At 68.8% G+C, this 56,581-nt stretch carries 52 protein-coding genes and 1 pseudogene (1 of these 53 cut by a window edge); 31 read left to right on the top strand and 22 right to left on the bottom strand.

The window, feature by feature from the left end; all coding sequences use genetic code 11:
* Together G6035_RS06590 and G6035_RS06585 are read right to left on the bottom strand one after the other, a co-directional pair.
* Positions 1-761 carry the 5' portion of a branched-chain amino acid ABC transporter permease gene (locus G6035_RS06590; protein WP_176616283.1) on the bottom strand. It extends 133 nt beyond the left edge of the window, so the window shows 761 of its 894 coding nt (coding positions 1-761); its start codon is at positions 759-761; its stop codon lies beyond the left edge, outside the window.
* 93 nt (positions 762-854) lie between these two features.
* The gene (locus G6035_RS06585; RefSeq protein ID WP_176616282.1) at positions 855-2,021 is read right to left on the bottom strand and encodes a branched-chain amino acid ABC transporter substrate-binding protein; all 1,167 of its coding nucleotides are present in this window, start codon (positions 2,019-2,021) and stop codon (positions 855-857) included.
* A 448-nt stretch (positions 2,022-2,469) separates the two neighbouring features.
* Between G6035_RS06585 and G6035_RS06580 the strand changes: the two genes are divergently transcribed.
* On the top strand, positions 2,470-3,474 hold the full coding sequence (locus tag G6035_RS06580) for an NADPH:quinone reductase (protein ID WP_218063010.1): 1,005 nt from the start codon (positions 2,470-2,472) through the stop codon (positions 3,472-3,474).
* An 85-nt stretch (positions 3,475-3,559) separates the two neighbouring features.
* Here the strand turns inward: G6035_RS06580 and G6035_RS06575 are convergent, their stop codons facing one another.
* Complete coding sequence (locus G6035_RS06575) at positions 3,560-4,336, bottom strand: LysR family transcriptional regulator substrate-binding protein (RefSeq protein WP_371130888.1); 777 nt, start codon at positions 4,334-4,336, stop codon at positions 3,560-3,562.
* A gap of 115 nt (positions 4,337-4,451) precedes the next feature.
* Between G6035_RS06575 and G6035_RS06570 the strand changes: the two genes are divergently transcribed.
* Positions 4,452-4,814, top strand: coding sequence for a DUF5997 family protein (locus G6035_RS06570; RefSeq protein ID WP_176616332.1), 363 nt, complete (start codon positions 4,452-4,454; stop codon positions 4,812-4,814).
* Between the two features lie 89 nt (positions 4,815-4,903).
* Here the strand turns inward: G6035_RS06570 and G6035_RS06565 are convergent, their stop codons facing one another.
* Together G6035_RS06565 and G6035_RS06560 are read right to left on the bottom strand one after the other, a co-directional pair.
* On the bottom strand, positions 4,904-6,460 hold the full coding sequence (locus G6035_RS06565) for an APC family permease (protein ID WP_176616281.1): 1,557 nt from the start codon (positions 6,458-6,460) through the stop codon (positions 4,904-4,906).
* Positions 6,461-6,570: 110 nt separating this feature from the next.
* Positions 6,571-7,947, bottom strand: coding sequence for an NAD(P)/FAD-dependent oxidoreductase (locus tag G6035_RS06560; RefSeq protein WP_176616280.1), 1,377 nt, complete (start codon positions 7,945-7,947; stop codon positions 6,571-6,573).
* Between the two features lie 152 nt (positions 7,948-8,099).
* Between G6035_RS06560 and G6035_RS06555 the strand changes: the two genes are divergently transcribed.
* The 4 genes from G6035_RS06555 (at position 8,100) to G6035_RS06540 (ending at position 12,459) form a co-directional block, all read left to right on the top strand.
* Positions 8,100-8,810, top strand: coding sequence for a TetR/AcrR family transcriptional regulator (locus G6035_RS06555; RefSeq protein ID WP_371130887.1), 711 nt, complete (start codon positions 8,100-8,102; stop codon positions 8,808-8,810).
* A 124-nt stretch (positions 8,811-8,934) separates the two neighbouring features.
* Positions 8,935-9,345 carry a DoxX family membrane protein gene (locus G6035_RS06550; protein WP_176616278.1) on the top strand — a complete coding sequence of 137 codons (411 nt, stop codon included), beginning with the start codon at positions 8,935-8,937 and terminating at the stop codon, positions 9,343-9,345.
* Positions 9,346-9,444: 99 nt separating this feature from the next.
* Positions 9,445-10,830, top strand: a complete 1,386-nt coding sequence (locus tag G6035_RS06545; protein WP_176616277.1) for an FAD-binding oxidoreductase — start codon at positions 9,445-9,447, stop codon at positions 10,828-10,830.
* A gap of 135 nt (positions 10,831-10,965) precedes the next feature.
* Positions 10,966-12,459 (top strand): stealth conserved region 3 domain-containing protein, encoded by a 1,494-nt coding sequence (locus G6035_RS06540; protein WP_256127798.1) that lies wholly within the window; start codon positions 10,966-10,968, stop codon positions 12,457-12,459.
* Positions 12,460-12,619: 160 nt separating this feature from the next.
* Here the strand turns inward: G6035_RS06540 and fdhA are convergent, their stop codons facing one another.
* The 5 genes from fdhA to G6035_RS06515 all read right to left on the bottom strand — a co-directional run bounded on the left by fdhA (position 12,620) and on the right by G6035_RS06515 (position 17,610).
* A complete protein-coding gene (gene fdhA, locus G6035_RS06535; protein ID WP_176616275.1) occupies positions 12,620-13,834 on the bottom strand; it encodes a formaldehyde dehydrogenase, glutathione-independent in 1,215 nt (404 codons plus the stop codon).
* 217 nt (positions 13,835-14,051) lie between these two features.
* Positions 14,052-14,561, bottom strand: coding sequence for a DinB family protein (locus G6035_RS06530; protein ID WP_176616274.1), 510 nt, complete (start codon positions 14,559-14,561; stop codon positions 14,052-14,054).
* A 72-nt stretch (positions 14,562-14,633) separates the two neighbouring features.
* A complete protein-coding gene (locus tag G6035_RS06525) occupies positions 14,634-15,281 on the bottom strand; it encodes a lactate utilization protein C (RefSeq protein ID WP_176616273.1) in 648 nt (215 codons plus the stop codon).
* The gene (locus tag G6035_RS06520; protein ID WP_176616272.1) at positions 15,278-16,816 is read right to left on the bottom strand and encodes a LutB/LldF family L-lactate oxidation iron-sulfur protein; all 1,539 of its coding nucleotides are present in this window, start codon (positions 16,814-16,816) and stop codon (positions 15,278-15,280) included. The genes G6035_RS06525 and G6035_RS06520 overlap by 4 nt, the downstream gene beginning before the upstream one ends.
* A complete protein-coding gene (locus G6035_RS06515) occupies positions 16,813-17,610 on the bottom strand; it encodes a (Fe-S)-binding protein (protein WP_176616271.1) in 798 nt (265 codons plus the stop codon). The genes G6035_RS06520 and G6035_RS06515 overlap by 4 nt, the downstream gene beginning before the upstream one ends.
* A gap of 195 nt (positions 17,611-17,805) precedes the next feature.
* Between G6035_RS06515 and G6035_RS06510 the strand changes: the two genes are divergently transcribed.
* Both G6035_RS06510 and G6035_RS06505 read left to right on the top strand, forming a co-directional pair.
* A complete protein-coding gene (locus tag G6035_RS06510; RefSeq protein WP_176616270.1) occupies positions 17,806-19,536 on the top strand; it encodes an L-lactate permease in 1,731 nt (576 codons plus the stop codon).
* Positions 19,537-19,573: 37 nt separating this feature from the next.
* On the top strand, positions 19,574-20,338 hold the full coding sequence (locus G6035_RS06505; protein WP_176616269.1) for a FadR/GntR family transcriptional regulator: 765 nt from the start codon (positions 19,574-19,576) through the stop codon (positions 20,336-20,338).
* On the opposite strand, the gene G6035_RS06500 is transcribed toward G6035_RS06505, so the two are convergent.
* Positions 20,310-20,765 carry an Lrp/AsnC family transcriptional regulator gene (locus tag G6035_RS06500; protein ID WP_256882164.1) on the bottom strand — a complete coding sequence of 152 codons (456 nt, stop codon included), beginning with the start codon at positions 20,763-20,765 and terminating at the stop codon, positions 20,310-20,312. The genes G6035_RS06505 and G6035_RS06500 overlap by 29 nt on opposite strands.
* Before the next feature lie 114 nt (positions 20,766-20,879).
* Here G6035_RS06500 and G6035_RS06495 point away from each other — a divergent pair, with 114 nt between their 5' ends.
* Positions 20,880-21,596, top strand: coding sequence for a LysE family translocator (locus G6035_RS06495; RefSeq protein WP_176616268.1), 717 nt, complete (start codon positions 20,880-20,882; stop codon positions 21,594-21,596).
* Between the two features lie 14 nt (positions 21,597-21,610).
* Here the strand turns inward: G6035_RS06495 and G6035_RS06490 are convergent, their stop codons facing one another.
* Positions 21,611-22,621 (bottom strand): adenosine deaminase, encoded by a 1,011-nt coding sequence (locus G6035_RS06490; RefSeq protein WP_176616267.1) that lies wholly within the window; start codon positions 22,619-22,621, stop codon positions 21,611-21,613.
* 10 nt (positions 22,622-22,631) lie between these two features.
* Positions 22,632-23,744, bottom strand: coding sequence for a type I restriction enzyme HsdR N-terminal domain-containing protein (locus G6035_RS20545; RefSeq protein ID WP_176616266.1), 1,113 nt, complete (start codon positions 23,742-23,744; stop codon positions 22,632-22,634).
* Between the two features lie 301 nt (positions 23,745-24,045).
* On the opposite strand from G6035_RS20545, the gene G6035_RS06480 reads away from it, so the two are divergent.
* From G6035_RS06480 to G6035_RS06430, 12 genes are all read left to right on the top strand, one after another.
* Complete coding sequence (locus G6035_RS06480; RefSeq protein ID WP_218063013.1) at positions 24,046-25,158, top strand: DUF475 domain-containing protein; 1,113 nt, start codon at positions 24,046-24,048, stop codon at positions 25,156-25,158.
* 15 nt (positions 25,159-25,173) lie between these two features.
* Positions 25,174-25,764 carry a TerD family protein gene (locus G6035_RS06475; RefSeq protein ID WP_176616264.1) on the top strand — a complete coding sequence of 197 codons (591 nt, stop codon included), beginning with the start codon at positions 25,174-25,176 and terminating at the stop codon, positions 25,762-25,764.
* A 29-nt stretch (positions 25,765-25,793) separates the two neighbouring features.
* Positions 25,794-26,375, top strand: a complete 582-nt coding sequence (locus G6035_RS06470) for a TerD family protein (protein ID WP_176616263.1) — start codon at positions 25,794-25,796, stop codon at positions 26,373-26,375.
* Between the two features lie 132 nt (positions 26,376-26,507).
* Positions 26,508-27,089, top strand: a complete 582-nt coding sequence (locus tag G6035_RS06465) for a TerD family protein (protein ID WP_176616262.1) — start codon at positions 26,508-26,510, stop codon at positions 27,087-27,089.
* A 43-nt stretch (positions 27,090-27,132) separates the two neighbouring features.
* A complete protein-coding gene (locus G6035_RS06460) occupies positions 27,133-28,326 on the top strand; it encodes a toxic anion resistance protein (RefSeq protein ID WP_176616261.1) in 1,194 nt (397 codons plus the stop codon).
* Between the two features lie 79 nt (positions 28,327-28,405).
* The gene (locus G6035_RS06455; RefSeq protein ID WP_176616260.1) at positions 28,406-28,993 is read left to right on the top strand and encodes a hypothetical protein; all 588 of its coding nucleotides are present in this window, start codon (positions 28,406-28,408) and stop codon (positions 28,991-28,993) included.
* A complete protein-coding gene (locus G6035_RS06450; RefSeq protein ID WP_176616259.1) occupies positions 28,981-29,532 on the top strand; it encodes a TerD family protein in 552 nt (183 codons plus the stop codon). Before G6035_RS06455 ends, G6035_RS06450 begins: the two co-directional genes overlap by 13 nt.
* Before the next feature lie 3 nt (positions 29,533-29,535).
* Entirely contained in the window at positions 29,536-30,297 is a 762-nt protein-coding gene (locus tag G6035_RS06445) for a hypothetical protein (protein ID WP_176616258.1), read from the top strand.
* Positions 30,298-30,335: 38 nt separating this feature from the next.
* Positions 30,336-31,526, top strand: coding sequence for an HpcH/HpaI aldolase/citrate lyase family protein (locus tag G6035_RS06440; protein WP_176616257.1), 1,191 nt, complete (start codon positions 30,336-30,338; stop codon positions 31,524-31,526).
* Positions 31,523-33,013 carry a phosphoribosyltransferase domain-containing protein gene (locus G6035_RS19740; protein ID WP_218063008.1) on the top strand — a complete coding sequence of 497 codons (1,491 nt, stop codon included), beginning with the start codon at positions 31,523-31,525 and terminating at the stop codon, positions 33,011-33,013. Before G6035_RS06440 ends, G6035_RS19740 begins: the two co-directional genes overlap by 4 nt.
* On the top strand, positions 33,010-34,179 hold the full coding sequence (locus tag G6035_RS19735) for a cysteine protease StiP family protein (protein ID WP_218063007.1): 1,170 nt from the start codon (positions 33,010-33,012) through the stop codon (positions 34,177-34,179). Before G6035_RS19740 ends, G6035_RS19735 begins: the two co-directional genes overlap by 4 nt.
* Complete coding sequence (locus G6035_RS06430; RefSeq protein ID WP_176616256.1) at positions 34,172-35,023, top strand: HAD family hydrolase; 852 nt, start codon at positions 34,172-34,174, stop codon at positions 35,021-35,023. Before G6035_RS19735 ends, G6035_RS06430 begins: the two co-directional genes overlap by 8 nt.
* A gap of 11 nt (positions 35,024-35,034) precedes the next feature.
* On the opposite strand, the gene G6035_RS20000 is transcribed toward G6035_RS06430, so the two are convergent.
* Complete coding sequence (locus G6035_RS20000) at positions 35,035-35,229, bottom strand: hypothetical protein (protein ID WP_176616239.1); 195 nt, start codon at positions 35,227-35,229, stop codon at positions 35,035-35,037.
* 10 nt (positions 35,230-35,239) lie between these two features.
* Between G6035_RS20000 and G6035_RS06420 the strand changes: the two genes are divergently transcribed.
* Positions 35,240-36,307 (top strand): DUF1524 domain-containing protein, encoded by a 1,068-nt coding sequence (locus tag G6035_RS06420; protein WP_371130883.1) that lies wholly within the window; start codon positions 35,240-35,242, stop codon positions 36,305-36,307.
* 63 nt (positions 36,308-36,370) lie between these two features.
* Positions 36,371-36,778 (top strand): hypothetical protein, encoded by a 408-nt coding sequence (locus G6035_RS06415; RefSeq protein WP_176616255.1) that lies wholly within the window; start codon positions 36,371-36,373, stop codon positions 36,776-36,778.
* Between the two features lie 23 nt (positions 36,779-36,801).
* Here G6035_RS06415 and G6035_RS06410 read toward each other — a convergent pair whose 3' ends face one another.
* Positions 36,802-37,422, bottom strand: a complete 621-nt coding sequence (locus G6035_RS06410; protein ID WP_176616254.1) for a LysE/ArgO family amino acid transporter — start codon at positions 37,420-37,422, stop codon at positions 36,802-36,804.
* Positions 37,423-37,491: 69 nt separating this feature from the next.
* Between G6035_RS06410 and G6035_RS06405 the strand changes: the two genes are divergently transcribed.
* Positions 37,492-38,379, top strand: a complete 888-nt coding sequence (locus G6035_RS06405; RefSeq protein ID WP_218063004.1) for a LysR family transcriptional regulator ArgP — start codon at positions 37,492-37,494, stop codon at positions 38,377-38,379.
* Here the strand turns inward: G6035_RS06405 and G6035_RS06400 are convergent.
* Genes G6035_RS06400 through G6035_RS06380 form a run of 5 tightly spaced genes read right to left on the bottom strand, consistent with a single transcriptional unit; the run spans position 38,376 to position 42,552 of the window.
* Positions 38,376-39,158: a carbohydrate ABC transporter permease gene (locus G6035_RS06400; protein WP_176616253.1), complete on the bottom strand. Its 783-nt coding sequence runs from the start codon at positions 39,156-39,158 to the stop codon at positions 38,376-38,378. The two genes, G6035_RS06405 and G6035_RS06400, sit on opposite strands and share 4 nt — an antisense overlap.
* Positions 39,158-40,144 carry a carbohydrate ABC transporter permease gene (locus tag G6035_RS06395; RefSeq protein ID WP_176616252.1) on the bottom strand — a complete coding sequence of 329 codons (987 nt, stop codon included), beginning with the start codon at positions 40,142-40,144 and terminating at the stop codon, positions 39,158-39,160. Before G6035_RS06395 ends, G6035_RS06400 begins: the two co-directional genes overlap by 1 nt.
* A complete protein-coding gene (locus tag G6035_RS06390) occupies positions 40,134-40,409 on the bottom strand; it encodes a hypothetical protein (protein ID WP_176616251.1) in 276 nt (91 codons plus the stop codon). The genes G6035_RS06395 and G6035_RS06390 overlap by 11 nt, the downstream gene beginning before the upstream one ends.
* On the bottom strand, positions 40,379-41,503 hold the full coding sequence (locus G6035_RS06385) for an ABC transporter substrate-binding protein (RefSeq protein ID WP_256127794.1): 1,125 nt from the start codon (positions 41,501-41,503) through the stop codon (positions 40,379-40,381). Before G6035_RS06385 ends, G6035_RS06390 begins: the two co-directional genes overlap by 31 nt.
* Before the next feature lie 26 nt (positions 41,504-41,529).
* Positions 41,530-42,552 (bottom strand): alcohol dehydrogenase catalytic domain-containing protein, encoded by a 1,023-nt coding sequence (locus tag G6035_RS06380; protein ID WP_176616249.1) that lies wholly within the window; start codon positions 42,550-42,552, stop codon positions 41,530-41,532.
* 77 nt (positions 42,553-42,629) lie between these two features.
* Between G6035_RS06380 and G6035_RS06375 the strand changes: the two genes are divergently transcribed.
* Both G6035_RS06375 and G6035_RS06370 read left to right on the top strand, forming a co-directional pair.
* The gene (locus G6035_RS06375) at positions 42,630-43,379 is read left to right on the top strand and encodes a FadR/GntR family transcriptional regulator (protein WP_176616248.1); all 750 of its coding nucleotides are present in this window, start codon (positions 42,630-42,632) and stop codon (positions 43,377-43,379) included.
* Between the two features lie 27 nt (positions 43,380-43,406).
* A complete protein-coding gene (locus G6035_RS06370) occupies positions 43,407-44,699 on the top strand; it encodes an MFS transporter (protein WP_176616247.1) in 1,293 nt (430 codons plus the stop codon).
* A gap of 72 nt (positions 44,700-44,771) precedes the next feature.
* Here G6035_RS06370 and G6035_RS06365 read toward each other — a convergent pair whose 3' ends face one another.
* Entirely contained in the window at positions 44,772-46,259 is a 1,488-nt protein-coding gene (locus tag G6035_RS06365) for a TIGR01777 family oxidoreductase (protein WP_176616246.1), read from the bottom strand.
* 40 nt (positions 46,260-46,299) lie between these two features.
* A complete protein-coding gene (locus tag G6035_RS06360) occupies positions 46,300-46,596 on the bottom strand; it encodes an acylphosphatase (protein ID WP_176616245.1) in 297 nt (98 codons plus the stop codon).
* A 131-nt stretch (positions 46,597-46,727) separates the two neighbouring features.
* Here G6035_RS06360 and G6035_RS06355 point away from each other — a divergent pair, with 131 nt between their 5' ends.
* The 5 genes and pseudogenes from G6035_RS06355 to G6035_RS06335 all read left to right on the top strand — a co-directional run.
* Positions 46,728-50,360, top strand: a complete 3,633-nt coding sequence (locus tag G6035_RS06355; RefSeq protein WP_176616244.1) for a TM0106 family RecB-like putative nuclease — start codon at positions 46,728-46,730, stop codon at positions 50,358-50,360.
* 83 nt (positions 50,361-50,443) lie between these two features.
* Positions 50,444-51,901: a DUF3375 domain-containing protein gene (locus tag G6035_RS06350; RefSeq protein WP_176616243.1), complete on the top strand. Its 1,458-nt coding sequence runs from the start codon at positions 50,444-50,446 to the stop codon at positions 51,899-51,901.
* Entirely contained in the window at positions 51,898-52,617 is a 720-nt protein-coding gene (locus G6035_RS06345) for a DUF4194 domain-containing protein (protein WP_176616242.1), read from the top strand. Before G6035_RS06350 ends, G6035_RS06345 begins: the two co-directional genes overlap by 4 nt.
* Positions 52,614-55,916, top strand: coding sequence for an ATP-binding protein (locus G6035_RS06340; protein WP_176616241.1), 3,303 nt, complete (start codon positions 52,614-52,616; stop codon positions 55,914-55,916). The genes G6035_RS06345 and G6035_RS06340 overlap by 4 nt, the downstream gene beginning before the upstream one ends.
* Before the next feature lie 242 nt (positions 55,917-56,158).
* Positions 56,159-56,581: pseudogene (locus tag G6035_RS06335) on the top strand (NADP-dependent malic enzyme); the annotation flags it as partial.

Below are 56,581 nucleotides of genomic sequence, written 5' to 3'. Positions count from 1 at the left end.
CCCAGCAGCAGGCCGCCGAGCATGGCACCCTTGATGTTGCCGATGCCGCCGATGACGGCCGCGGTGAACGCCTTCAGGCCGATGATGAAGCCCATGAGGAAGTCGATCTTGCCGTAGTAGGCCCCGGCCATGACGCCCGCCGCGCCGGCGAGCGCGGAGCCGATGAAGAACGTCCAGGTGATGACCTTGTTGACGTTGATGCCCATGAGCAGCGAGCCCTTGGTGTCCAGGGCGATGGCGCGCATGGCACGGCCCATCGAGGTGCGCTGGATGTAGGAGTTCAGCCCCACCATCAGCAGCACGGCAATGACCATGAGCACGATCTGCGGGACGGAGATGCGGGCGCCGAGCACGGTGAAGCTGTCCCCCTCCAGCCGAACCGGGAAAACCTTGGGGTTGGGGCCGGCCACGGCGCTGACGCCGTATTCCAGGGTGAATGACGCGCCGACGGCGGTGATCAGCACGGCGAGCCGGGGCGAGTTCCGCAGCGGCCGGTACGCCAGGTATTCAATGCCGACGCCGATCCCGCCGGTCACGAGCATGCACAGCAGCAGCACGATCAGCAGTGCCGTGATGGACATGGACGCCGGGATCACCCCGACGGAGCTCAGCATGGCGAAGCCGACAAACGCGCCGAGCATGTAGATGTCGCCGTGGGCGAAGTTCAGGAGCTTGATGATGCCGTAGACCATGGAATAGCCCAGGGCAATGAGTGCGTAAAAGGAACCGACGAAGAGGCCGTTCCAGATGAGTTGGGTCATGCGTGACCTGCCTAAAGCCGTGCAAGCGGTGTTCGGGACGGGAGGTGCCAGGCAGGCGGGCCCGGGAGGCCGCGCCCGCCTGCCTGGCCTGGGCTAGCTCAGGGCATCCTTGAGGACAAACTTCCCGCCCTGGATGACCAGGATCTGGAAGCCGCCGCTGCTCAGCGTGTGCTCCGGGGTGAACTTCAGCGGGCCGGAGAAGATCTTGAAGCCGTTGATGGCCTCCAGCGACTTGTTGACCGCTGCGCCGTCGGTCCCCTTGGCCTGGGTGATGGCCTCGGCCGCCACGCGCACGGCGTCGTAGGACTGGGTGGAGTAGGGGCCCGGGGCCGTGCCGAACTTCTTCGTGTAGTCGGAGATCCAGGTCTCGGCGCCCTTGATGGTGTCGGGGGTCTGGGTCATCGTGGCGAACACTCCCTCGGCATTGGCCGCGCCGGCAATCTTCACCAGGGACGGGTCAACGCTGCCGTCCGCCACCATGATCTTGCCCTTGTAGCCGGCGGACTTGAGCTGGTTGATGATCAGCCCGCCTTCCTGGTAGTAGCCGGTCCAGTAGAGCATGTCCGGGTTGGCGCCCATGATGTCATGCACGGCCGAGGAGTAGTCGCTTTCGCCGGCCGTCACGGACGTGGCCAGGGCCACCTTCACGGTGCCGTCCGCCTGCAGGTCCTTCTTGGTCTCGGTGGCAATGTCCTTGGAGTAGCTGGTGTTGTCGTCCATCAGGGCAACGCTCTTCACGCCGTCCTTGGCCATGAACTTGACGGCAGCGGCTGCCTGTTGCGTGCCGGTGCCGTTGATCATGAACACATTGGGCAGTTTCTGGTTGACCAGGTCCTGGGAGTTGGCGGCCGGGATGATCATGGGGATGTTGGCCTTGGCAAAGATCGGCAGCGTGGGCAAGGTGGCGCCGGAGCAGTAGCCGCCCACGGAGACCACGGCCCCGTTGGACACTGCCTTGTTGGCCGCGGCGGCCGCCTGGGTGGGATCGCAGGCGCCGTCTTCCAGGTCAAGGGACAGCTGGCGTCCCAGCACACCTCCCTTGGCGTTGATCTCATCGACCGCCATCTGCATGCCGTTCTTCATGTACACGCCCGTGGGTGCGCTGGAACCGGACATCGGAATGACGGCGGCCAGCTTGATCGGGCCTGAATCGGCCGATTTGCCGCCCCCGCCGCTGAGAATTCCGCTGCATCCGCTGGTGGCCAGCATGGCCACGGCCACGGCCCCGACGGCAACTGCCCTGGGAAGTCGAAGTTTCATTGCCTGCATCTCCTTTGACGTGACAACATGCCGAATACGGGCCAGCTGTGCGCACGCCGGCTTCGGGAATTGTTAGCTGAATCACACTGCACAAGTGAGTAAAATATGACATGCTACGGCCCGCGTGTCAACGGTTTTAATGCCCGCCCGGACAATCGAGACACGAGCGAGACATTCCCTCCTGCGCCGCGCTGCATGCGGCCCTGCCGGCGCGCCGGAACCGGGCATGGGTAGTTCTCCCCATCGACGCCGCCGCACGGGCCGGGTAGCTTTATCGAGGGCCGCCGAGGACGGGGATCCTCCGGACGGAACGGCCCCAGCAGGAACAAAGAGCCACCACTTCCGCGCATCAACCGCGGACTTGGATGAAAGGCCCGGCGCACACCCCCCCGCGCCGGGTCGGTCCTGTTTTAAGGCTAAAAAAAATTTGGGGCATAAAATGCCGTCCATGGCCCAAGACATGATGGACGCGGCGTATTTCCGGCACACCGGCGGCAGCGACGTGATTGAATTTGGCCCGCTGCCTGTGCCGCAGCTGCCGGACCATGCCGTGCTGGTCCGCGTGGCGGCCACCGCCGTGAACCACGTGGACACCTTTGTGCGCAGCGGCGGCTACGCCACCGCACTGTCCTTTCCGCAGGCGATCGGGCGCGACGCCACCGGCACCGTGGAGCGCGTGGGCGCCGCGGTTGATGCCCCCTTCCGGCCCGGAGACCCGGTGTGGTCCAACTCGCTGGGATTCGGCGGCAGGAGCGGCGCCGGTGCGGCGTTCACAGTGGTGCCCGCGGACCGGCTGTACCCGCTTCCGGCCGGCGTGGATCCGGTGGAGGCGGCAGCCGTCCTGCATGCCGGGGCCACGGCCTGGCTGGCGCTGCACCGCCACGCCGGCGTGCAGCCGGGCGATACGGTGTTTGTGGGAGGCGGCACCGGGCAGGTGGGATCGGCCCTGGTGGTCCAGGCCGTCCGTGCCGGGGCCCGCGTCATCACCTCCTCAAGCGCGGACGACGCCGGCCACTGCCGCAGCCTGGGCGCCACGGCCACGCTGGACTACCGTTCCCCCGCACTCATGGACGAACTGGCGGCGGCGGCCCGTTCAGTGTCCGGCGGCCGTGGCCTGGATGTCCACATTGAAACGTCGGGCCGGCACCAGCTGGAGGCCGCTGTGGAGATGCTGGCGCTGCGCGGGCGGATCATTGCCTTGTCCGGCATGGCCGCCACCAACGCGCTGCCGCTGGGCAGGCTCTACACGCGCGACGGCAGCGTCCACGGATTTGCCATCAGCAACGCCACCGTCGGGGAACTCGCCGACGCTGCCCGCGCCGTCAACGAACTGCTGGCCGACGGCAGCCTGCGTGCCCGCCACATCACCCGGCTGCCCCTGAGCGGCGCCGCCGGCGCCCACGCTGCCATGGAAGCCGGCACGGCCCGCGGGAAACTGGTGCTCATTCCCTGAGGCAGGGGATCCCGAAATGGACTGTTGGGCCCGACAGGCCCGGACCACCGGTCCATCCTCCCCAACCGCCGGCGGCCGGCTGCAGCTAGCGCCGGCCGCGCTTTTGGGCCCGGGCCTTGCCGCCGGGCCGGCCGCCCCCGCGAAGGTTGGGACGGCCACCCTTGCCCTCACCCTTGCCCTCGCCCTTGCCGGCGCCGCCCTTGCCGCCGGCTGCCTTGGCGCCCTTCTTGGGCGCGGCGTCCTGCCTGGCCTGCACGGACGGCTGGCGTGAACTGTTGGCGCTGCGGCCGCGCACCACGCCGATGAATTCCTCGATGACGGCGTCAAAGCCGTCCGCCAGCGGCACATCGGAATGCAGCCAGGCCAGGCCGATCCCCGATTCCGGCACGCCCGTCACCACCCGGGCCCGCAGCGCCGTCCGGTTGAAGTGGCGGGCCACGGACATTGGCAGGATCAGGATGCCCAGGCCCGACTCGACGAGGTCCAGGGCGTCCTCGACGGAGGCCATGGGCGGCAGGGGCTTGCGGGTTCCGGCCCGGATTTCGCTGGAGATCCCGCGCCAGGCCGGGAAATCGTCGGGGTCGGCCAGCAGGTATTCGTCAGCCAGTTCCGCGACGTCGATTTCCTCAAACGCCGCGATCGGGTGGTCCTTGGGCGCCACCACCACGGACAGCTCCGTATAGAGCGGTATGACGTTCAGCCCGGCCTTGTCCACCGGCAGGCGCACAAACGCCATGTCCGCGGTGCCGGCCCGGACGGCGTCGAGCTGGCCGGATTCGGGCACCGGCCGGGACACCAACGCCACGTCCGGCATGCGTTCGTTCCAGCGGTGGATCCACTTTCCGGGAGTCACGCCAGGCACAAAGGTCACTGTAAGTTCACGGGGTTCCGGCACCTGTTCACCCTAACCCACTGCGGTGCCGGGCGGCGGCGGCCGGTACCCTTGATCCATGACCATTGAACCGTCGCCCCAGGCCATGAAGTCCGCCACCGCGGCCAGGAAGCTGGGCATCCACCTGCCTGCCGCACCTGCGGAATTCCAAGAGAACGCAATCAGCCGGGAGGAATTCAAGGTTTTGCAGGAGAATCCGCCGGCGTGGCTGGTGGAACTGCGCCGCAGCGGCCCGCACCCGCGCCAGGTGGTGGCCCAGAAGCTGAACATCTCCATTGGCGGCCTGAACCGCTCCGACATCACCGAGCCGCTGACGACGGCGGAAATCACCGCCCTGCTGAAGGCTCCCCCCGCCTGGCTGGTGGAGGAACGCGCCGTGTTCGCCAAGGCCCGGGCCGAGGCCAAGCTGGCCAAGGAACGCGAGGCGGCCCGCCGCCCGAAGAGCTGAGCCCGGACAACCGGCGGCGTGCCAAAGCGACCGGGGCGTGTGAAATTTCACCCGCCCCGGATAGCATGGCACGCCGCCGGCGTTTAAGGTCAGGGGTTGTAGACCTTGCTGCTGCGGCTGAGCACCCGGCCCTTGAAGAACTCCGGGTGCCGCCGGTACATGAAGAACATCAGCACCGCCCCCAGCGCGATCACGCCGCAGCCGAGGATGAACACCAGGCCCAGCCCGCCAATGTTGGAGCCGGAACCGTAGGACGGGTCCATGGAGTCGTAGGCGGTCTTGACGAACATGACCAACAGGATCACCCCGCCCACCAGCGGCGCCAGGAACTTGCACAGGAAGTTCCGCACCCCGCGGATGGCTTCGGCGCGGAAGTACCACACGCAGGCCAGGGCCGTGATGCCGTAGTAGAAGCAGATCATCATGCCCAGTGCGGTGATGGTGTCCCAAAGCGCGTTCTCGGAGAGCGTACGGGTGACGACATAGAATCCCGCAGCGGCAATGGCCGCCGCAACCGTGGCATAGCCGGGAGACTTGTGCGTGGGGCTGATCCGGCCAAAACCCTTCGGCAGGGCACGGTAGTGGCCCATGGCCAACAGTGTCCTGGCCGGGGAAACAAACGTGGACTGCAGCGACGCCGCTGACGAGCTGAGGATCGCCAGGGACATCAGGATGGCAAACGGACCCATGACCGGGCCGGCCAGCACGGCAAAGATGCTGCCTTGGTTGGCCGGGTTGCCGGCGCCCAGTCCAGTTGTTCCAATGCCGGCGAAGGACAGCGTGGCGAGCGAGACCACCATGTAGATCAGCACGATGACCACGACCGTGACCGTGGCCGCCCGGCCCGGGGTCTTTTCCGGGTTCCTCGTCTCCTCGTTCATGGTCAGCGTGACATCCCAGCCCCAGAAAATGAAGATGGACAGCGAGACCCCTGCCGCGAATGCGGAGAAGGAACCCACGGCGAAGGGGTTGAACCAGTCGGCCGAGATCTCCGTCGCGTCGAAGGCCGTTCCGTTGGCCACGTGTGCAAAGGCCGCAACGGCAAACCAGCCCAGCACCAGGAGCTGGAAGGCCACCAGGATGTACTGGAAGGCCTTGGTGGTTTCCATGCCGCGGTAGGAAATCCAACATGCCCCGGCAATGAATACCAGCGTGGTGGCGATGTTCAGCGGCAGCACGCGGGTCAGCTCCGCCAAGGATGGGTTGGCGAAGATCTGTGCGAGCATCAGGTAGAAAAAGTCCACCGCCACCGCCGCCAGATTGGACAGGACGATGATCGTGGCCGCGATCAGGCCCCACCCGCCCATCCAGCCCAGCCACGGACCAAAAGCCCGTGTGGCCCATGTGAAGGAGGTGCCGGCGTCGGGCATGGCATTGTTCAGCTCGCGGTAGCCAAGCGCCACCAGCAGCATCGGGATGAAGCCGACCAGGAATATCGCCGGCAGGTGGACGCCGACCTCTGACACCGTGGGGCCCAGGGCGGCCGTGAGCGTGTAGGCCGGGGCAATGCAGGAAATGCCGATCACGACGGCACCGATCAGGCCCACCGAGCCGGCCTTCAGGCCCTTTTCACTCAGGCCCTTTTCACTCAGGCCCAATTCGCCCGGGCCGCCGGCAGGCTTCGTAACAGCGTCTTGGGTGGTCATGATGCCATCCCCCCGCCGCGGGTGCAGGCAATTACGTAATGCATAAGGTCCTCCTGGACGTCATTGTCACTGGACATTCAACTGTTGTCGGGGGCCGGTCGAAGGGCCGGTTATGCCAGTTCGTCGACCAGCTTCTTGGCCGTGAACCGGCCCATGCGGACGGCACCATCCACATGCTGGTAGCCCTCGGCCGCCAGGTCGGAGCAGGACCAGTGGATGGGGCCCACCGGCGTCAGCTGGTCCGGGCCGTAGCGGTGGAGGCCACCAAGGTCGTAGCTGGCAGCGTAGGCGCCGCGGGTCCATTCCTCGGTGCCCCAGTCGGACTCGTAGTACACCACGGGCTCGGCGCCGGCGTCTCCGAGGAACTCGGCCAGCGCTGCCGTGACTTCCTTCCGTCGTTGTTCTGGCGGGAGGGTGAACGCGTAGTCGGCTTTTTCGTCGGAGATGAACCCCACGAGGGTGCCGCGTGCATCGCCATGGTTGGTGTTGTCGTACACCTCCTGGACCAGTGAGGAAGCGCTGAAACCGGTGCCGGAGAGCCCATCCTCGCGCCAGAAGGGGGTCTCATAGACGGCATGGACCTTGATGACGAAACCCAGGGACTGGTGCTGGTGCATCTGGTGCTGGCGGCGCGGCAGCGGCGGCTCGAACGAGACGCGGCTGTACAGGTTCGGCGGGACGGCCATGACCACGCGCCGGGCGGTGACGGTGGCGTTGTCGCTGACCACGGTGGCGAGGTATCCGCCGTCGGCCTCCTCCCAGCGGACGCTGCGCACCGGGGAATTGAGGATGACGTCGCCACCCAGCTTCGCGGCGATGGCCTGGGAAACGCCCTGCATGCCGCCCACCACGCGTTTGTCAAGGATGAAGTTGTCGTCCACCAGGTTCGTGAAGGATCCTGCCGAGGCGGCCATGAACACGGCCTGCAGGGCCGAGAACGCATGGGCGGGCTTGGTGAGCATGCCGCCGGCGATGAACAGGCCGATGTTGTTGCAGGCCTCCTCGTCGCCTGACTGGGTGCGCAGCCAGTGGTGGAAGGAGATGGTGTCCAGCTCGCGGGCCTGGGGGTGGTCCCACGGCGCGGCCGGGTCCATGGCGGCGGCGAGCGCGTCCAGGGTGTCGATGAGCGTGGTCATCTCCGCCTCGGTTCCCGCCGCGACCGGGAACATCCCGCCGGTGTAGCGGGTGCGCGTGCCGTCCGGGGCTATGTAGACGCTGTCGCCGTCGCGGTAGCGGGAGTAGGTGTCCAGGCCCAGTTCTTCAAGGAGCCCGATGAGCGCCGTCTGGTCCGGGGAAACCCACTGGCCGCCAATTTCCAGCCAGGCGCCGTCGATGGTGTTCGACCACGTGCGTCCCCCCACGCGGTCCCGCGCCTCGAGGACGGCCACTGTCAGGCCGGCCTTTTTCAGCTCATGGGCCGCTGTCAGGCCGGACGGGCCCGCTCCAATGATGGCAACGTCCCGATCAATGATGTTTGTTGTGGCCATGTTTCCCTCTCCCGTGAGCCGCGGCTACCCGCGTCACTAAATGAATGACGTTCATTTCCATTAGACTGTAACCGACGTCACCCGGCAAGGTAAAGGGGTGGCCGGGAAATGTTTGCGCCAACCGGTGCATGGGCATCGAGGGGGAGCGTGTTGTGACGGACAGTGCATTGGCAGGCCGCGGGCCGGCGGGGACGGGTGCCGGTGCCAAGCCGGCACGCCGCAGGGCAGGGCGCCCACCGCACGCGCTCCTGGGCCAGGGGCAAATCACCCGGGCGGCGCTGAAGCTGGTGGCCCGCGACGGTTACAAGGCCCTCACCATGGCAGGACTGGCCAGGGCGCTGAACGTGGCGCCGTCGGCCCTGTACAACCATGTTGCCTCCAAGCAGGATGTGTTGCTGCTGGTTGAAGATGCCCTCATGGGCCGCGTGGACGTGTCTGCCTTTGCCGGGCGGCCCTGGGGCGAGGCCGTCAGGCTCTGGGCCCACTCGTACCGGCAGGTCTTTTCAGCGCACCTTCCCCTTATCCCCGTCATTGCGCTGCTGCCCGTGACCAATGCGCCGCAGACCATCAGGATGTACGAGGCCGTGACGGAGGGATTCCTGCGGGCCGGCTGGCCGCCGGAAGGGATTGTCAACGCGATTGTGGCGCTTGAATCCTTCATCTTCGGCTCCGCCTACGACGCCAACGCACCCGCGGACATTTTTGCCACCGGCGAACTGGCCGACCGCGCGCCCCGCTTCAGCGACGCCGTCGCCCGCCGCCGGAATCCGGAAGGGCTCAACGACGCCGACGCCGCCTTCGCGCTGGGCCTGGACGCCCTTGTGGCCGGGCTGGCGGCGTGCCAAAGCGACCGGGGCGTGTGAAATTTCACCCGCCCCGGACAGCTTGGCACGCCGCCGGCGTCCCGGGGCCGCGACTAGCCAGGCCGGGCCCAAATCCCTAGGCTGAACTTGCACGCCTTACCGGCACGACCACAGGGAGAACACCATGGGTTTCAGCATCAGCAACGCCGCACTCCGCCTGGTGTCGGGCGCGTTCATCCTCAATTCCGGCCTGGGCAAGCTCAGCCTCTCGCCCGAGCACGCCGCCGGGCTGCAGGCCTCCGCCGCCCGCGTGATCCCGCAGGCGGCCACCCTGGAACCTGAACAGTTTGGCCGCTACCTGAGCTTCGCGGAGATCGGCATCGGCACCACGCTCCTGCTGCCGTTCGTCCCCTCCCGCCTGGCCGGCCTGGTGCTGGCCGCCTTCTCCACCGGCCTTTTCGCCAATTACCTCAAGTCTCCCGGCTTGACCGAGGCCGACGGCATCCGCCCCACGCCCGCGGGCGTCGCACTGTCCAAGGACATCTGGCTGGTGGGGATTGCGACGGCGTTGGTCTTCCACCGCCGCCGGCGCTAAAACGCGCACTGGCCACCCCGGCGGTTCAATGCCATCCTTGGCATAGGCCGCCCAGGGTCTCATCCAATGCGTCGCGCGGCCGCGTCTTGGAGGAGAGCCATGGAACCACGTGAAAAACCGTCGGGCCGCACCGCCACGTTTGACGCGCTGCGCCGCACCGTGGACGGCGCCCTGTTCGAGCCGGGCGAACCCGGCTACGGCGAACTCGCCACCCCGTGGAACCTTGCCGTGCAGACCAGCCCGGCCGCGGTCCTGGAAGCCGCCACCCCCGCCGATGTGGTCCGGGCAGTCCGCTTCGCCGCCGCCAACGGGCTCCCGGTTGCGGTCCAGGCCACCGGCCACGGCATCGCCAGCGACCTCGACGGCGCCCTGCTCATCCACACCCGCCGGCTGGACGGGTGCACCGTCAGCGCGGAGGGCTGGGCCCGCACCGGGGCCGGCGTCACCTGGAAAACCGTTCTCGCGGCCTGCGCGGAGCACGGCCTCGCCGGGCTGTGCGGCTCGGCGCCCGGCGTCAGCGTGGCCGGGTACACCAGTGGCGGGGGGATCGGCCCCATGGCACGGACGTTCGGCGCCGCCTCCGACCGGGTGCGCGCGTTCGACGTCGTCACCGGCGACGGCCGCCTGCGCCAAGTCACCGCGGAAACCGAGCCGGACCTTTTCTGGGGCCTGCGCGGCGGAAAATCCTCCCTGGGCATCATCACCGCCACCGAATTCGATCTCCTGCCCCTGCCCGTCATATACGCCGGCGCACTGTTCTTCGGCGCGGAATCGGTCGCTGCGGCAACGCTCGCCTGGTCGGACTGGTGCCCCACCCTGCCACCCGGGGCCACCACGTCCCTTGCGCTCATGCAGCTGCCGCCCATGCCAGGGGTCCCCGAGGTGCTGGCCGGCAAGTTCACCGCGGCGGTCCGCTATGTTTACGTCGGCAACCCGGACGACGGCGCCCGCTGGCTTGCGCCGATGCGCGCGGTGGGCGCGCCCCTCATCGATGCGGTGCGGGCAATGCCCTATTCCATGATCGGGCTGGTGCACTCGGACCCCGAGGACGCGCTGCCCGCGACCGAGGCGTCCTGCCTGTTGGCGGACTTTTCACCGGCGGCCGCCCAAACCCTGCTGGAGGCGGTGGGCCCGGGCACCAACTCCCCGCAGCTGCTCGTGGAAATCCGGCAGTTTGGCGGGGCCCTGTCCGAGGAGCCCCAGATCGCCAGTGCCCTGTGCCACCGGGGCGCCGCCTTTGGCCTGTACAGCGTGGGCGTCGCAGCCCCGCCGGAGCTGCCGGCCATCGCGGGCCACGCAGCGGGCATGAACGCCTCGATGGGCCGGTGGCACTTCGGGGCCAGCCTGCCGAACTTTTCGGCCTCAGGCGGTACGGCGGGGTTTGCCGACAGCTACACGCCCGAGGTGTTCGAACGGCTGACCCGGCTCCCCCGCCACTACGACCCCGATGCCCTGTTCCGGCTGGGCCAGGTGCCAGCGCGGTAAACTCGCACCAGGTACGCCCGGCGCCTCCGCCGGCACCATTGTCCCCAGGAGCGCCCGCTGTCCACGCCATCCACCCCGCCCCACGGGCCCGCACAACGTCCGGGCGGCGGCCGGCCCACGCCGGCCGCCGCCCGCCTGCTGGCCCGGGGCGGGGTGGTGGTCCACAAGGGACGGCTGGCGCTGCCCAACACGACCCTGACTCAGGAACAGGCCACGGTGGCGGACCTGCTGGCCGTCCGCGCCGCCCTGGACACCCACGGAATCCCCTACCTGCTGGTCCGGGGGAACGGGCAGGTTCCGGTGCTCGCCGTCGACAACGCCTTCCGCGGGGCCCTGCAGGACGCCCTGGTCCGGCACTTCGCCGATGAGCCGTTTTATGCGCGCAGCAAGGGCACGGTGAAATCTACCCTCCTGGTGGCGGATGGCGAGCTTTACGGCGACGGCAGGGCCCGGATCCTGCGCCTGTTCCGGCCGCGGCTGGAACCCGCGGGCGGGCTGTATTTCGGTGCGTCCGCCGGCGTCCAGCTGGAGCTGTGGACGTTCGGAAAGGGACAACTCAAGCTCCCCCGGGAGAACTCCCTGACCCGGCGGGTGGTCCGGACCGGGGACGTCCGGCGGGGCACGGTGGAGCTCCACGGCAAGTCCTGGCCCACCATCGAGGACATGTTTGCCAGCCACGCCTTTGACGTGCCCTTCCCGGTGGACATGGTCTTCAGCTGGGTGGACGGCAGCTCGGCGGAATATCAGTCGGCGCGGCGCGCGCAGGAGGCCGGTGCCGTGCTGGGTGAGGGCGACGCCCACGAAGCACGCTTCCGGCACGTCGACGAACTCAAATATGCGCTGCGCTCCATATACATGTTTGCGCCCTGGATCCGCACCATCCACATTGCCACGGACTCCCCCGCCCCTGCCTGGCTGGCCAGCCACCACCCCAGGGTCCGGCTGGTGCCCAGTGCCGAGCACTTTGCGGACCCGTCGGTGCTGCCCACCCACAATTCCATGGCCGTGGAATCCCAGCTGCACAACATCAAGGGACTTTCCGAATACTTCCTATATTCCAATGACGACATGTTTTTTGGCCGCCCCGTGGGCCCGGAGATGTTCTTCACCCCGGGCGGCATCACCCGGTTCATGCTCTCCCCGAACAGGATCGGGCTGGGCGGGAGCAGCGTTGAACGCAGCGGCTTTGAGAATTCCGCCAGGGTCAACAGGAAACTGCTGCGGGAGCGGTTTGGCCGGGTGGCCACGCGGCACCTGGAACATTCGGCGGCCCCGTTCCGCAAGTCGGTGATGGCGGAACTGGAGGCTGCCTTCCCCGAGGAATTTTCAGCCACGGCCGCCAGCCGCTTCCGCGCGGCGGGGAACGTTTCGGTGACCAATTCGCTGTACCACTACTACGCCCTGCTGACCGGCCGGGCCGTCATGCACGCCGATGGCAAAGGCAAGTACGTCGACACCACCACCCGCAAGGGCCTGGATTCCCTGGACCGGATCCTGGCGAAGCGCAACGCGGACTTCCTGTGCCTGAACGACGGCAGTTTTCCCGAGGTGGGCGAGGCAGAACGCCGGGCACGGCTCACCGACTTCCTGGAAAGGTATTTCCCGCTCAAGGCCCCTTGGGAAAGGTAGCCGCGCCTGCCTTCGAGGATGGCCACCGAGGAACAGTGGAGGGCCCGCAGTGGCCCCTGCGGGCACCGCTGGCCGGAAACTGACAGGCCCGGCTTCCGGTGGCCGGGACCGTCCACCGGAAGCCGGGCCCTGAGACCCTTGCCAGTTTTTCCAATGGCCCCTAGTTCAGGTAGCCGTTCGGGTTGAGGACGTACTTCGTGGCGGCGCCGGCGTCGAACTCGGCGTAGCCGCGCGGTGCGTCGGCCAGCGGGATGGCCTTGGCGTTGACGTTCTTGGCAATGTGCACCTTGTCATGCAGGATCGCCATCATCAGCCCGTGGTTGTACTTCATGACCGGGCACTGGCCCGTGGTGAACGCCAGCGACTTTGCCCAGCCGGTTCCCAGGCTCAGGGACAACGAGCCCTTCTTGGCGGCCTCGTCGATGCCTCCCGGGTCGCCCGTGACGTACAGTCCCGGGATGCCCAGGGACCCGCCGGCGGCGGTGATGTCCATGAGGTCGTTCAGCACCGTGGCGGGCGCCTCGTGCTTGGCGTCCGAACCGTGCCCCTTGGCCTCGAAGCCGACGGCGTCCACGGCGCAGTCCACCTCGGGCACGCCCAGGATCTGCTCGATCTGCTCCCCGGGCCCGCCCTTGCTCAGGTCGACCGTCTCGCAGCCGAAGGAGCGCGCCTGGGCTAGGCGGCCCTCGTTCATGTCACCGACGATCACGACGGCGGCACCGAGCAGGTGCGCGGACGTCGCCGCGGCGAGGCCCACGGGCCCGGCACCGGCAACGTACACCGTGGAGCCGACGCCGACGCCGGCCGTGAACGCGCCGTGGTAGCCGGTGGGGAAGATGTCCGAGAGCATGGTCAGGTCCATGATCTTCTCCAGCGCCGCATCCCGGTCCGGGAACTTCAGCAGGTTCCAGTCCGCGTACGGCACCAGGACGTATTCGGCCTGGCCGCCCACCCAGCCGCCCATGTCCACGTAGCCGTACGCGCTCCCGGGCCGGTCCGGGTTGACGTTGAGGCAGATGCCGGTCTTGCGCTCCTTGCAGTTGCGGCAGCGTCCGCAGGAGATGTTGAACGGCACCGAACAGATGTCGCCCACCTTGATGAATTCGACGTCGGGCCCCACCTCGACCACTTCGCCGGTGATTTCGTGGCCCAGGACCAGGTCGGTCGGGGCGGTGGTGCGGCCGCGGACCATGTGCTGGTCGGAGCCGCAGATGTTGGTGGCAACGGTCTTGAGGATCACGCCGTGGGGCACCTTGCGCCCCACGTTCGCCGGGTTCACGCCCGGCCCGTCCTTCAGTTCAAACGTGGGGTAGTCGATGTCAATGACTTCGACCTTCCCCGGTCCCTTGTAGGCAACGGCCTTGTTTCCTGACATGGATTGCTTCCTTCCTCGCACTTCGGGGAGCCGAGTGTGACAGCCCGATACAACAAGAACGCCCCGGCGCGCGCCACATCGATCCGTGGCAGCTTCGTCACCGATCTCGGGGTGCGCGAATTTCACTGGAAATTCCGGGGTTAAGGACAGCCTAGCCCGGCGGGAAGGAATATGTAAGGGGCAGTCCGGCCGCTTTCCGGAGGCGGGGCGGGGGCGCTTAAAGCACCGGCGGCAGGCCCTTCACATAGGCCGCCTGGCCGCCGTGCTGGACGCAGTCGTCCACGATGCTGATGAGGCGCACGCCGAGCGTGACGGCGGGATTCCAGCGCTTGTCCACCACCCGGTCGAGGTCGGCGTCGGAGAGTCCGCGGACGTAGTCCAGGCTCTGCGCCAGGACGGCCTGGTGGTATTCGCGCAGCAGGTCCGTGGATTCCACCCGCACCTTGTCCACCTGCGCCGCGGAGTGGCCGTAGCCGGTGTCCTTGGGATCCAGCGCGAAGCCAAAGCGCGCCGCGTATCCCCCGGACTGCCAGACGGAGGCGATGCCGGCAACGTCGGCGATTTGTTCGTCCTGGCCGCGGGAGAGGTGCCACACCAGCCAGGCGACGGAGTTGCCCGCGCCGCCGGGGCGCCAGTTGATCCGGGCAAGGTCCATCCCGTCCAGGACGCCGCCCACAATGTCGCCGATCCGGCCAAACGCATCCACCAACAAGTCAGTTGTCTTCATGGCTGCCATGCTTGCACCGCACGCCGGGCCTGTCGAGGGGCCCGGCCGGCGCCGGCAAGCCCGGGCGGCGGGCTACGTCAGGATGAGCACGTCCAGGGTCCGGGGCCCGTGCACCCCTTCCACACGTTCAAGCTCGATGTCGCTCGTGGCGCTGGGCCCGCTGATCCAGGTCTGCGGCGCCGTGGCCTCCAGGCGGGCCATGGCCTCCGGAAGCACCTCCACGATGTCGGCGGCCCGGAGCACGCACACGTGCCGGTCCGGGACCAGGGAGATGATCCGGCGGCCCTGCGAGGGGCCGCCGTCCAGCATGATGGTCCCCGTCTCGGAGACGGCCACGGCGGCGCCGGTGACCACGGCGTCGACGGCGTCCAGCGCGGCCACCGTCAGGGGCCGCTCCGGCGAGTCGACCGCCACGGCCAAGGTCCCGGCGTCGCCCGTCCCGGTCCGGGGCAGTGCGGAAAGCAGCTGCGGGTCCAGCCCGTGCGGCACCACGATCGAGGCGCACCCGGCCAGGAGTTCGGCCAGCCTGGCCGGCGCCCCCGCGGCGGGGACCACAAATACGTTGGCCTTGTAGTCCTCCAGCCGGTCCACGAGCTGCCCGAGCCGCTGTTCGGCCGTCTTGTCCGTCTCCCGGCGGTAGTTGCGCGGGATCTGCGGGACGGCCGGGGAATCACGCAGGGCGGACTTGATGCGGTCCAGGATCTCTTCGCGGGCGCTCATGGCCGGCCTCCTTCACTTATTGTGCCTTCACCAGTTGTACCGGGTGCGGCGGCGTTGGGCGCGCCATGCTCCTTGGCCCACCACTGGCGGAAGGACTGGCTGGGCGGGGCGGGGATGTCCCGGGACTGCGTCCATTTTCCGCCGATGCCGGGCAGCTTTTTAATGACTTTCGCGCGCCCTGCGGCAAGCCTGCCGGCGGGCAGGCCCTTTTCCAGCAAGTTCAGGCGGGACCCTGCGGAGAACGCCCATTCGGCGCCCTTCATCAGCAGGTCCGTCTGGGTCGGGACCTTGGCCTTGGCGCGCTTGGAGTCGACGTCCTCGCCGCGCAGGTGCACCAGGATTTCCGGGATGTTGATCTTCACCGGGCAGGCGTCAAAGCACGCGCCGCACAGCGAGGAGGCATAGGGCAGCGAGTTGTTTTCCTCGCTCTTGATGCCAGTCATGAGCGGCGAGAGGATGGCGCCGATGGGGCCCGGGTAGGTGGAGCCGTAGGCGTGGCCGCCGGTGCGCTCGTACACGGGGCACACGTTCATGCAGGCCGAGCAGCGGATGCAGTTCAGCGCCGTGCGGCCCATCTCGTCGGCGAGCGCGGCGGTTCGGCCGTTGTCCAGCAGCACCAGGTGCACGTTTTGCGGGCCGTCGCCGGGGGTGGTGCCGGTCCACAGCGAGGTGTACGGGTTCATCCGTTCGCCGGTGGAGGAGCGCGGCAGCAGCTGCATGAACACCTCCAGGTCGCTCCACGACGGCAGCAGCTTTTCGATGCCCATGACGGTGATGAGGGTTTCCGGCAGGGTCAGGCACATGCGGCCGTTGCCTTCGGATTCGACCACTGCCAGCGTGCCGGTGTCCGCCAGGCCAAAGTTGGCGCCGGAAACGGCCACCTTGGCCGAGAGGAACTTTTTGCGCAGGTGGCGGCGGGCGGTCTCGGCCAGGCGGGCGGGCTCGTTGCCCAGGGCCGGGTCCACGTCTTCCATTTCGCGCAGGAAGATCTCGCGGATCTGGCTGCGGTTCTTGTGGATGGCCGGCACCAGGATGTGGCTGGGCTTGTCGTGGTCCAGCTGGACGATCAGCTCGGCCAGGTCCGTTTCAAGGGCGGAGATGCCCTGCCCTTCAAGGTATTCGTTCAGCCCGATCTCCTGGGTGGCCATGGACTTGACCTTGACCACCTCGGTTTCGCCGGTTTCACGAATGAGGGCGGTGGCAATCTCATTCGCTTCCTGCGCGTCCCGGGCCCAGTGGATGGTTCCGCCGCGGGCCGTGAAGTTCGCCTCGAACTGCTCCAAAAGCGCCGGCAGCTGCGCCATGGTGGCGTTCTTGATGGCGCTGCCGGCGTCGCGCATGTCCTCCCAGTCAGGCAGTTCGGCCACCACTTTCAGGCGCTTGTCCCTGATGGTGTGTGTGGCGTGGCCCAGGTTGGCGCGCAGCTGCGCGTTGCCCAGCTCGCGGTGCGCGGCCTGCGGGAACGGCTCGGTGGCATTCAGGTTGCCGCGGCCAAAGACGGGCAGCGTGGGCATGCCCAGGAAGGTGTTGCTCATCGCCGGGCCCCTGCCAACTGGACGTTCCCGGCGGCCGTCACCGGGTTTTCAAGCGTGCTGGCCAGGATTTCGGCAAAGTGCAGCGTCCCCACCTCGCTGCCCTGGCGGGAGAGCCCGCCGCCAATGTGCATCAGGCAGCTGGCGTCGCCCCCGGTGCACAGCTCGGCGCCGGTGCCGCAGATGTTCGCCGCCTTGTCCTCCATCATGGCGCTGGAGACATCGGCGTTCTTGAGTGAAAACGTGCCGCCAAAGCCGCAGCACGCATCCGCCTCGGGCAGTTCCACCAGCTCGATGCCGCCCACGGTAGCCAGCAGGTTCAGCTGCCGGTCGCCCAGGTGCAGGAGGCGCATGCCATGGCAGCTGGGGTGGTAGGTGACCTTGTGCGGGAAGTGCGAGCCCAGCTGGCCCGCGGCGTCCGTGACACCCAGGACGTCGGTGAGCAGTTGGGAGAGCTCATAGGTCCTTGCGCCGACGACGGCGGCCCGGGCTTCCAGCGCGCCGTCGCCGCAGCGCCGGGCCACCAGCTGGTGCTGGTGCTTGACGCTGGCCACGCAGGAGCCGGACGGCGCCACCGCGACGTCGTAGTCGTCGGTGTCAAAGGCCTTGACGTGGTTGGCCACCACGGGGAGGGCCTCGGCGAAGTAGCCGGAGTTCACGTGCATCTGCCCGCAGCAGGCCTGCCCGGGCGGGAACACCACCTCGTGCCCCAGCCGCTCCAGGATGCTGACCGTGGCGCGCGCCGTGCGCGGGTACATGGCATCGACGATGCATGTGGCGAAGAGCGCAATTCTCATGGGACCATCCTTCGGCGTGAACGACTAAAACGTGTGGTCTGACCATACGTGATGACGGGCCTGAAGTCCAGTACGGAACATCACGGACATGATCTTGGCCACACCGAAGCGAAAACATACGCTACACTTCTGTGGTCGGACCATAGTGGTCTGACCTCGTCCGCGCAACTCAATTCACCGAGTGAAGGATTCTCCATGGACCATTTCACCCCCGCCACCGACCCGATTGCGGGCAGCGTGGCCGTCTCGGCGCTCGTCGCACTGATCCCGCTGCTGACATTCATTGTGCTGCTGGCCTTCGTGAAGACCAAGGCCCATGTTGCCGGCGCCTGGTCCCTGCTCGCGGCCGTGGCGGTCGCCGTGCTCGGCTTCCACATGCCGCTGGGCCTGGCAGCCCTTTCGGCAAGCCAGGGCGCCGTGTTCGGCGCGTTCCCCGTGCTGTGGATCGTGATCATGGCGGTGTGGCTCTATCGCGTCACCGTAATCAGCGGCCGCTTTGAGGACCTCCGCGGCATCTTCGACGTGATCGGCGGCCGCGACGTGCGCGTCCAGGCCATCATCATCGCCTTCTGCTTCGGCGGGCTGCTCGAGGCGCTGGCCGGATTCGGCGCACCCGTGGCCATCACGGCCACGATGCTCATCGCCCTGGGCCTGTCCCCGCTGCGTGCAGCCGCCACCGTGCTTGTGGCCAACACGGCCCCGGTCGCCTTTGGCGCGATCGCGATCCCGATCACCACGGCCGCCGGGCTCACGGGCCTGTCCGCTGAACACATTGGCTCCGTGGTGGGGCGCCAGGCGCCGCTGCTGGCCGTGATCGTGCCGTTGGTCCTGCTGTTCATCCTCGACGGGCGGCGCGGCATCCGCGAATGCTGGCCGGTTGCCATTGTCATGGGCCTGTGCTTCGCCGTTGCGCAGTTCCTTGCCTCCAACTACTTCTCCTACGAGCTGACCGACGTCGTCGCCTCCCTCGTGGGCCTGGCCGGCGCCTTCCTGTTCCTGCGCGCCTGGAAGTCACAGGGACACGCGGCCGCCCGCGAACGCCTCACGGTCGGCGCCATGGCCGGCGGCTCTGCGTCCGCCGGCGCGGCGCTTTCTGAAGGCTCCGCGGCGACGGCGGGCAGCACGGCTGCCCTGACACGCACGCGGGTGTGGTTGGCCCTGTTCCCCTACCTGCTCGTGATCGTGGTGTTCGGCTTTGCAAACCTGTGGAAGCTCGGCGTCAACGTCCCGGCCTGGCTGGCGATGACGAACGTCAAGGTGCCGTGGCCCGTGCTTCACAACGCCGTGGTGGACGCCGCCGGCAAGCCGGTCTCCTCCACCGTGTACAACTTCCAGTGGCTCTCCAGCCCCGGATCGCTGCTGCTGGCCACCGGCCTCATCGTGGCGGCCGTCTACTCCGTGTTCGACGGCGGGGGCCGCTTCCCCATCACCATGCGCCAGGCGGTGGCGGACATTGGCCGCACCATTTACAACATGCGCTGGGCGGGCGCGACCATCCTGCTGGTGCTGGCCCTGGCCTACGTCATGAACCTGTCCGGACAGACCGTGTCCATCGGCACCTGGCTGGCCAGCGCCGGCGGCTTCTTTGCCTTCCTGTCCCCCGTGCTGGGCTGGCTGGGCACCGCCGTGACCGGTTCGGACACCTCATCCAACGCGCTGTTCGCCAAGCTGCAGCAGGCGGCCGGCCTGAAGGCCGGGATCGACCCGCACCTGCTCGTGGCAGCCAACTCCTCCGGCGGCGTGGTGGGCAAGCTGATCAGCCCGCAGAACCTGGCCATTGCCGCCACCGCGGTGGGCATGGACGGCCAGGAGTCGGTCATCCTGCGCAAGGTGATCGGCTGGAGCGTGGGGATGCTGCTGGTGCTGTGCATCGTGGTGTACCTGCAGTCCACCCCCGTGCTCGGCTGGATGCTGTCAGGGGCCTGATGCGCCACGGCGCGCGGTCCCGTGCAAGGATTGATCCGTGAGTAATGAAACGGGTCGGGCCACGGGCCCGCGCGCCTATGAGGCGGTGCTGGCCAGCGTCGAAGCGGACCTGCGTGCCGGCCGGCTGAGCATTGGCGACCGTCTCCCGGGCGAGCGCGCCCTCTCCGAGCAGCACGGCATTTCGCGGGCCTCGGTGCGCGACGCCATCCGCATTCTCGAGGTCATGGGCCTGGTGCGCACGGGCGTCGGCTCGGGTCCGAGTTCCGGGACGGTGCTGATCTCCAACCCGTCCGCCGGGCTGTCGTCCACCCTGCGCCTGCACGTGGCCAGCCAGCACCTGCCGGTCGCCGACATCGTCCAGGCCCGCATCCTGCTGGAGACATGGGCTGCCGCCGCGGCCGTTGATGCGAGGCCGATCGACGACGGGTCCCTGGCCCGCGCCGCCGAACTGCTGGCCCTGATGGATGACCCCGGCCTGGAGCGCGAAGAGTTCCACAGCCTGGACTCGCAGTTCCACGTCCTGCTCAGCACCATGGCCGGCAACGCCGTCGTCTCCGCCATGATGGACTCCCTGCGCCTGTCCATCATGGACTATGTGCGCAACTCCGTCACCACGGACGAGCAGTGGGAGCCCGTCGCGGACACGCTGCGGGCCCAGCACCACCACATCCTTGACGCCGTCACCGCCGGCGACGGTCCCCTGGCAGCACGGTTGCTGCGCGAGCACATTGAATGGTTCTTCACCGAAACCTCGCACGTGCATTCGCCTGCGGCTACAGCGGAAGTCCCGCCGCAGGCTTGAGGTTCTTCATGACCAGCGTGGAGCTGACCCGCCGCACGCCCGGGAGCCGTGTCAGCTCGTCGTCGAAGAACCGCTGGTAGGACGCCAGGTCTTCGGAGACAACCTTCAGGACGTAGTCGGGGTCGCCGAACAGCCGCTGGGCGGAGGTGATGCGGACCAGCCCGTCAACCCGGGCCTCGAACTCGTCCACCGTGGGCCGGTCCACCCGCTCCAGCGTGACAAACACCATCGCCTCAAAACCCAGGCCCACTGCGGCCGGATCGATCACGGCACGGTATCCGCTGATGGTCCCGGTCGCTTCCAGTTCCTTCAACCGCCGGTGGCACGGCGCCACCGTCAGCCCCACCTCGGCGGCCAGCGCCGTGGCGGACATGCGCCCGTCATTTTGAAGCCTGCGCATAATTTCTCTGTCAAGGGCGTCGATCACAGCAAGATCTTAGCGCGAAACGGCGTTTTTAAGACACTTTCGGTAAGCACATTTGCCTGTGATTTTCCTAAGCTTGCTTGCACCACCGTCCCGACCCGGCACGCAGGAGCAACCATGGACCCGCAGGCACTCATCGGCTTCCTCATCATCGCCGTCGCCCTGACGTGCACGCCGGGGCCCGACTGGGCATATTGCATTGCCGCGGGCCTGGGCCGGCGCAGCTTCGTGCCGGCCGTGGCAGGGCTGTGCAGCGGCTACGTCATGCACACCGTCCTGCTCGCCGCCGGCATCGCCGCGCTCATGGCGGCCATGCCCGCGCTGCTGCTCTGGCTCACGGTGGCCGGCGCGCTCTACCTGCTGTGGCTGGGCCTTGTGACTGCCAGGTCCTGGCGTGGCGCCGGCTTCAGCGCGGCGGGGCCGGGCACTCCGGGGCCGGACGACGGCGGCACGGTCGCCTTGGGGCCGTCCGGCGAAATCGCCGCCGGCTCCGGCGCGCGCCGCGCCTTCCTCCAGGGTTTTGGCACGAGCGCCATCAACCCGAAGGGCCTGCTGTTCTTCGTGGCCCTGACGCCGCAGTTCATCCGGCCGGACGCGGCGTTTTCCATCCCGGTCCAGTCCGTGGTCCTGGGGCTGTCCTTCGTCACGGCTGCGGCAGTGGTCTACTCCGGTGTGGCGGCCGGTGCCCGCAGGCTCCTGCGCTCCCGCCCCGGTGGCGCCCGCGTGGTGACGCTGTCCAGCGGCATCATCATGCTCGGCCTGGGTGCGGTCCTGCTGGCCGAGCAGGCCGTGCCGGTGACCCAGGCCGCCGGCCGGCTCCTGGCTGTGATTTAGCTCCTGGCCGTGGTTTAACCGTCCTGCGCTGCGCGCCACGCGGCAAGTTCGGCCAGCAGCTCCGCCTTCCGGGCATCAGGGGCAAAGGAGGAGCGGATGGAGTTGCCCGCCAGCCGCCCCAGCGTGTCCGTGTCAAAGCCGAACTCCGCCACCACTGCCTGGAAGTTGTGGCCTGCGTCGCCGCCAAAGTAGGCCGGGTCGTCGGAATTGACGCAGACATTCAGCCCGGAGGCGAGCATCTGCGGCAGCGGATGGGCGGCCAGGGTGTCCACGGCGCGCAGCCGCACGTTGGAGAGCGGGCAGACCGTCAGCGGCACCTGCCCGGCAGCCAGCCGGGCCACCAGCCGGGAATCCTCCACGGCACGGATCCCGTGGTCGATGCGTTCGGCGCCCAGCAGGTCCAGAGTGTCCCAGACGTAGCTCGGCGGCCCCTCCTCGCCGGCGTGCGCCACCAGCCGCAGCCCCGCCGCCCGCGCCCGGTCGAAGAGCCTGACAAATTTCGACGGCGGATTGCCCACCTCGGCCGAGTCGAGCCCGATCCCGATGATGGGCGCATCCATGGCCAGGAGCTGCCCCAGCACATCCAGGGCGTCGGCTTCGGGCTGGTCGCGCAGGAAGGCGGCGATGAGGGCGGTGCTGATGCCAAACTCCTCCCCGCTTCCGGCGAGCGCCGAGGCAATGCCGGCCACCGCCGTCGTCAGCGGGACACCGCGCGCCAGGTGGGCCTGCGGGTCAAACATGATCTCGGCGTGCCGCACGCCGGCAGCCCGGGCCCGCCGCAGGTAGGCGCGGGTCATGTCCGCGAAGTCGGCCTCCGCCACCAGCACGGCCATGTTTGCGTAATAGAGGTCAAGGAAGGATTGCAGGTCCGTGAACTCATACCGGGCCCGCAGTTCCCCGAGGCTGGCGTAGGGCAGGTCAATGCCGTTGCGTGCCGCCAGCTCCAGGATCAGCTCCGGTTCCAGCGTGCCCTCGATGTGCAGGTGCAGTTCGGCCTTCGGCAGGGCAATTTCAGGCGTCGTCATGTGCGCCAGTCTACGGCTCCGTCGACTTGTACAACCTGGCCATGAGCTTGGGGTCGACAATCCCCGTTTTGATGGTTTCGCTGATGTCCGCCGCGGTGGTGGTGATGCCTGTCCGGCGCTTAACTTCCTTGCGGATTTGGTCAAGCATTGCATCGGAGAGGATCAGGCCAAGCAGGGCGCCGGGTTCGGTGGCCGCACGGTGCTTCCAGACGTCGTCGATCCGGCGGCGCTTGAGCGCCTCCCGGTGGAGCAGGAACATCATGGCCGCCTTCTCCTCCTCGGGGGCCGGGCCCAACAAGTCGATTTCAAAGGCCATGTTGACCACCACCGGCAGACCGCCCGTGAGGTGGTAGGCCTGCCACACCGCCCCGTTGGTCAGCACCATCCACTCCACGCCCTCGTTCACGGCATACATCTGCACCTGCCGGAGGTGGCGTTCGTTGAGCTTCTGGCTGATGCGCTTGACCTCAATGAAGGCCACCATTTGCTTGTCGATGCGCACGCCATAGTCGGCAAAGTCCTGCCTGACCATGTATTCGGTGGTCAGGTCCCGGAACTTGTCATAGTCCAGTCCCTCACACAGCAGGTCCGTGACCACCAGGCGGGTGTCGCCTTCATTGGCGTCCCGCGCACGGAGCTCCTGCAGGGGCCTGGCATAGCGCGCCATCGCGTCCCGGACCTGCTCCATCGCCGCGAGCTCCCATTTAGGACGCTTGCCCGCCGCGGCCCCCTTGCCCTTTGGCGCCGGTGCCGCCCCGGGCTCGGGCGCCCGTTTTTCCGCAGTCGCCGGCCCGGCCGCGGGCGCCTGGGCCTCGGACTCCGGCTGGGCCTCCAGCGTGTCCGCCGGCTTCACCAGGTGGTCGGGGAGTTGCAGGTGCGGATCCACCACGCCGAACGCGGCCTGTCCCATGATCCAGTCCATGGTGGCCGCCCAGTCCCGAACGGCCGGGGAATCGATGCCGCAGCCCGCGGTGCCCTTCGTCCGGGCAATCTGTTCAAGCTCGGCCGTCCCGGGCACGCGCAGGCCGTCTCCGGCCGCCGCGGCCGCCCATCCCCCCAGCGCGCGGAACCGCGCCTGCGTCTTGGCGTCCATGTCCTTCACGTCCCCTGCCCTCACGTCCACTACCGTTTGGTCCCTTGCCGGTTGTTCCATTTTTGATTCCCCTCAATCATGTCTTCAGTGCGGCCGGACCACACGCCACAGCTGCCCGTGCTGCCGCCCACGTGAAACCCCGGGAGCTGTCAGCAAGCTCCCAGTTTGATTGTTCCCCATCCATTAGGAATAAGTCGCTCAATTGGAGATAATTGATAAAAGCTCTACAGTCTTCAGGGCCGTCAGGCCGTTGGGGGTTGCTGGAATCCGACCGTTACCGCCCGGGTCCTGCGAGGCCGGGAACTCTCGAGGAGTCTGTCACCGCGTGTTCATGAAAACCTTTGGCTGGTCTTTCGGGATCTCCGCCGCGGCCTTGGTTGTGGCATTTTTCTACGGCGGCGTCGAGGCCCTGGTGCTCTGTGCAATCCTCGGCGTCCTGGAAATCAGCCTCAGCTTTGACAACGCCGTGGTCAATGCGCGCATCCTGGAAAAGATGAGCGCCTTCTGGCAGCGGATCTTCCTGACCGTCGGCATCCTGATCGCCGTGCTGGGCATGCGCATCGCCTTCCCACTGCTGATCGTCGGTGTGACCGCCAATCTCAATCCCGTCCAGGCCGTTGAACTCGCCCTGGAAAAGGGCGACATCCACACGCCGGGCACCTATGCCTACCTGCTCCACGACGCCCACCCGCAGATTGCCGCGTTTGGCGGGGTGTTCCTGCTCATGCTGTTCCTGGACTTCATGTTTGAGGAACGGGACATCCACTGGATCGGCTTCCTGGAGAAACCGCTCGCGTTCATCGGCCGCCTGCACGGCGCCTCCATGGCCATCTCCCTGGTGGTCCTGGTCGCCTCCGCCGCCATGGTGCGTCCGGGCAAGGAAGTCGACGTCCTCATCGCCGGCATCCTCGGCATGGTCACCTACATGCTGGTCAACGGCCTCGGGGACTTGTTCGACGTCGACGCGGACGGGGACACCGATGCCGCGGACACGGAGGCCGAGGCGGCCAAGATCGCCAAAAAGTCCACCCAGGGCGTGGGCAGGGCCGTGGGCAAGGCCGCGTTCATGCTGTTCCTGTACCTGGAAGTCATTGACGCCTCATTCTCCTTCGACGGCGTCATCGGCGCGTTCGCCATCACCTCCGACCCCATCATCATCGCCATGGGCCTGGGCCTGATCGGCGCCATCTTCGTCCGCTCACTGACCGTGTTCCTGGTCCGCGAAGGCACCCTGGACGAGTTTGAATACCTGGACCACGGCGCCCACTGGGCCATCGGAGCCCTGTCCATCATCCTGCTGCTGACCATCAGCATCGAGGTCAATGAAGTGGTCACCGGCGTCATCGGCGTGGTGTTCATCGGCGCCGCATTCATCTCCTCGATCATCCGCAACAAACGATTACATGCCCACGAGCTACCTCAAGTAAAGCAACTTTCCAACTAACCAGGAGGCCCCACCATGGGACTTAGCTTGCAAAAAGGCCAGTCACTTTCGCTGAAGAAGAACGACGGAGCTTCCCTCACCCGGGTGCGCATGGGCCTCGGCTGGGATTCGGCCGCACCGGTGAAACGTGGTTTCTTCGGCACCAAAAAGGCTGCCGAGATTGACCTGGACGCGTCGGCCATTTTCTTTGACGCCGCAGGCACGGCCCTGGACACCGTCTTCTTCAACCAGCTCCAGAGCAAGGACGGTTCCACCCGCCACACGGGCGACAACCTGACGGGTGAAGGCGAAGGCGACGACGAGCAGATCCTGGTGGACCTCCCCGCCGTGTCCCCCGCAGTGGCGCAGATCGTGTTTGTCATCAGCAGCTACAGCCGGCAGACCTTCGACCGGATCGAAAACGCGTTCTGCCGCCTCGTTGACGACTCCACGCCCGGCTCCCCCGAGGTGGCCCGTTTCCAGCTCACCGATTCCGGCAACCACACCGCCATGATCATGGCGAAGGTTTCCCGCGAGGGCACGGGGTGGACGTTCAAGGCCATCGGTGACCGCGCCAACGGGCGCACCGCCATGGACCTGATCCAGCCGGCCGCGGCCGCACTCTAGCCACCACCACCAGCAAAGGAGTCCAAACCATGGCATCTTTGACACTGTCCAAGGGCAGCAACCTCTCCCTCACCAAGGCCGATCCCGGCCTACAGCAGGCCCTCGTGGGCCTGGGCTGGGACCCGCGCACCACCAGCGGACAGCAGTTCGACCTGGACGCCTCCGCCATCCTGGTTGGCGCGAACGGCAGGGTGCGCAGCAACGACGACTTCATCTTTTACAACCAGCTGGAAGCCAAGGACGGCTCTGTCGTCCACCAGGGCGACAACCGCACCGGCGAGGGCGAAGGCGACGACGAGCAGATCCTGGTCAACCTCGACGCCGTCTCGGCAGACATCGAGCGGGTGGTCATCGTGGTTTCCATCGACCAGGCCGACGCCCGCAACCAAAACTTCGGCCAGGTCCGCGGTGCGTTCTGCCGCGTCGTCAACCAGCAGTCCGACCAGGAAATTGTCCGCTACGACCTGTCCGAGGACGCGGCCTCGGAAACATCCATGATCTTTGCCGAGATCTACCGCAACGGTGCCGAATGGAAGTTCCGGGCCGTGGGCCAGGGCTACGCCAACGGCCTGCGTGGCATCGCCACGGACTTCGGGATCGTACTCGACTAGTCCCCACGCCCTCCCAGGGAAGCCGCTGGCGCGTCTTCCCTGGGACCCCCGGGCGCGTGGGCCCACCACCTGCAGTCCCGGTGCACCGCAGCGCCGGACAGTTGAATCAATCACACACAAAGGAATGGTTTCATGGCTGGACTGACACTTGAAAAAGGCAACAACCTCTCCCTGACCAAGGCCGACCCGGGCCTGCAGCAGGCCCTCGTCGGATTGGGCTGGGACCCCCGGACCACCACCGGGGAGGCCTTCGACCTGGACGCCTCGGCCCTGCTGGTCGGCGCCAACGGCAAGGTCCGCTCCGCCGACGACTTCATTTTCTACAACCAGCCCGCTGCCAAGGACGGCTCCGTGGTCCACCAGGGCGACAACCGCTCCGGCGTCGGCGAGGGCGATGACGAAACCATCCTGATCGACCTCGCCAAGATGGCCGCCGACGTCGAACGCGTGGTCATTGTGGTCTCCATCGACAAGGCCGATGAGCGGCGCCAGAACTTCGGCCAGGTGCGCGGGGCCTACTGCCGCGTCGTCAACCAGGCCAACGACGCGGAGATCGTCCGCTTTGACCTCAGCGAGGACGCCGCCCCGGAGACGTCCATGCTTTTTGCCGAGGTCTACCGCAACGGTGCCGAATGGAAATTCAAGGCCGTGGGCCAGGGCTACGCCACCGGCCTGGCCGGCATCGCCACCGACTTCGGTGTCCCGCTGGGCTGATCCCCACCACCCGCTCCCTCGTCTGACGAAGAATGGTTGAACAATGACTTCCCCCCTCACCCCTCCCACCGACGCCGAGGTGTCGCTGGTCCTCAAGGCCCCCGACGCACCCGAGATCGTGGCTCCCGAGCAGGCCCCCGGAATGGTTCCCGTCCCGGCGGAGCGCCAAACGGAGATCAGCCGCCAGGCCCGCGAGTTCATCTCCGAGATTGCCACCTTTGACGCGCGCAGCCCCGAATTCAGCAGCAAGGTGGACGGCATCACCAAGCTGGCCGGCTCCGAGATGACGTCCTCCTCGGAAGCCTCCAGCCGCATGCTCGAACGCTCCACCACCTCCATTGCCGGCGCCAAGCGCAGCGGCAACAGCGCCCAGGCCCAGGTGGCCGGCACGCTGAACGATCTGCGCACCACGGTGGAGGACCTCACGCCGAACAACGCCGATTTGGGTGTGGGCCGGAAAATTCTCGGCTTCCTGCCGGGCGGGAACAAGCTGGCCCGGTACTTCCAAAAGTACGAGTCGGCCCAGACCCAGCTCGATGCCATCATCAAGTCGCTCATGGCCGGCCAGGACGAGCTCCTGAAGGACAATGCCAGCCTCGCGGGCGAAAAGGTGAAGCTGTGGGAGACCATGCAAAGCCTGAGCGAATACGCCGTGTTCGCCAAGGCCCTCGACGACGCCTGCGTGGAAAAAATTGACGCCACCCGCGCCTCCGGCCAGGTGGAGCAGGCGCAAAAGCTTGAGGCGGACGTCCTCTTCCCCATCCGCCAGCGCCACCAGGACATCCTGACGCAGCTGGCCGTGTCCGTGCAGGGCTACCTGGCCATGGACCTGATCCGGAAGAACAACCTTGAACTGATCAAGGGCGTTGACCGGGCCCGCACCACCACCATCTCCGCCCTCCGCACGGCCGTGATCGTGGCCCAGGCGCTGGCGAACCAAAAGATGGTGCTGGACCAGATCGACGCCATCAACACCACCACGAACAACATGATCCTCAAGACGTCGGAGATGCTCAAGGACCAGACCGTGCGCATCCACCAGCAGGCGGCCAGTTCCGGCGTCAGCGTGGACACGCTGCAGAAGGCCTTCGACAACGTCTTTGCCACCATGGACGCCATCGACACCTTCCGCGCGTCGGCCGCCAAGAACATGGAGGGCACCGTCCATGCGCTTGAGGACGGGCTGGCCAAGGCCAAGCCCTACCTGGAACGCTCCCGCCAGACGGACCGGGACTGACCCCGCGGCGCTCCGGGCGGCTTTGCCGGCCGCCCGGAGTAGCCTTGAAGGAACGACGACGGAACTTGAGGAACGTACGATGATTGGCCGTTTTGCCGGTGGCCTCTTTGGGGGCCGCCCGGCCCCTGCCGTGCCGGCGGCCCCGCAGCCCGACCCGGTGGCTGCGGAGATCGCCCAAATGGGCGTCTCCGTGGACAAGCTGCGGACCGCGGTGCGCCGTTCCGGCAGCCGCCTGCCCCCGCTGCTTTCGTCCCAGCTGCGCCAGCTGGGCGACCTGCTGCGCGAGGCCGTTGCGGACATCGGCATCCGGGGCTGCTCCACGGAACAGCGCGTGCTGCTCAATGCCATGATCTGCGACTACATCCCCTCGCCCCTGCAGTCCTACCTGTCGCTGCCGCCCGCGCACCAGGACGAGGAATCCAAGGCAACTTTCATGTTCGCCGAACAGCTGGCCACGCTGGAGGAAACCCTGGCAGACCTGCTCAACCAGATCCGCATCGGTGCCGTGGAGGAACTGTCCACGCACGGCCGCTTCCTGGCAGACAAATTTGCCGGCCAGGACGCGGCCCTGCAACTCGAACACCAGCCAGCCAGGCACCAGCCACCACCGGAACCACCAGCCGAAAGGGACCCGTTGCGCTTGGAGGGCCAGCCATGGCATCACTGATTGCCGGGGCCAACGCGGCCCTCACCGGGGAGAACCCCGGCCTGGACCACGTGGTGGTCGGCCTGGGCTGGGACGCCATCCCCAGCCACGGCCCGGCCGCCGAGCTGGTGCCTTTTGCCGTGTTGTGCGACGCCGGCGGGCAGGCCCTGTCCAACGACCACCTGGTGTTTTTCAACCAGCTGGTCAGCGCCGACGCCTCCGTCACCTTCGCCGGGGATGCCGACCAGGAGCAGATTGACGTTGAGCTGGGCGCGGTGCCCGCTGACGTGGCCAAAATCGTGTTCCTTGTCTACGTTGACCCGGACGTGCGCGGGCGGGGCAGCTTCGCCTCGGTGCGCAACTCCCACATCCGCGTCGCCACGGCGGAAAACCGGGAGCTGGTGCGCTTTGACATGCCCGCCGCCACCCTTGACGCCGTGACGGCCGTAATCTTCGGCGAGCTGTACCGGCACGGCAGCGAGTGGAAGTTCCGGGCTCTGGGCCAGGGCTACAACACGGGCCTGGCCGGCGTGGCCAAGGATTACGGGATCACGCTCTAGGCCATGGTCAACCGATCCTCCACCCCGCGCACCGACCTTCCCTACCTGCGACGCCGGGTCAAGCCCCCGCTTCCCGCGGCACAGCCCGAGGCCACCGCCAACCCAGCCGCCGTGGCCCCCGCAGCGCCCGCGGCCCAGCAGCCCGCCGGGCTGGTGCTGGGACGCAACGCCCCGCCGTCGGCCGCCAATCCGCGGGCCGCGAAACTGGCCGCCCGGCGCGAGGCCGCCCGGAACGAGGACCACGAGGTCGGGCTGCTGTTTCCCGCGCCGGGGATCGCCGACGTCTTTGAGCTGAACCTCCGTGAGCGGGTGCTGCGGCTCACCGCGCTCGAATCTGCCGTGGGAACCATGGTGGTCAGCGGCAGCACGGCCATGGCCTGGGAAAGCACCCGCCGCGTCGTGGGCGGGGCGGACGCGGCCGGACACACGGCCGGCTCGCCGGTGAAAACCAGCGGCAACCGGCCCCTCGTGGGCTACGACGGCACGGCCGCACTGGTCAGCCTGCGCCACGTGCGCGAGCTGCGCCGGGCCATTTTCATCAACCGCAGCAGCGGGACCATGGGCGTGCAGCTCTTCAGCGGCGCCACCGTGGCCCTGCCCCCCGTGGCCGGCGGCATCCAGCTGGTGCTGCTGGTCCACCGGATCGGCAACGTGCTGGAGCTGCGGGCCGAACCGGTTCCTGAAGCCTGGGAGGACCTGCAGATCTGGCAGGAATTTGACTTCACCATGACCCACCAGGCTCCTGCGGGCGCCTACGGGCGGTAGCAATGCCGCGCCCCGCCCACCAGTCCCCGAAAGGGCCAATGCAACACTTCCAACACCTGACGCCTTCCCAGCTGGCCCGGCTGTTCCACCGGCAACCCGAAGAGTTCAGCGCCGCCGGCGATCCCGCCCTGCAGGCCGTCGCCCTGGGTGGCACGCTGTACACGCCGGCCAACCGCCGGGACCTGGCCGCGGACGTGCTGCGCCAGCGCGACGCCGGGTGCACCAGCATGGTGCTGTGCCTGGAGGATTCCATCCCCGACGCCGACGTCCCGGAAGCCGAGCGGAACATCGTCGCGGCCCTGGTCCGGCTGCACGCACGCGGCGACGGGACCCCACTGTTGTTTGTGCGCGTGCGCACGGTTGAACAGATGCTGTCCCTGGCCCGCCGCGCCGGGGCCGCCCTGGCCGTGCTGGCGGGGTTCGTCATCCCCAAGTTCGACAACGTCTCGGGCCGGGGCGACCGGTTCCTGGCGGCCCTGCACGTGATCCAGGCCGAGCTGGGCCTGGACGGGAACCCCCGCAACGGCACGCCCGGACAGAGGCTGCGGATCATGCCCATCCTGGAGTCCCCGGCGGTCATCCGGCTCGAAACGCGCGCGGCGGCCCTGACCGGCATCGGCCGGCTGTTGGGTGCCCACCGGGAAGACGTGCTGGCGGTGCGGATCGGGGCCACTGACATGTCCAGTACCTTTGGCCTGCGCCGCTCCCGCGACCTGACCATCTACGACGTCCAGGTGGTGGCGAACATTGTGGGCGACATCGTCAATGTGCTCGGCCGCCCCGACCCCGGCTTCATCATCAGCGGCCCGGTGTGGGAACACTATGCCAACACCGAGCGGGTGCTGCGCCCGCAGCTGCGCCTGACCCCGTTCGTGCGGACCAGCGAGAAGGAGCTGCGCCGCCGGATCATGACCGCCAACCTGGACACCCTGATCCGTGAAATTGAGCTGGACCTGGCCAACGGCCTGTTGGGCAAGACCCTCATCCACCCCAGCCACGTGGCCGTGGTCCACGCCATGAACGTGGTCAGCCACGAGGAATTCCTGGACGCTTGCGCCATTGCCGGCAATGTGCGGGGCGGCGCCGCGGCGTCCCCCTATGGCAACAAGATGAACGAAATGAAGCCGCACCAGGCCTGGGCGCACCGCACGCTGCTGCGCTCCCGCGCGTTTGGCGTCGCGGCCGCAGATGTGACCTTCGTGGACCTGCTGGACGCGGGCATGTCATGAGCCCGGCTTCCTCCCCCAGTGGCGGCACCGTGCCCTGGAGCGGCGGATTCGTGGCCCGCGAACTGGGCGTGGACATTCACTCGGACCCGTCCGGCGCCGTGGCCGTGGAGGACCTCGTGGGGCTGGCCCTGCGCCGCAACCCGAAGCGGGCACACCTGCTGATCTCGCAGGTCCTGGCCAAGCACGTGCCCGTCGAGCCGGCCCTGGCCATGGCCGCCGGGGAACTGCTCGGCGCCTTCGTGGCGCGGGAGCTGGCGGAAACGCCCGCACCCGGCAGCCGGTTGCCCGGCAGTCCGTTGGCCGGTGCGGCGGCGCAGCTCACGGCCGCGCTGCGTGCCACGGGCCCGTCGCGCGACGCCGCCGTTTCCAGCCTCGCCGCGCACGTCGCGGCGCTGCGCACCCCGGTGCCGGACGCCGTCGTGCTGGGCTTTGCCGAAACGGCCACGGGGCTGGGCCGGCTGGTGGCAAACGCCCTGGGCGCCTACTACATCCACTCAACCCGCCACGCCACACCGGGCGTTCCGCTGGCCGCCGGGTTCCAGGAAGGGCATTCGCACGCCACCTCCCACCGCATGGTGCCCGCGGACCCGCGCTGGCTGGACGGACCGGGGCCGGTGGTCCTGGTCGACGACGAGCTCAGCACCGGCTCCACCGTCATCAACACCATCCGGGAGCTGCACGCCCTGGTCCCCCGCGGCCGCTACGTGGTGGCCGCGCTGATCGACCTGCGCTCGCCCGAAGACCGCAGCCGCTTCGACCGGCTGGCCGGGGAGCTGGGCTGCCGGATTTCGGTGGCCGCGCTCGGGACCGGCCGGATCGGCCTGCCCGGGGACGTCCTGGCCCGCGCACAGCGCCTCCTGGAGACCCTGGAGCCCGCACCGGAAGCCGGGGCCCCGGCCGGCCGGCTGTCCCTGCTGGAGCTCACCGCGGCGGAGATCGCCCCCGTCCGCAGCGACCGCTACGGCAACACCGCACCGCCCGCCGCAGCGGGCATCAGCCGCATCGCCGCCGACGTGGCCGGGCTGCTGGAGCGCAACGGCTGCCAGGGACCGGTGACGGTGGTGGGCTGCGAGGAAAACATCTTCCTGCCGCTGGCCGTGGCCGCCGAGCTGGCGGCGCTGCGCCCGGCGGCCGGCGTGCGCTTCTCCACCACCACCCGCTCGCCGATCTTCCCCCTCGACCGCGGCGACTACGCCATTGCCGGCGCGCTGACCTTTGCCAGCCACGACGACGCCGACGACGGCCCGGGGGTCCGCTACGCCTACAACCTCACCGGCGCGGGCCGCCGCCCCGGCACCATCGTGGCGTTCCCCGAACCCGGCGCCGACCGCCGGGCCCTGCTCCACGGCAACCCCGCCGCGGGGCTGGCCGGACTGGCTGCCGCGCTGCGGACGGCGGCCGCGGACGCCGTCGTCGTGCTGCTGCCGGCGGACACCCCCGCGCCAACCACCGCCTTCGCCACCGCACCCGAGGACGCCGCGCCATGAGCAGCACCACCTTCCCCACGCCCCTCGCCGGCCCGGCCTTCGGCTCCTACGCGTCCAGCGAGGTGCAGTGGCTGCTGAAGGACCTCAGCCATGTGGCCCTCGAGGCGCCCACGGCGGACCGCGAGCGCGCCATCCAGTCCGGCGCCGCCAACTACGCCGAGTCGCTGCCGGTGGAATACACGCCGGGCACCGAATACCAGGGCCTCTACGAGGAGGCGGTGGAACGCTCCGGGGAACGCGTGGCCCGGGCCGTGGGGGTGGTGACGGAGCAGGCGCTGGCTGCCCGGGGCGGGCGCCCGGTGCTGGTCTCCCTGGCCCGGGCCGGGACGCCGATCGGCATCCTCATGCGCCGCTGGGCGCTGGCGGTCCACGGCACCGGGCTCCCGCACTTCACCATGAGCATTGTGCGCGGCGTCGGGCTGGACGAAACGGCACTGCGCTACCTGGCGGCAAACTTTGAACCGTCGCGCATCCTGTTCGTGGACGGCTGGACCGGCAAGGGGGCCATCTCCCGCGAGCTGACCGCGGCACTGGACCGCTTTGCCGGGAGCGGCGGGGCGCGCTTCCCGGACGACCTGGCCGTGCTGGCGGATCCCGGCCACTGCGTGGAGATGTACGGCACGCGCGAGGACTACCTGATCCCGTCCGCCTGCCTGAACTCCACGGTGTCCGGGCTGGTTTCACGCACCGTGTTCAACACCGACCACATTGGCCCGGGCGACTTCCACGGCGCCAAGTTTTATGCCGGACTGGCCGGCAGCGACGTCTCGGGCGGCTTCCTGGACGCCGTTTCCGCCCGGTTCGGCGCCGTCCGTGATGCCGTGGCCGCCGATGTCGCCGCCCTGCACACCGCCGACCGCACCCCCAGTTGGGCCGGCTGGGCCGCCGTCGAACGGATCAGCACCGAATACGGCATCAACAACGTCAACCTCGTCAAGCCCGGCGTCGGGGAGACCACAAGGGTGCTGCTGCGCCGCGTGCCGTGGCGGGTGCTGGTGAACCCGCAGGCGCGGGCGGACGTGGCCCACGTGCTGCTGCTCGCCGAACAGCGCGGCACGCCCGTGGAGGAAGTCCCGGGACTGCCCTATTCCTGCGTGGGCCTGATCCACCCCCTGTTCAGCAAGGCCGCCGTGGGCGCGGACGGCAGGGCGGCCGGCCATGCCTGACACCCGACACCGTCCGATCCCCCATGGCCGGGCTCCGGTCCTGGCCGCATGCGACCTGGACCGGACCCTCATCTACTCCAAAAACGCGCTGTGGCTGCCGGGCCCGGACAAGGACGCCCCCGCCCTGGTGGTGGCCGAGGTGTACGACGGCGCGCCCCTGTCCTTCATGACCCGGGCCGCCGAGGACCTCCTGCTCAAGCTGTCCGCGGCCGCGGCGTTTGTCCCGGTCACCACGCGCACCCAGGCCCAGTACGAACGCGTGCAGCTGCCCGGGCCTGCGCCGGAGTATGCCATCACCACCAACGGCGGCAAGCTGCTGCACCGCGGCGTGCCGGATCCGGGCTGGCGCCGCCACCTTGCCGCGCGGATTGCCGCCGACTGCGCACCGCTGGAATCCGTGGAGGCACGGCTGGCCGGCCCCGCCCACGCACGCTGGATCCTGCGCGTGCACCGCGCCGAGGACTTGTTCGTGTACGCGATCGTGGACCGTGGGGCCATGCCGGCGGCCTTCCTGGAGCAGCTGCAGGCGGAGTGCGCCGCGGCCGGCTGGACCGTCTCGCTGCAGGGGCGGAAACTGTACTGCGTGCCCGCGCCCGTGACGAAGGGCGGGGCCCTGGACGAGGTGGCCCGCCGCACCGGCGCCGGCACCATCCTGGCCGCCGGGGACTCCCTCCTGGATGCCGACCTGCTGGCCCGGGCGGACGTGGCCTTCCGCCCCCTGCACGGGGAACTGCACGACGCCGGCCACCAGGCCCCCAACCTGTTCCCCACCACCGTCCGCGGCGTCCTGGCCGGGGAGGAAATCCTGGCCCGGATGCTGGCGCTGGCGGAGGCTGCCGGCTGAGGCCGGCGGTATCACGGGCCCGGGCTAAGCTGGTGGTGTCCGAGGATTTTTCCCAGAAAAGAGCGCTGCCCCTTGCCGAAGCCCCACGCGGCCACCACCTGCACGACTGCCACCACCGGCACGACTGCCACCACCGGCACCCGCCGATCCGCCCGGCCGGGCCGAACCGGCCGAACCGCCGGAAAACGCCGGGCCACCGATTTCATCAGTGTCTCCGTGCTGGCCACCGTCCTGCTGGTGGCCACGGCGTGCGGCGGCGCCCCGGCACCCCAGGAGGCTCCGGCGTCGTCCACGACGGCGGCTTCCCCGGCATCCTCCCCGACGGCCTCCCCCAGCGCCCCGGCCGCCACGGCCGCCACGGCCGCGGCAGCACAGCCCACGCCGTCGGCGGCCGGGCCCAACGCCGAGGCGGCCGGCAACGCCCGGTCGGCATCGGCGGCCAAGGCCCTCGATGTCCTGGCCACGCTGCCCATCAAGGGCCGGGCCCCGAAGACGGGCTACAGCCGGGCCGAATTCGGCCAGGCGTGGGCGGATGTGGACAGGAACGGCTGCGACACCCGCAACGATGTCCTGGACCGCGACCTGACAGCCAAGACGTTTCGGCCGGGCACGCGGGACTGCGTGGTCCTGACCGGGATCCTGGCCGACCCCTACACGAACAAGGTCATTGACTTTGTCCGCGGCCCCAACAGCGCGGTGGTGCAGATCGACCACGTGGTGGCGCTCAGCGACGCCTGGCAGAAGGGTGCCCAGCAGCTGTCCGTGCAGGAACGCACCGCGTTCGCCAACGACCCGGCCAACCTGCTGGCCGTGGACGGGCCCACCAACCAGCAAAAGGGCGACGGCGACGCCGCCACCTGGCTGCCGCCGAACAAGGCCTACCGCTGCGACTACGTGGCGCGGCAGATTTCCGTCAAGGCCAGCTACAAGCTGTGGGTCACCCAGGCCGAGCACGACGCCATGGCGCGGGTCCTGGGCGGCTGCGCCGACGCCGGGGTGCCCGCGGTACAGCCCGCCCCCGAGGCTGCGGAGCCCGCACCGGCGCCGGCCCCCGTTGCCCCGGCGCCTGCAGCCCCCGCACCCGCACCCGCACCGGCGCCGGCGCCGGCACCTGCAGCCCCCGTACCGGCACCGGTCGCACCTGCACCCGCCCCTGCACCCGCCAATGTCTACTACCAAAACTGCACCGCAGTCCGGGCCGCCGGGGCCGCCCCCATTTACACCGGCCAGCCGGGCTTCCAATCGAAGTTTGACCGCGACGGAGACGGGGTCGGCTGCGAATAGCAGGCCCGCAGCGCACCCTGGCAGACCCTGCAAAACCGTGCCGTGAATGGCTAAAATTAAGCCATGGGCCCCAGCGGTGAACAGCCGGTGACTCCGGCGGCATGGATCCGCCACGACAACGAAATCCTGCCGTTGTGGTGGGACCGGCTGTGCTCCCAAATAGGACCGCAGCCGGCATCGCGCTACGCATCCGGACTGTTTGACAGCGACCGCCGCCGGCCCATCGCCCAGTGGTACAACCCGGCGCTGGGTGCGGCACTGCTGGTGGCCCTGGAAACCGGGCCGGAGTGGCCCGTCCAGCGCTTTGCCGTGTTCTATGCCCCGCCGGGCGGCGGCTTCAGCAAGATCCACATGGACAACCACGAATGGTTCACCCGCGCCCCGAACAAGGCACCCACCGAGGAGCAGGCGTTTGCCGCTGCCATCGCCTCGGCGGAACGGTTCCTGCAGGTGGAAATGGACTTCATCTAGCCGCCGGGCACGGGCCCGTCCGCCTACCAGCCAAAGGCCATCCGCGCGGCCAGGAACACCATGACCGCAGCGATCGCGCCGTCGAGCACGCGCCACGAGAGAGGCCGGGCAAACACCGGCCGCAGCAGCCGGGCACCAAAGCCCAGGGCGCTGAACCACAGCACGCTGCCCGCCGCCGCGCCAGCGCCAAACCACCACCGCAGCCCGCCCTGCTGGTTCGCCAGCGTGCCCAGCAGCAGCACGGTGTCCAGGTAGACGTGCGGGTTCAGCCAGGTCAGCGCCAGCACCGTGGCGAGGACCGCCTGGCGGCCCAGTGCGCCCTGCTGCCCCGCCGCCTCCAGCGTGCCGGGACGGTACGCGCGTCTGGCGGCGAAAACGCCGTAGGCCAGCAGGAACGCCGCCCCGGCCAGCCGGATCACCACCACCACGGCCGGCACCGCGCGCAACACCTCCCCGATGCCGAAAATCCCGCCCGCAATGAGGACGGCGTCGCTCAGCATGCAGACCAGCACCACCAGCCCCACATGTTCGCCGCGGAGGCCCTGGCGCAGCACAAAGGCGTTCTGCGCGCCGATGGCGATGATGAGGGCCAGCCCGGCGCCAAGTCCGGTGGCCGCCGGGGAGAGGAAATCCACTGGAGTCACACCCAAGAAGCTACTAGGCTGCTTCCATTCAGTACAGCTAATTATTTTTGTGATACATAAGGAAATCTAATGTTGAACTTCCAGACGGAACAGCTGCGCACGTTCCTGGTCGTGCTGGAACACGGCACCTTTGACGCGGCAGCCCGGGCCTTGCACGTGAGCGCGTCCGCTGTCTCTCAGCGGATCAAGGCCATGGAACAGGCGGCCGGGCAGGTCCTGCTCCAGCGCACCACACCCATCCATGCCACCGCCCCGGGCACCATTGTGCACAAGCTGGCCCGGCAGTTGCGCCAGCTGGAGGCCGACGCCGCGGCGGAGCTGGGCCTGGCGGATGCGGCGTCGGCGCCCATCCCCGTGGCCGTCAACGCGGATTCCCTCGCCACCTGGTTCGTGGACGCATTGGCCGCGGTGCCGGCAGGATCCGGGCTGACCTTTGAAGTGCTGCGCGAGGACGAGCAGCACTCCGCGGACCTGCTGCGCTCCGGGCAGGCCATGGCCGCCGTGACGGCCTCGCCCGAGGCCGTCCAGGGCTGTTCCGTGGTGCCGCTGGGCGCGCTGCGCTACCGGGCGGTGGCGTCGGCGGCGTTCATGCAGCGGTGGTTTCCCGGCGGATTCCGTGCCGCGCTTTTTGCCGCCGCACCCGCCCTGCAGTTTGACCGCTCCGACACCTTGCAGTCCAACTTCCTCGCGTCAGTGGCGGGCGGGCACCCCCACTGCCCGGAGCACTTCATCCCGGACACCCTGCAATTGGCTGCCGCCGTCCGCTCCGGCCTGGGCTGGGGGCTGATGCCGGAAGCCCACTGTGCCGCCGGGCTGCGCGACGGCAGCCTCGTGGAGCTGGTGCCGGGCCGCGTCACCGCCATCCCGCTGCACTGGCAGCGCTGGAAGATCCAGTCAGCGGCCCTGGACGCGCTCACGGCAGCGGTCACCACGACGGCGGCCGCCGCCCTGTCCTAGCCCTTGAAGGCGCCTTCCGCAGCACCCTGGACCACCCAGCGCTGGGAAATGTAATACACCGCCAGCACGGGAATTGCCGAGAGCACCGCACCGGCCATGATGGGCCCGTACTGCTGGACATCGCCCGTGCTCAGGTGCTGCAACGCCACGGGCGCGGTCATGACGTCCTGTCCCTTGACGAAGGTCAGTGAGGCCGCCGTGGCCAGGGCCGGCGCCGAGACCGGCAGCAGCACGCTGAACAGAGTCCGCATCTTCGAGGCGCCGTCCAGCGACGCGGCTTCCTCCAGGTCCGGCGGGAACCCTCGGAAGTGGCCCAGGACCAGCCAGGTGCACAGCGGGACGGCAAACGTCAGGTAGACCAGCACCAGCCCGGACAGCGTGTCCGCCAGCCCCAGGTTGCCCACCACCACGCTCAACGGGATGAACAGGAGCACCATGGGGGTCAGGTAGCTCATGAGAATGAGCTGGCTGGCCGCGTTGCGGCCCGGAAACCTGAACCTGGCAATGGCGAAGGCCGCCAGCACGCCCAGGACCATGGCGAGCACGGTGGTGGCCAGGGCGACGATCAGGCTGTTGCCGATGTTGACCAGGAAATCGTTCTCGAACAAGACCTTCGTGTAGTTGTCCAGGCTGGACCGTTCCGGCCGCCACGACGGCGTCCGGTAGATCGCCGACCGCGGCTTGAGCGAGGCGATGACCATGTAATGGACGGGCGGGACCACCACCACGGCCAGGAATGCCATGCCCAGGATGGTGCCGGGGCGGCCGCGCTTTTCCATTAGATCTCCTTCTTGCGGCGGCTGAGCAGCATGATGAACAGTGCCATGACGGGCAGGATGACCACGGCGTAGGCGGCGGCCTGCCCCAGCTGCCGGCTTTGCAGGCTCAGGTAGGACAGGACCGGGAACGTCATGGTGGTGGTGGATGGGCCGCCCTGGGTCATCAGCCAGATGTTCTCAAAGCCGTTGGCGGTCCAAATGGCGGAGATCACGGCCACCACGGCCACCGTTGAGAGGATCTGGGGCACGGTGATGTTGGTGAACTGCTGCCAGGCACTGGCACCGTCCATCCGGGCGGCCTCATACAGTTCCTTGGGGATGGCCTGCAGGGCGGCCAGGATCGAGATGGCCCAGAACGGGAATCCGCGCCAGACGGTGGCCAGGACCACGGAGACGCGCGCCCAGTCCGGGTCGCTGAGGAAGGGAATGGGGCTGGTGAAGGTGTCCAGCGCCACGTTGATGGCACCGTAGGGCGATTCAAACATCAGCCGGAGCCCCATGAAGGCCACAAACCCGGGCATCGCCCAGGGCAGCATGACCAGCAGGCGCCACAAGTTTCGTCCGGGCATGGGACGGTTGAGGATGACGGCGACCACTGTGCCGAGGACCAGCTTCAGCAGCAGCGAGACACCCACAATGAGCACCAGGTTTGCTGCGGCGGACAGGAAGCCCGAATCTTGCGCGAGCCGGGTGTAGTTGTCCAGCCCAATGAAGCGGCCCGGCGTGCCCACCATCCTGTCGGTAAAGCTGTACCAGATGGAGGCAAGGGTGGGGTAGCCGATGAGGATGATTATCACGGCCACGGCGGGCAGGACCAGGAGCAGTCCCAGCCGCGCCTCCTTCCGGAGCGCCGCGGGGCGTTTGCCCGTGCCGCGGCCTGCGCCCCGGCCGGCGTCCTTGTCCCGGCGCCGCCGCGCGGCGCCGGCGGGCACTGCCGGGCGGGTCCGCCCGGCAGTGCCCGCAGAGAGCTCCGACTTAGCTGGCATGCTGGTCATAGATCTTCTGGCACGAGGCCTGGGCCTGGGCCATGGCCGTGTTGATGTCCACCTTGTCCACGAGCACGCGCTGGACCATCCGCGGGGTGGAGAACGCGTTCTGGTAGTCGGAGTAGGCGGCGTTGGCGGTGTCGGGGTAGGCCGGGGTGGTGCCCTTGTCAGCCTGCTGCAGGAGCCCGGCGTGGACGGGGCTGTCCGTGAAGACCGGGTACTTCAGCTGCGAATTCAGTACGGGGCCGTACGTGGCGTTCTCCATGAAGCCGGCCATGTAGGTGTCGTCCGCCAGGGCCTTGAAGAGGTCCTGGGCCAGGATTTTGCCGGCCGCCGAGGTGCTCGCGGGGACCACACGGTAGCGCGGATCCACCGGGGCCACCTGGCCGGCAGGCCCGGCGGGGAGGGCCGAGTAGGCACTGGCCTTGGCAGGTCCGGATCGTCCTTCTTCATGGACTGGTAGACGCTGCCGGTGTTGACGATGAACAGGGACTGGCCGGAGGTGTAGGAGTTGTTGTCTCCCGCCCCATCCCAGGTGACGGCCGACGGCGGGAACTGTCCGGCGTCGAACGCACCCTTGATCCACTTCAGGAAGGATGCGGTCTGCGGGCTGTCGATGGTGCACTTCCTGCCGGCGTCGTCGGCCACGCGGCCGCCGAAGGACTGCATCATGGACGTGGTCAGGTTGCCGTCCAGGACGTTGGAGCGGGCAAAGCCCATGCCATAGGTCTTCGGCGGGTTTTGGGTTGCCTTGGACTGGGCCAGCAGTTCGCCCCAGGTCCTGGGCGGGGCGTTGAAGCCCTTTTCCTTCAGCAGGTCGGCGCGGCTGAAGAGCACGTTGCCGAAGAAGCCGAACGGGACGCCGTAGACCTTTCCGCCGAAGCTCTTGGCCTTGGTGGCCGCATCGATGGACTTCAGCCAGCCCTGGTGCGCCTGGCCGACGGCGGCGTAGGCGTCCGGCACGGGGCTGAGCTGGCCGCCCGTGGCCATCGTGGACATCAGGTCGTAGGGAACGGTCATGGCGCTGGGCAGTGACTTGGCCTCGATGGCGCCGGAGGCCTGCTGGACCACCTCGTTCTGGTTGACCTTGACAACCTCGGTCTTGATGCCCAGATTGTCGCCCCACGCCTTGATGCGGGCCGCCTCCAGGTCATTGCTGGATTCCGGGAAGGTCAGGCCGATCCAGTACGTGAAGGGGCCCTTGAAGTCCTTGGCGGCCTGGGCCACCGCAGCCGACGGTGTGCCCAGGCCCTCGGTGGCAACGTCGTCCTTGGTGTTGGCCGGGGCGGAACAGCCGGCTGCAACCAGGGCAAGGGCGGCGAGGCTGCCCAGCGCCTGCATCTTCTTAAAATGACGCATCACAAGTGTCCTTTGTTGTTGGTCGGTCAGGGGGTAGGTTGCTGGGTGAATTGGATGTGTACCTTCAGCGGCGGATGCGCCCCTGCCTCGGGGCCAAACACGTCCAGGATGTCGGTGAATGGCACGTTTTGTTCCACGAGCCAGGAGATGTCCAGCCCGGTGTCCTTGAGAAATTCCAGGGCGGGGGCCAGCCCGCCGGCAAAGCGGAGCGTGGAGGTGACCCACGATTCCGCCTGGGAAATGTATTTGTGCGGGATCCCCGACCCGGCGGGCAGGTTGCCCACCAGCACCACGTGGCCCACGCCCGGCGTCACTGCCCGGAGGGCCAGTTCGACGCCGGCCGGGTGGCCGGAGGCGTCAAAGACCACGTCGTAGCGGCTGCCGGCGGCAACGGCCGCCTCCAGTTCCCCGGCGGTGAACGCGGCGTCCGCACCATGCTCGACGGCGAGGTGCGCGCGGCGGGCGCTGACATCCATGACGGCGATGGATGCGCTGCCCAGGCCCCGGGCGGCAACGGCGGTCAGCTGACCGATCGCCCCGCCCCCGACGATGAGCACGTTCCTGCCGGCAACAGGAGTCTTGCGGACGGCGTGCAGCGCCACGGCCAGGGGTTCCAGGAGCGCGCCCGTGGGCAGGTCCGTGCCGTCCGGAAGCGGCAGCACGTGGGTGGCCGGGAGGACCAGGTATTCCTGCAGGGCGCCGTCGCGGTGCGGCTCCACCGCCGCGGACCCCAGGTAGCGGGTGTGCGGGCACAGGTTGTCGAATCCCGCCAGGCACTGCCCGCAGCTGCCGCAGGACAGGCTCGGAACCAGCGCCACCGGGGCGCCGGGCGTGACGGTGGTGACCCCGTCGCCCAGTTCCGCCACAATGCCGCTGGCCTCGTGGCCCATGACGAAGGGGGCGGTGACGGCATAGGCGGCTGATCCGCGGTAGTAGGCGGCGTCCGAGCCGCAGATCCCCACCGTGTGGATTTTGACCAGGACTTCGCCCGCGCCGGGCGCGGGCCGGGGGCGGCGGTGGAGTTGAAGGTCGCCTGGACCGGCAAGCACTGCTGCGTTGTGGGTCCGGACCAACTCCCTCCATCCAGTCGCGCCGCCACTAAGGGAGTGAACAGCAAGGGGACCGCGTGCCAACACCTCTGACCCGCACGAAACTCAGCCAGCAAATGTTCGACGCCATCATTGACCACATCGTTGACAATGACCTGCAGCCCGGCAGCAGCCTGCCGTCCACGGCTGCCTTGTGCGAGCAGTTTGCCGCCAGCCGTCCGGTGGTCCGCGAAGCCCTCAGCGCCTTGGAGGCAGTGGGGCTGGTTGAGGTCCACAACGGCCGCAACGCCGTGGTGAAGGAGCTCGACGGGCACTTGATCGAACTGTTCCCCTCCCGCGTGCTGCGCAACAACAGGCGCCCCTTGACCGACATGATGGAGGTGCGGATCCCCCTGGAGATCCAGGCGGCACGGCTGGCTGCCGAGCGCGCGTCGGCTGCGGACTTTGACGGCCTGGAGAGCCTCCTGGAGGAAATGGACCATGCCCTGGGCGACTCGGAGGGGTACCCGACGCTGGACGTTGCCTTCCACATGGCCATTGCCCGCGCCACGGGCAATGGCGCCCTTGTCTGGTTCAGCGAGTCGCTGCGGCATGAGCTGACCACGGTCATGGTGGAGGTCCGCCGGTACCGCGAGGTCAACCAGCTGGTGGGCGACGAGCAGCGCGAGCACCGCGCCATTGCCGCCGCCATCCGGGACGGCGACCCCGAGGCCGCCGCCCGGGCCATGGCGGAGCACATGAAATCAGCTGAAAACTATGTCCGCATGATCCAGGAGACCATGTTTGGGCACGATGCCGCGCCCCGCATCCGGCGCCACCCGGCCTGAGGCGGGCCGCGGCACTAGAATCCACCCATGGACCATTCCCCCACCGCACGCCGCAACCAGCTTGTCCTGGTGGCCGGCCAGCTCCTGTCCGGCGTGGGCGTCGCCTCCGGCATTTCCGTGGGCGGCATCCTGGCTGCACAACTGGCAGGCACCACGGCGGCCTCCGGCTTTGTGCAGACAGCCTCCACCCTGGGTGCCGGGCTGGTTGCCGTGCCACTGGCCAACCTCGCCGTCCGGGCAGGCCGGCGCTGGGCGCTGAGCGCCGGATTTGCCCTTGGCGCAGCGGGTGCCGTGATGGTGCTGCTCGCCGCGCACCTTGGGCAGTTCTGGCTGATGGCGGCCGGCATGCTGTTTTTTGGCGCCGCCAGCGCGTCCGGCCTGCAGGCCCGCTATGCCGCCGTGGACGGTGCACCACCGCAGACAGCAGGGCGTGCCATGGCCATCGTCATCTGGGCCACCACCGTCGGTTCGGTGGCCGGGCCCAACCTGTCCGAGCCCGGGCGGCTGCTGGGCCTGCGGCTTGGCATGGTGCCGCTGTCCGGGCCGTTCCTCTTTTCCGTCGTTGCCTTCACCACCGCAGCCTTGGTCATTGCCACTTTTTTCCTCGGCGCGCCCCGGCCCGGCGGCTCCTCCCGCCCTGCCCGGGCAGGGGAACCCCGGGCGGCGCGGGCCAGGCCTGTCGCCGCCAACAAACGCCACGGGGCGTGGGCGGCGCTGCGGACCGCCAGCCGGAATCCGCGCGCCCTGGCGGCACTCGTCTCGGTGACCGGCGGGCACATGATCATGGTCGGCGTGATGGTCATGACGCCGGTGGCCATGGACGCGCACGGGCAATCGCTGGAGATCATCGGGGTGGTGATCAGCCTGCACATTGTGGGCATGTACGCGGCAAGCCCGGTGTTTGGCTGGCTGGTGGACAAGGCGGGGGCGCTGCGCGTGGTGCTGGCCGGCTGCGGCATCTTCGCGCTCGCGATCACACTCGGCGCACTGATGTCCGACGCCGGCAACCCGGTGTTCATGTCGATCGCACTGGCCATGCTGGGGCTGGGCTGGTCGGCGTGCCTGATCGGCGGCTCCTCGCTGCTCACCGCGTCTGCGCCGGAGGACATCCGGGTGCCGCTGCAGGGCGCCAATGACATGCTGATGAACTTCGGTGCGGCCGGGATGGCCGCCGTGGCCGGGCCCGTGTTGACCGCAGGCGGCTTCCTCTGGGTCAACCTGGCCGCCCTGGTCGTGCTGGTGCCCATGGTTGCGCTGGCCATTCGCGCCGGGCGCACGACGCCGGAACCCGCCACCGAGGAAATGGTCCCCGCCGGCTGAGCCTGGGGCCGGGAGTTGGGGCTGCCGACAATCGCGTTTGACGTACCTGGGTGCCATATCCCGGCGTTGGCCCTATTCCCCCAGGATGTGGCGCAGGGCCGGCTCCAGGGACTCGTGCCGGAATGTATAGCCGCTGCCCACCGCCTTCGCGGCGGACACCCGCTGGTCGGCGAGCGCCAGTTCACGGGCACCCTGGCCTCCCAGCAACAGCCGGGGCCCCGCTGCCGGCACCTTGACCGCGGCCGGACGGCGGAGCACCCGGCCCAGCGTGTGGGCATACTGTTCGGCAGTCACGGGGTGCGGGGCCACCGCATTCACCGGCCCCTCCAGGGACGCGGAAAGCACGGCGTGCGCAAAGATTCCGGCCACGTCGTCGATGCCAATCCAGCTCTGCCACTCCTCCTTCCCCAGCGGCCCGCCCACGCCGGCCAGGTACAGCGGCAGCAGCCGCTGCAGCACCCCGCCGGCAGCGGACTGCACCACGCCCGTGCGCACATTGACCACCCTCAGGCCGGCCTCGGCGGCCGGACGGCTGGCCGCCTCCCAATCGCGGCACACCTGTGCCAAAAAGTCGGAGCCCGCGGGATCCGACTCCACCAGCGCGCGCGTGGACCCCGGGCCCGTGTTGCCGGCCGGGTGGTGGGGTGCCGCGCCGTAATAGCCGACGGCGGAGCCGCTGACAAAGGTGCGTGTTACGCCGTCAGACGCCAGCCGGGCCAGCGTGCCGGCCAGCAACGACGTCCCCTGGATTCGGCTGCGGTAGATCGCGTCCTTCGTCCTGGCCGTGAACCGCCCGCCGATGGGATGGCCGGCGAGGTTGACCACGGCGTCGCACGCGGCAAGCTGTGCGGCCTCGAGGGTGCCCGCGGCCGGGTCCCAAAAGGTCTCAGCACCGCCCCGCGGCGCGTGTCGGACCAACTTCAGCACCGTGTGCCCGCCGCCGCCAAGCAGCGCGCACAGCTGCGTGCCGATGAGCCCGGAGGCGCCTGCAACGGCAATTGTCAGGGGGCGTCCGGCATGGTCCCGGTGGAAGGCCAGGTCATCGGACAGCTGGCGGGCGCGGAAGTCGAACATCCGGCCCAGCTCCGCCTCAAACCGCCGCTGTGCCCACGCGCCGGTGGCCACGGGCGGCAGCCGGTAGGTCACGGTGTCCGTCATGACGGTGCTGCCCGCCACCGGGCCGTCGGCAAAGTCGTGGCGATGCGTCCAGCTGGTCAACGGCCCGCTGGTCATGATGTCGGTGAATGACTCCCCCGGCTCGAGCTCCGTGTGCAGTGCCTCCCAGCGCAGCTGCGGCCGGACCGCGTTGAGGCTGCGCAGCGCCTCCGGCAGGATCCCCTGCACGGTGCCCGACGCCGACCCCAGCCACAGGCCCAGCCCGCCCGGGGCGCCGACGCCCAGGGCCGCCGTCGACCCCGCCTCAATTCCGTGGCTGGGCCCGGCCAGGACGCTGCCCAGGAACGACGGCGTGAGTCTCACCAGGGCGCCGGGCCGGGCAAACCACCGGAAAACGTCGGCGCGGGGGAACGGAAGTGCGGTGGTGCGGCGGAATGTCTGCATGTCTCTCCCGTTGCCTTTGGTTTCTCCTGCCTGCCCCACGCTACCCCGCCTCAAATCCGTGCAGGCGGCCGGTGGCGGGGCCAAAAGTGGCGTCGAGGGCGGACACGCGGCCGGGTGCCCGGTCCGATTCCAGCCACTCGAGCAGTTGGCGGACGGCGGTTTCCGGCCCTTCAACCACCACGTCGACGGTGCCGTCGGCACGGTTGACGGCGCTGCCGGCCAGCTGCAGCCCGCGCGCCTTGCGGGCCGTGAGGTAGCGGAAGCCGACGCCCTGCACCGTGCCGTGGACCACGGCTGCCAGCCGCACGGCTTCGGTGTGCTCCCCCGAATGTGCCATGGCCGCCCCTTTCCTGCTGGCCATATGATCCCACAGATAGGGGCCGGCAGGGGAGGGCCGGCGGCCATTTTTGTCCGAGCCCCTTGCTAGATTCAAGGGACTGTTCAAAGTAACCGCTGGAAGGCGCCGCCATGTTCCTCCTCCGCACCCCTGCCTTGCCTCCGGGCGACGCCGCCCCCTTGATCTTTTCCGCCTCGGACCTGGTGGTGGCCAGCGAATGCGAATACCGGACGCTGCGGATTCTGGACGAGAAGCTGGGCAGGACCGGGAAGCCGGGATTCCCGCAGGATGCCATGCTGCGCCGCGCCGCCGAACTCGGCGACGCCTTTGAACACAAGATCCTGCGGGAGCTAACCGCCCGGTACGGCACGTGGCATCCGGCCAGCGGTGCCGGCGTGAAGGTAGTGGAGCGGGGGGCGCTGACCTGGGCGGGCCTGGAGGCGAAGCGGAAGGAAACGCTGGCCGCGTTGCGGGGAGGGGCCGACGTCGTTTTTCAGGCCACTTTCTTTGACGGCTCGCTGGTGGGATTTGCGGACTTTCTGGTGAAGCAGGGGGACGGGTCGTACGCGGTGTGGGACACCAAGCTGGCCCGGCACGCGCGCGTCAGCGCCCTGCTGCAGCTGGCAGCCTACGGCGACCAGCTGGAAAAGTACGGCATTCCCGTCGACCCGGTGGCCACGCTGGTGCTCGGCGACCGCAGCCGCAGCGACCACCCCATGCCGGACCTGCTGCCGGTGTTCCGCGAGCGCCGCGGCAACTTCCTGGCGCTCACGGCCGGCCACCGGGCGCAGCCGAATCCCGTGGCCTGGCTCCAGGACGGCATCGCGTACTGCGGCCGCTGCGACTACTGCGCCGAGCAGGTCGAAAAGCACCGGGACCTGCTGCTGGTCAACGGCATGAGCGGCCCGCAGCGCCGCAAGCTGATGGCGCAGGGCATCACCGGCATTGACGCCCTGGCCGCCATGCCCCGGGCCGCTGCCACCGGCCCGCTGGCCCGGCTGCGCGACCAGGCCCGCATGCAGCTGGGGCTGGACGTGGCCGACGGCACGGCCTTTGCAGGCACGGACGGCCACCCGGTCAGCTACAAGGTGCTCAGGGACAGCATCAGCCGGCTGCCCGCGCCCAGCGCCGGGGACATCTTCTTTGACTTTGAGGGCGATCCCCTCTGGCAGGACGCGGCCACGGAAAAGTGGGGCATCGAGTACCTCTTTGGCTCCATCGAGGCGCCGGTGCCGGGCGCCGCCCCCGGCACCCCGGAGGTGTTCAGGCCGTTTTGGGCGCACACGCGCGGGCAGGAACGCCAGGCCCTGATTGACTTCATTGCCTATGTGGAGGCACGCCGGGCGGCCCATCCGGACATGCACGTCTATCACTACGCGCCCTATGAAAAGGCGGCCCTGCGCCGGCTGTCGGTGGAGCACGGGGTGGGCGAGGACGCCATCGACGACTGGCTCCGCACTGGCCTGCTCGTTGACCTGCTGGACACGGTCCGCCAGTCAGTGCGGATCTCCGAACCGTCGTATTCCATCAAGAAGCTGGAGCCGTTTTACATGCCTGCCGGGCGCGTGGGCGAGGTGACGAATGCCGGCGCCTCGGTGGTTGCCTACGCCGAGTACTGTGCCGCGCGCGACGCCGGACGGGCCGGGGACACGGCCCGGGCGGCCGAGGCGCGGGAGACCCTGGCCTCGATCGGCGCCTACAACGAGTACGACTGCCTATCCACGCTGCGGCTGCGGGACTGGCTGCTGGCGATCGGCGCGGCCGTCCAGGTGGCCACCTGGACGGAGGGCAGTGGCAAGCGCGACGTCCCGGAAGCGAAGGAAAGCAGCTACGAGCCGTCGCCCGGAGAGGTCCGGCTGCGCGTATTCCTGGACAAACTGGCCGCCGGGCGGACCGCAGGCCAGGAACCCACGGACGATGAAACCGCCATCGCCATGGTCGCCGCCGCGGCCAGCTACCACCGCCGCGAGGACAAGCAGTTTTGGTGGGGCCACTTTGACCGGCTTGAAAAACCGGTGGATTCCTGGGCCGAGGAACGCAACATCCTCATCGTCCGGGACGCCTGGGTGCTCGAGGACTGGGCCAAGGCAACACCGCGGGCCCGGACGGAGACCCGCACGGTGAAGCTGCGCGGAACAGCGACGGAAGGCTCCGACTTCCGTCCCGGCACGCAATGGTTTGGCATGTTCAACGCCCCACTGCCGGGCGGCATGGCAGACGGGGAGGCGGACGCGTCCAGGCGCGGCGGCCTGTTCAACGTCACGGTGGTCGAGGACGTCTCCGCCCCGGGCACCCCGGAACTCACCACCTTGATTGTGACGGAGAAGTCCACCCTGAAGGTGCCTGCCTACAACCAGCTGCCCATGGCGCTGACCCCCAACCAGCCGGTGGCCACCAAAAGCATCAGGGAAGCGCTGGCCGCACTGGCGGCCACGGTGGGCGGCACGCTGCCGGACCTGCCACGGCACCCGGGACTGGAGATCCTGCGCAAGGCCCGCCCCAGGCTGGCCGGCGGCGGGGACCTGCCGTCCGCCGCCGTCCCGCGGGACGGACACGGCCTGGAACAGCCGGATTACGTTGCCGCCATCACGGAGGCCGTGCTGGCGCTGGACCATTCCTACCTGGCGGTTCAGGGCCCTCCCGGCACCGGCAAAACGCATGTGGGTTCCCACGTCATCGCCAACCTGGTGGCGCGGGGCTGGAAGGTGGGCGTGGTGGGCCAGTCCCACGCGGTGGTGGAAAACATGCTGCGGGCGGCCGTGGAAAAAGCCGGCGTGGACCCGGACCGCGTCGGCAAAAAGCTGGCGGCACCGCACGGGGTGCCATGGACGGTGACTGATGAGAAGCAGTTCGGCCGGCTGCTGGGTGATGCGGGCGGCGCCCTGATCGGCGGCACGGCGTGGACCATGACGGGGACCAACGTGCCGGCAGGGTCGCTGGACTTGCTCGTGATTGACGAGGCCGGGCAGTATTCGCTGGCCAACACGCTGGCCGTGGCGCAGGCCGCCCAACGGCTGCTGCTGCTGGGCGATCCGCAGCAGCTGCCGCAGGTCACCCAGGGCTCGCACCCGGTCCCCGTGGACGACTCCGCGCTGGGCTGGCTGTCCCGGGACCATGCCACGCTGCCGCCGGAACTGGGCTACTTCCTGGCCGACTCCTGGCGCATGCACCCCCGGCTTTGCGATGCCGTGTCGCAGCTGAGCTACGAAGGGAAGCTGAAGTCCGCACCGGCCGCCGCCGAACGCCACCTGGCCGGCAAGCCGGCTGGTGTGGAAACCGTGCTGGTGGTCCCGGCACCCGGCAGCAGCCGGGACAACAGGCAGTCCTCCCCCGAAGAGGCCGCGGAGGTGGTGGCCCAGGCGAAGGGACACCTCGGGCTGGTGTGGACGCCCGGCGCCGACGGCGTGCCGCGCCGCCTGGTCCAGGCGGACATCCTGGTGGTGGCCGCCTACAACGCGCAGGTCCACCTGGTGCGCGGCGTGCTGGACGCTGCCGGGCTGGCGGAGGTGCGGGTGGGCACCGTGGACAAGTTCCAGGGCCAGGAAGCACCCGTGGTGTTGGTGACCATGGCGTGCGCCGACCCGGCCGGCGCACCGCGGGGCATGGAGTTCCTGCTGAACCGCAACCGCATCAACGTGGCCGTCTCCCGCGGGCAGTGGCGGGCCGTCATCATCCGGTCCCCGCAGCTGACCCGCTTCATGCCGTCCAGGCCCGCCGCCATGGCGGAGCTGGGCGCGTTCATCGGGCTGTGCAACCGGGGATAGCAGTGCCGGGCCCGGCCGCTGGACCGGGCAGCCGTCCGGCACGATAAAATGAAAGACCGTGCCCCGACACCGCAAAGGCCCCCATGCGCCCCACTGACAACGCCGTTGCGCAGTGGCATGCCCAAAAACAGCTGCGCCACAGTCCGTCCTGGCGCCTCATGCAGGCCGCCCCCTGGTCGGTGGCCTTCCTGCGGGCCGAGTTCACGCCGGCCAGGCAGCGCGTCCCGCTGGAGGAGTTCCACGCCGACCTGGCCGCGTTCATGAAGGAGCTGCGGGAGGAAAACCTGAGCCTGAACGAGTCCTGGCAGGCTTCCAACTACGCCGACTCGTGGGTGCGCAGCCAGTTCCTGGCCCGCCCCATGGTGGATGGCCGCTTCGTCTACGAGCCCACCGCGGCCAGCACCCGGGTCCTGGCGTTTTTGGACTCGGTCACGGTGGAGCGCACCAACCTCAACAGCTCCCGGCTGAGCACCCTGCTCACCAGCATTGAATCATTGTCCTTCCAGACCGATCCCAACCCGGACCGCCGCATTGCCGTGCTCGAGGCCGAAATCGTCGAGCGGCAGGCGGAGATTGAGACGCTGCGGAACGGCCGGAACCCGGCGGTGCTCTCCGACAACTCCGCCCTGGCGGCCACCCGCAGCGTCCTTGACCTGGCCTCCAGCCTGCCGGCCGACTTCAAGCGCATGCGCGACGGCGTGGAGGCCATGCTGCACACCATCCGCCAGGAAATCATGGAGTCCTCCGTGACAAAGGGCGTGGCGGTGGGGCAGGTCCTGGAGGGCGACAAGGCTCTGCGCAACACGGCCGAGGGCGAGACCTTCCAGGGCTTCACCGAATTCCTCAACGACCCCGCCCGGCAGGCCCGCTTCCGGCAGGCCGTCAATGAGGTGCTTGAACGCGGATTCACCGACCAGCTCAGCAGCGGGGAACGCGGCACACTGGCCACCCTGGTCCGTGAAATGCGCCGCCAGGCCGCGGACGTCCACGCCATCTACGGCCGCCTGTCCGAAAGCCTCCACAGCTACGTGATGAGCGACGAGTTCCGGGAGTCCATCCTGCTGCGCAAGGCCATCCACGCCGCCGAACAGGCCGTGGCCCGCGCCCCGCTCGGCCCGCGCACGCCGGTGGTGGCGCCGCTGCTGTACGCCCCCAACTTTGAAACCTTGGCGGGCCTGGGCATCTTCGACCCCGAAGACCACGTCCCCCCGCCGCCGTTGGCCGCACCCCCCGCCCTCAGCGGTGCCGACATCCACCGAACCCCCGCCACGCCGTCGGCGGACATGCCCGCCGTCCACGCCGCCGTCGCCCTGGCCCGCAGCACCCGCAACGGCACGGCCACCCTCGCCGACGCGTACGCCGAGCTGCCGGCCGGGCTGCGCCACCTGAACACCATCCGCGGCCTCATCCTCGCGGCCCGGGCCACCGACCAGGCCGTGGACACCGCCCGCACGCAGACCCTCCGCTTCACCCAGATCGACGGCACGGAGCGCACCGCCCGCCTGCCGCTCGTGACATTCACAAAGGACACCGCCCCATGACCGCCAGTTCCACGGCTTCCCAGGAGACGTACGACGCCGGCACCCGGCCCGCCGCGCCCGGCACCAGTGACGCCTACCGTTCCGAGAGGTCCCTGTTCCCCGGTGACACGGGCTCCTTCCCCCTGGAGCTCCGCCAGGCGCTGGTCCGGCTGCTGCGCGGGCCCTACATCGACGGCACCGCTGATGCCACGGTGTGGACCACGGTCCTGACCCACCGGGCGTCCCTGCAGCAATACCTGAGCGAAATCTTCCTGGTGTTGACGGTGGATCCGGAACGCAAGATCGCCCTGCTCACCCCGGCCGGGATCGACGCCGTCCACACGCAGCCCATTGTGGCCCGCAAGCCGCTCCGGCGCGAGGAAACCGTGCTGGCGCTGCGCCTGCGCATGCTCCTGGACCGCCAGGCCGGCACGGGAACGGACACCACCCTCACGCGCGGCGGCGCCCGGGACATCCTGGCCGAACACCGCCAGCCGGGCGCTGTGGACGACAAACGCCTGGATGAGCTGACGGACTCGTCCCTGGCCCGGCTCCTGGCCCTGAAGCTGCTCCTGCCCACCGAGCTTCCCGGCGAATACCGGGTCAGCAACGCCCTGGCCCTGGCCCTGCCCTTTGACTCCATCGACCAGATCCCCGCCTACCTGGCGGCCCTGGACAAGGGCGCCTGCGCGGACACGGACGCACTTGATTCCCTTGCGGAGGAGGACGCCGAATGAGCATCGCCACCACCTTGCCCATTGGCACGGAAATCAACCCCGGCCAGTACCGGCTCAGCCAAATCCAGATCATCAACTGGGGCACGTTCCACGGCCGCCACACCATGTACGTGGACCGGGCCGGGACCCTGCTCACGGGCCACCCGGGCGTGGGCAAGTCCACCCTCTTTGACGGCATCCAGCACATTTTCTACGCCGCCCCGCGGCTGAACGAGTCCGCCCACGAGGCCTCCAACCGCAAGGACCGCCGCACCACCTTCAGCTACATGCGCGGGCGCAGGATCAAGACCCCGGACGGCACCGTGTACCAGCGCCCCAGCGCCACCTGGTCCGCCACCGCGCTTGTCTTTGAGGACGGGCTGGGCCGCCATGTCACCATCGCCGCGCTCTTCGACCTGCCCGCCAACGGGCTGGAGGGCCAGGTGGGCAAGCACTACCTGATCCACGACAAAGCCCTCGACACCGAGGCCCTGGAAAAGCACGGCAGCCGGCGCTTCTCGCCGTCCTCCCTGCACGCGGCCCTGCCCGGCTGTGAAGCCTTTGACGTGCACAAGACGTTCGCCGAGCGCTTCCGCCGCAAGCTGGGGATCGACAATGACAAGGCCTTCAGCCTGCTGCGCACCCTGCAGAACGGCAAGGGCCTGGACAAGGGCGTCAACCGCTTCTTCCGGTACGAGGTGCTGGACCAGCCGGCCACCCTGGCTGCCGCACGCGCCGCCGTCGACGACTTCAGCCACCTGCGCGGCATCTACCGCCAGCTCGAGGACGCCCGGGGGCAGCGCGACGCCCTGGCCCCGGTGCCCGAACTGCACCGCAAGCTGCGGGAATACAAGGAAAACCATTCCCGCACAGTTGAACTAAAAAAAATCCAGCTGCCGTTGTTGCGCCGCCGCTTCGAGGCCGAACTGCTCTCGGCCAAGGCAGGGGCGCTGGCGGAACAACGCACGCAGACGCTGGCGGAGATCGAGGCCGCGGCCGCCGCCAAGGATGTCCTCACCGAGTCCGTGGCGTCCCTTGATGAGCAGCACGCCAACCATGGCGGGCGCGCCATCGAGGGCCTGGAGAAGGATATCCGCACAGCCCGGCGCGAGCTGGAAGGGCGCCGACGCGTGGAGTCGTCCGTCCGCGACGACCTGGCGGCCGCCGGCCTGGACGCCGACTGGACGCCCGAGGGCCTGGCGGCGGCACGCCGCAGCGCGGGCGCCGGCGTCGAGCTTCAGCAGGCTGAAACGGAGACCGCCCGCACCCGCGAGTATGAGGCGGTGGCGGAGAGCATCAACGCCAAGGACAGCGAGAAGAAGCTTCGCGCGGAGATTGCCTCCTACCAGCGGCGCGGCAGCAACATCGACGGGCGCAACGCCGCCGCCCGGCGCGCCATCTGCGCCGCGACCGGCCTGGATGCGGAGGCGCTGCCGTTTGCCGGCGAATTGGTGGACATCGCCGCCGGCCACACGGAATGGCGGCCGGCCGCGGAAAAGGTGCTCCGCTCCCTGGCCACCACGTTGCTGGTGCGTGCTGCGGACATCAAGGCGGTCACGCGGGCCGTCAACGGGCTGGACGGCGTTGGCAGGGTGCGGTGGATCAACATCGGGGCAGCGGTGCGCCCGGCCGAGCCCGGCCAGGGCCATCTGGCCACCAAGCTGGACTTCCACGACTCCGACGCCGGGGACTGGCTGCGTGCCAAGGTGGCCCGCGACTTCGCGTTCCACTGCGTGGAGAGCGACGCGGAGCTGCACGGCCACGAACGCGCCCTGTCCCTGGCCGGGACGCTGAAGGCCAACGCCGCAACCTTTGAACGTGACACCCGCACGGTCCACCCGGCCGACTACCTGCTTGGCTTCACCAACGTGGACAAGATTGCGCAGCTGGAGGCGCGGGCCGACGAACTGGCCGCCGCCAGCGAAAGCGCGGCGGCCCTGGCCGACCAGCGCAGCAGGGCCAAGGACCAGCTCACGGGCCGGCTGGAGGCGTTGCGCAGGATGGCCAAGGACGTGCGCCCCTTCGAACAGCTCGATTCCGGTCCCCTGGCGGCGCAGCTTGCCCAGCTGGAGCAGGCGCTCCAGGCGACCATTGACAGCAGCGCCACCCTGGCGGGCATCAGGGAAGCGCTGGGCGGGGCACGGGCGGACCTGGAGGCCGCCGTCGGGCGCGTGGCCGTGCTCAACAACAGCCTCGCCGGGGTGGAAGGGGAGCTCACCTCCGTTCGGGAGGCGGCGGCCTCGACCGCCGCGAAGGCGGGCCAGGAACCGCCTGCGGACTGGGCACAGGAAGCGTTTGCACCCTACACTGCCGGCGGCCGGCCGGGCACCCTCGAAGAACTCGAGCAGTTGTTCAGCCGGGCAGCCGTGGACCTGGGCGAACGTGCCGCCATGGCCAAGGAACGCATCTTCCGCACCGAGGCCGCACTGGGCGACATCTTCAAGGCCTTCGCCCGCGAGTTCGGGCCGGGCATGGGTGCCAGCTACGGCACCGGCGCGGATGCCGCCGAACACTATGGGGAACTCTACGAGCGGATCATCTCCGAGGGGCTGCCGCAGCGCCAGGAGGAGTTCCGCGAATACTTCAACAACCGCTCCTACGAACGCTTTTCCGACCTGCTGCAATTGCTGGAGGAGGAACGGCGCGCCATTGGCGAGCGGATCCAGCCACTGAACCAGATCCTGGCCGAGGTGCCGTTTGAGAAGGGCAGCCGGCTGCGCCTGGAAGTGGCCACCACCATCCCCGAGGAGGCCCGCACCTTCCGGACCGACCTGAAGGAGGCCCTGGGCAACGCGTACGCCAAGGCCACGGAGGAAAAGATGGCGGCCAGCTACCAGCAGTTGGAGCGGCTGGTGGATGCCCTCAGCGACTCCTCCATGCAGTCGTGGGCGGACACGGTGCTCGATGTCCGCCAGCACGTCACCATCAGCTGCAACGAGCACCGGCCCAACGGGGAAGTGGAGCTGGGACTGGAGCCTGGCACGCTGTCCGGCGGCGAGGGGCAGCGCTTCACCTCCTTCGTCATGGGTGCCGCACTGGCGTACCAGCTGGGCATCGATGCCCAGGGCTACAGCAGCTACGGCACAGTCATGATCGACGAGGCGTTCATCCAGGCCAACTCCGAATACGCCGGAGCCGGCATCAACGCCCTGCAGGAGTTCGGTTTCCAGCTGCTCCTGGCCGCGCCGGAGGACAAGGTGGACCTCTCCCGGCACCTCGGCTCGGTCACGGACATCATCAAGCACCCGCAGGCCAACGTCTCCGGCTTTGTTTCCTCGGGGCGCTCCCCCGCCACGGCGACGGACATCATCCTGGGCTAGCAATGTGACGCGTTTTCACGGGCGGCTGCTGTCTTACCGGCAGCTTGCGGTAGTGTCGGTGTCTACAAACTTCAGCTCATGCCGGGCACGTCCATGCCTGTCCACCGACGTACAGGCACGGTACCGGCGCTGCGAGGCTGTGCCGTGCCCCACCACCCCGCACGGCAGCCGCCGCCGTCCAGGCAAACCTTCGCCGGACGCTCTCGCGCCTCCCACCTTGGAAGCGACGCAGGAAAAACTACATGTCAATTGAAACCACCGAAACCACATCCACGCGCAGCCGGATCGACCTGACGGAGCAGGAGATCTTCGAGGCCCACCGCGGCGGCAAGCTCTCCGTCACAAGCAAGGTTCCGCTGGACAGCCTGCGGGACCTGTCCATCGCCTACACGCCGGGCGTGGCGCAGGTCAGCCGCGCCATCGCCGCCGATCCCGCCCTGGCGGACAGCCACACCTGGGCCAGCCGTCTCGTGGCCGTGGTTAGTGACGGCACCGCCGTCCTGGGACTCGGAGACATCGGCCCCAGCGCGTCCCTGCCCGTCATGGAAGGCAAGTCGGCCCTGTTCAAGACCTTTGGCGGGCTGGACTCCATTCCCCTGGTGCTCGCCACGACGGACGTGGACGAAATCATTGAAACCCTGGTGCGGCTGCGCCCGAGCTTTGGG

Source organism: Arthrobacter sp. SDTb3-6 (genome assembly GCF_013376095.1).
Classification (GTDB): domain Bacteria; phylum Actinomycetota; class Actinomycetes; order Actinomycetales; family Micrococcaceae; genus Specibacter.
Note: the sequence above shows the minus strand (reverse complement) of the source record. Positions and strands in the feature narration are given on the sequence as shown.

Bases quoted from the DNA above. Each gene is read 5' to 3' on its own strand.
- G6035_RS06545 (WP_176616277.1), top strand. From the start codon at position 9,445: ATGGAACCACGTGAAAAACCGTCGGGCCGCACCGCCACGTTTGACGCG.
- G6035_RS06365 (WP_176616246.1), bottom strand. From the start codon at position 46,259: ATGCAGACATTCCGCCGCACCACCGCACTTCCGTTCCCCCGCGCCGAC.
- G6035_RS06495 (WP_176616268.1), top strand. From the start codon at position 20,880: ATGGACCCGCAGGCACTCATCGGCTTCCTCATCATCGCCGTCGCCCTG.
- G6035_RS06445 (WP_176616258.1), top strand. From the start codon at position 29,536: ATGGTCAACCGATCCTCCACCCCGCGCACCGACCTTCCCTACCTGCGA.
- G6035_RS06515 (WP_176616271.1), bottom strand. From the start codon at position 17,610: ATGAGAATTGCGCTCTTCGCCACATGCATCGTCGATGCCATGTACCCG.
- G6035_RS06550 (WP_176616278.1), top strand. From the start codon at position 8,935: ATGGGTTTCAGCATCAGCAACGCCGCACTCCGCCTGGTGTCGGGCGCG.
- G6035_RS06475 (WP_176616264.1), top strand. From the start codon at position 25,174: ATGGGACTTAGCTTGCAAAAAGGCCAGTCACTTTCGCTGAAGAAGAAC.
- G6035_RS06470 (WP_176616263.1), top strand. From the start codon at position 25,794: ATGGCATCTTTGACACTGTCCAAGGGCAGCAACCTCTCCCTCACCAAG.
- G6035_RS06530 (WP_176616274.1), bottom strand. From the start codon at position 14,561: ATGAAGACAACTGACTTGTTGGTGGATGCGTTTGGCCGGATCGGCGAC.
- G6035_RS06355 (WP_176616244.1), top strand. From the start codon at position 46,728: ATGTTCCTCCTCCGCACCCCTGCCTTGCCTCCGGGCGACGCCGCCCCC.
- G6035_RS06490 (WP_176616267.1), bottom strand. From the start codon at position 22,621: ATGACGACGCCTGAAATTGCCCTGCCGAAGGCCGAACTGCACCTGCAC.
- G6035_RS06390 (WP_176616251.1), bottom strand. From the start codon at position 40,409: ATGGAGAACGCCACGTACGGCCCCGTACTGAATTCGCAGCTGAAGTAC.
- G6035_RS06565 (WP_176616281.1), bottom strand. From the start codon at position 6,460: ATGACCACCCAAGACGCTGTTACGAAGCCTGCCGGCGGCCCGGGCGAA.
- G6035_RS06400 (WP_176616253.1), bottom strand. From the start codon at position 39,158: ATGGAAAAGCGCGGCCGCCCCGGCACCATCCTGGGCATGGCATTCCTG.
- G6035_RS06560 (WP_176616280.1), bottom strand. From the start codon at position 7,947: ATGGCCACAACAAACATCATTGATCGGGACGTTGCCATCATTGGAGCG.
- G6035_RS06345 (WP_176616242.1), top strand. From the start codon at position 51,898: ATGACCGCCAGTTCCACGGCTTCCCAGGAGACGTACGACGCCGGCACC.
- G6035_RS06450 (WP_176616259.1), top strand. From the start codon at position 28,981: ATGGCATCACTGATTGCCGGGGCCAACGCGGCCCTCACCGGGGAGAAC.
- G6035_RS20000 (WP_176616239.1), bottom strand. From the start codon at position 35,229: ATGAAATCGGTGGCCCGGCGTTTTCCGGCGGTTCGGCCGGTTCGGCCC.
- G6035_RS06465 (WP_176616262.1), top strand. From the start codon at position 26,508: ATGGCTGGACTGACACTTGAAAAAGGCAACAACCTCTCCCTGACCAAG.
- G6035_RS06585 (WP_176616282.1), bottom strand. From the start codon at position 2,021: ATGAAACTTCGACTTCCCAGGGCAGTTGCCGTCGGGGCCGTGGCCGTG.
- G6035_RS06570 (WP_176616332.1), top strand. From the start codon at position 4,452: ATGAAGTCCGCCACCGCGGCCAGGAAGCTGGGCATCCACCTGCCTGCC.
- G6035_RS06385 (WP_256127794.1), bottom strand. From the start codon at position 41,503: ATGCGTCATTTTAAGAAGATGCAGGCGCTGGGCAGCCTCGCCGCCCTT.
- G6035_RS06360 (WP_176616245.1), bottom strand. From the start codon at position 46,596: ATGGCACATTCGGGGGAGCACACCGAAGCCGTGCGGCTGGCAGCCGTG.
- G6035_RS06415 (WP_176616255.1), top strand. From the start codon at position 36,371: ATGGGCCCCAGCGGTGAACAGCCGGTGACTCCGGCGGCATGGATCCGC.
- G6035_RS06340 (WP_176616241.1), top strand. From the start codon at position 52,614: ATGAGCATCGCCACCACCTTGCCCATTGGCACGGAAATCAACCCCGGC.
- G6035_RS06430 (WP_176616256.1), top strand. From the start codon at position 34,172: ATGCCTGACACCCGACACCGTCCGATCCCCCATGGCCGGGCTCCGGTC.
- G6035_RS06350 (WP_176616243.1), top strand. From the start codon at position 50,444: ATGCGCCCCACTGACAACGCCGTTGCGCAGTGGCATGCCCAAAAACAG.
- G6035_RS06455 (WP_176616260.1), top strand. From the start codon at position 28,406: ATGATTGGCCGTTTTGCCGGTGGCCTCTTTGGGGGCCGCCCGGCCCCT.
- G6035_RS19735 (WP_218063007.1), top strand. From the start codon at position 33,010: ATGAGCAGCACCACCTTCCCCACGCCCCTCGCCGGCCCGGCCTTCGGC.
- G6035_RS06580 (WP_218063010.1), top strand. From the start codon at position 2,470: ATGGCCCAAGACATGATGGACGCGGCGTATTTCCGGCACACCGGCGGC.
- G6035_RS06525 (WP_176616273.1), bottom strand. From the start codon at position 15,281: ATGAGCGCCCGCGAAGAGATCCTGGACCGCATCAAGTCCGCCCTGCGT.
- G6035_RS06370 (WP_176616247.1), top strand. From the start codon at position 43,407: ATGGACCATTCCCCCACCGCACGCCGCAACCAGCTTGTCCTGGTGGCC.
- G6035_RS19740 (WP_218063008.1), top strand. From the start codon at position 31,523: ATGAGCCCGGCTTCCTCCCCCAGTGGCGGCACCGTGCCCTGGAGCGGC.
- G6035_RS06510 (WP_176616270.1), top strand. From the start codon at position 17,806: ATGGACCATTTCACCCCCGCCACCGACCCGATTGCGGGCAGCGTGGCC.
- G6035_RS06395 (WP_176616252.1), bottom strand. From the start codon at position 40,144: ATGCCAGCTAAGTCGGAGCTCTCTGCGGGCACTGCCGGGCGGACCCGC.
- G6035_RS06460 (WP_176616261.1), top strand. From the start codon at position 27,133: ATGACTTCCCCCCTCACCCCTCCCACCGACGCCGAGGTGTCGCTGGTC.
- fdhA (WP_176616275.1), bottom strand. From the start codon at position 13,834: ATGTCAGGAAACAAGGCCGTTGCCTACAAGGGACCGGGGAAGGTCGAA.
- G6035_RS06440 (WP_176616257.1), top strand. From the start codon at position 30,336: ATGCAACACTTCCAACACCTGACGCCTTCCCAGCTGGCCCGGCTGTTC.
- G6035_RS06480 (WP_218063013.1), top strand. From the start codon at position 24,046: ATGAAAACCTTTGGCTGGTCTTTCGGGATCTCCGCCGCGGCCTTGGTT.
- G6035_RS06405 (WP_218063004.1), top strand. From the start codon at position 37,492: ATGTTGAACTTCCAGACGGAACAGCTGCGCACGTTCCTGGTCGTGCTG.
- G6035_RS06520 (WP_176616272.1), bottom strand. From the start codon at position 16,816: ATGAGCAACACCTTCCTGGGCATGCCCACGCTGCCCGTCTTTGGCCGC.